The sequence below is a fragment of the Intrasporangium flavum genome (assembly GCF_001956915.1).
Classification (GTDB): Bacteria; Actinomycetota; Actinomycetes; order Actinomycetales; family Dermatophilaceae; genus Monashia; species Monashia flava.
Map to the genome: position 1 here is coordinate 113111 of NZ_MLJO01000026.1, position 55876 is coordinate 168986.

A 55876-nucleotide genomic window follows, 5' to 3' on the forward strand; every position below is an offset into this window, starting at 1 on the left:
CTGCGGATCGACCGGGTCGACCGGCACCGGCCACTCCGGCCACGACGCGTCGAGCCCGACGACCCGCGCCTCGGCCGACACGTCGGCCGGCCCGTCTCAGGCGACCGCCGCCGGGCCGCACAACGACGCGGACGTCGCCTTCGCCGCCGGCATGGTGCCGCACCACGCGCAGGCCGTCACGATGAGCGACCTTGCCCTGCAACGCTCCTCGAACGCCGACGTCACAGCGTTGGCCACCGCCATCAAGGGCGCGCAGGACCCCGAGATCCGCACGATGAGCGGTTGGCTCGCCGGCTGGGGCCGGCCCGTGCCCGCCTCGAGCGGCGGGCACGAGGGTCACGACATGACGGGCACGAACGGCGCCGGCGGCTCGATGGCCGGGATGATGACCGCCGAGCAGATGGCCTCGCTCGAGGCTGCGAGCGGGCCGGCCTTCGACCGGCTCTGGCTCGAGCTCATGGTCGAGCACCACGAAGGCGCAGTCTCGATGGCCCGCACCGAGCTGCGCGACGGGTCGAGCCCCGCGGCCAAGGAGCTCGCCCAGTCGGTCATCGACGGGCAGACCGCCGAGATCGCGACGATGCGAGCCCTGCTCACCCGCCTCGGCGACTGACCGAGCCGCCACGCCGGTCCCCTGGTCGCCCAGGCACCCGCCAACCCGGCGGCGCCCGGGCGGCCACGGGCCGCCGGCGCCAGCGCGCACCATGGGAAGAACCGGAGGGAAGCTCGGGAAGGACCTCGGGACAAGGCGATTCACGCGTTGGCACCGGAAGTTCACGTATTTGTCGCTTTGCTGGAGTTTGGACACGAATTGCCCTCTTACTTTGCAGTCACCCCATTCGGCACATAAAGTCACAGACATCCCTCCCGACAATCGGTCCGGATAATGAGTGAGGACCAGGCTTGGCCCCGAGATTCGCGTCCGTCGATGACTACATCGCCTCCTATCCCGAGGAGACGCGGACCCAGCTCGCGAGGGTGCGGACCGCGATCCGCACGGCCGTGCCCGACGCCCGCGAGAAGATCAGCTACGGCATGGCCACCTTCACCCTCGAGGGCAAGCCGCTGCTCTATTTCGCCGGGTGGAAGAACCACGTCGGCGTCTATCCGGTGCCGACCGGTGACGCCGCCTTCGAGGAGGCCATCCGGCCGTTCCGCCGGGCCAAGGACACGGTGCGTTTCCCGATCACCAAACCGGTCCCGCTCGACCTCGTCGCGACCATCGCGCGACTCTGCGTGCGCCGCGCCGCCGAGCGCGACCGCGAGGAGCAGTCGCAGTCCGGCTGACGGGAGTCGGCGCCGGAGCGCCGGCGGCGGGCGTCAGCGTCGGGGCGTCAGGCGCAGCGTGACGATCCGGAACGGCCGCAGCCGCAGCCGGATCCCCTCGTCGGCGGAACCGGGTTCCTCGACGAGGGAGCGGCGCCCCTCGAGCGCCTCCGATCCCGGCTCCTCGAGCAGGTCGGTCTCGACAACGCGCTCGACCGCGAAGCCGGGCACGAGCGTCACGTCGCGGCGGCCGCCGGTGGCCTCGTAGAGCCGGACGACGACGTCGCCGCTGCCGTCCTCGGCGAGCTTGACCGACTCGACGACGCAGCCCGGGTCGTCCACCGTGACGAGGGAGCCCGTCGGCGGGACGTCCTGCCCTGACGCGTCCGGCAGGTCGCCGAGCAGCGGCAGGTGCATCGCGTAGCCGTGGGCGACGGCCTCGGCGACGTCGGCTCCCGGGACGATCCCGAACCGCACGACGTGCTCGCCCACGACGGCCGAGGCGTCGGTGTCGGGGTCGGGGAACGACGGCGAGCGCAGCAGCGTCAGGCGCACCGTCGTCACCGGCTCGCCCGACGCGTCGACGCCGCGGCGCACGGCGTGCCCGTACGTCGACTCGTTGACGACGGCCAGGCCCCAGCCCTCCTCGCCGACGTGCAGCCAGCGGTGGGCGACCATCTCGTGCCGGGCGGCCTCCCAGGACGTGTTCTCGTGGGTCGGCCGGCGCAGGTGCCCGAACTGGATGTCGGCGGTGCTGTGCGGCGCGAGCACCGGCACGGGCACGTACGCGGCGAGGGCGCGCTCGCTCTCGCGCCAGTCGACGCGCACCTCGACGTCGACGCGCGGCGAGTCAGCCGTGACGGTCGTGCGCTGCACGTACGTCGAGCGCCCGACGCGTCCGCGGGCCTCGACGACGACGCGCAGCGGCCCCGCCTCGACGACGGTGGCCGGGTGCGCGCCATCGCCTCCAGAGGCGTCGGGCGAGCCATCGGGCGTGACGTCCGGAGACGTCCACGTGCGGGCGTGCGGCTTGTCGATGTCCCAGGCGTCCCACATCGCCGGCACGTCGGGGTGCAGGCGCAGCTCGGCGGCCCGAGCCCCCGGCGGCAGCGCGTCCCGGCCGCCGTGGCGCAGGTCGAGCAGCCGCTCGATCGAACCGTCGGGCGCGACCGTGACCGACACGAGCCCGTTGGCGACGGTGAGCCCGTCGACCGTCACGGGGTGATCGGGCTCGACGCGGCGACCGCCGACGGCGAGCGCCGGCACCTCGACGAGCGCGACGCCAGCGTGGTCGTCGCCCTCAGCGCCGTCAGCGGACCCGACGACCTCGCGGCGAGACAGCGGCCCGGCGTTGAGCAGCCCACGCGGCCCGTCGCCCGAGCCGGCGAGCAGGTCGAGCGCCTCGGCCACGAGGGCGTGCAGCTCGGCGGTCAGCCGCTCGAAGTCGGCCCGCGCCTCGCGGTGCACCCAGGCGATGGCGCTGCCGGGCAGGATGTCGTGGAACTGCAGGAGCAGCAGGCGTTCCCACACGAGGCGCAGCCGCTCGGCCGGCCAGTCGCCGAGACCGCGGAGGGCGACGAGCGTCCACGCGAGCTCGGCCTGGCGCAGCAGCGCCTCGCAGCCACGGTTGCCGGCCTTCATGGCGCGCTGGCTCGTCAGGGTGCCGCGGTGCAGCTCGAGGTAGAGCTCCCCGGACCACGTCGGGGCGCGGTCGGCGTACTCCTCGCGGACCGCCTCGAAGAACGAGGACGCCGTGCCGACCTCGACGGCGGGCGAGCCCTCGAGCGAGCGCAGCCGACGGGCCCGCTCGAGCATCTCGCGCTCGGGACCGCCGCCGCCGTCGCCGAAGCCGAACGGGATGAGCGATCGACGGGAGCGGCCCTTCTCGAGGTGCTGCCGGGCCGAGCGGTGGACGTCGGCGCCGCCGAGCTTGCTCTCGTAGGTGTCGGCGGGCGGGAAGTGCGTGAGGATCCGGGTGCCGTCGATGCCCTCCCACCAGAAGGTGTGGTGCGGGAAGGTGTTCGTGTCGTTCCAGCTGAGCTTCTGGGTCAGGAACCACTGCGCCCCGGCGAGCCGCGCGATCTGCGGGTAGGCGGCGGCGTAGCCGAACGAGTCGGGCAGCCAGACGCCCTCGCAGCGTCGGCCCAGCTCGCGCTCGAAGAACCGCTGGCCGTGGAGCAGCTGGCGCACGAGCGACTCCCCGCCCGGCATGACGCCGTCGGCCTCGACCCACTGGCCGCCGACCGGCTCCCACGTGCCGGCCTCGACGGCCTCGATGATCCGGCGCCAGATCGCCGGCTGGTGCTCCTTGGTCCAGGCGTACTGCTGCGCCGACGAGCAGGCGAACACGAGCTCGGGGTAGTCGGCGGCGAGGGCCGTGACGTTGGCGAAGGTGCGCGCACACTTGCGGACGGTCTCGCGCACCGGCCAGAGCCAGGCGGAGTCGATGTGGGCGTGGCCGACGGCGGTGAGGCGCTGGGCGCTCGTCACGGCCGGGGCCGCGAGCACCGCGGCCAGCGCCGCCCGGGCCGGCCGGGCCGTGCCACGCACGTCGTGGACGTCGAGGGCGCTGAGGGCGTCGTCGAGGGCGGCCACCACCTCGAGGCGTCGGGCGTCGCGCTCGGGCAGCTCGGCGGCGAGGTCGACGAGGACGTCGAGGTCCATCGCGAGGCCGAAGACCTCCGGCTCGAAGACGGCGACGTCGATGCGGCCGAGGACGTAGCGCGGCTCGTCGCCGGCCGTCGCGAGGTCGCCGAGCCCGGTGGGCCGGAACCCGTTCTCCATGACCGCCGGGTTGCCCGCGGCCTCGAGGTGCAGGTGGATCGGCTCGCCACCCGCGGCGTCGCGGCTGACGCGGTACCAGCGGTTCATCGGGTGGATGCCCTTGAGCGGCAGGCCGTCGGCGTCGTGGAGCAGGCCCTCGGCCTGGAAGCCGGGCCCCTCGCCCCGGAAGCCGAGGTCGACGACCACCTCGACGCACTCGCCGGCGAACGCGTCCGGCACCGACCCGGTGATCTCGAACCACCACGTCGACCACGGCTCGCCCCAGGGCGTCCCCGGGCCGACCGGCTCGTGCGGCGCCGCGAGCGCCTCGGCGACCGGCACCGGCTCGCCCGGGACGTGCCAGGCCGACACCGCCAGAGGCGTGCGGTCGCGGTGGACCGCCGGCAGGACGTGCTCGGCGAGCACGCGACGGGAGCGGGCGAGCACGTGCGAGCTGTCGTCGAACACGCGTCGACCCTAGCCACGCGAGGACGACCGCGCCGCGTTCGCCACGGCCCCTCGGCGAAGGGACCGCTCGACCACACCGACCGATCCGCTTCTAGCGGACGCGACGGGGCTTCGTATACGAAACGCGAAAAGCCGAGTGTGACCTGCGTCACATTCACGGCACGGTAAAGCACCGGTAAAGGCCGTCCATCCACTCATTCAAGGACGAACCCGACGCGCCCTCCGTTACCTCGGCGTGACATTGCCCGGTTGATTCGTCTACAGTTCCGGGAGTCCGGCCCCCCTGGCCGGGCGCGTACGAGGTGGACCGCCTAGTCCTGTCACCGCCTCGCACGTGAGATCAGACCTTGTGACAGGAGCGGAGGAACCACACGTTTCTCCGGGCGTCCGGCACCACGACTCCGGACGTCCTTGGGGTGAAGTACCCACCCGGGCCGAGCACGACACACGGCACGGGAGGGAGCCGGGCACCTTTCCGCCCGAACCCGACAGCTAACTTCGTAGGCGCGGAGAGGTACATGAAGACTGAGAACATCCGCGGGCGCCACCGCGCGCCAGGACGCCACAATCCCCTCAACGAACTCAAGCTTCTCGCCCGTGAGTCGGCTCAGCCGGCCATGAAGGGCGCCGCGATCGTCGCGGCCACCGGCGGCATCCTCGCCACCTTCGCGGGCCCCGCCAGCGCCGACGAGGCCAAGGCCGCCAACGGCGCCGTCACCGCTCTCGGCTCTCCCGCCGCGGTCGGCCCGGCTGCCGCCCGCACCGCCGCGCCCACGACGGCCCTGTCGAAGATCGGCTTCCAGCCGCAGGTGCAGCAGGCCGTCGCGCAGCGCACCGCCAAGGCCAAGCCGGCCGTCATCGAGGACGTCGTCGTCGAGAAGGCCCGCCAGGCCGCCGCCGACCGCAAGGCCGCCGCCGAGCGCGCCTCCCGCGAGGCCTCGCGCCAGTCGCTGCTCAACAGCACCGCCTCGACCAAGTCGAGCAGCAACGGGTCGGTCCCCAGCGCCTCGTCGGGCATGCGCTCCGACCACAACTGGGCCACCGCGGGTCAGTGCACGTGGGGCGCCCTCAACAAGTGGTACCAGTCCGAGGGCTACTACCCCGGCGGCTGGACCGGCAACGCCATGGAGTGGGCCTCCGGCGCCGCGTCGGCGGGCTACACCGTCAGCGGCACCCCGCGCACCCGCTCGATCGTCGTCATGCAGCCCGGCGTCCACGGCTCCTCGAGCGTGGGCCACGTCGCCTGGGTCACGGCGGTCAACGGCAACGAGGTCACCATCATCGAGATGAACGCGATGGCCGGCCCGTACAACTACAACACCCGGACCGTCACCGACATCTCCGGCATGAAGTACATCTACGCGCCGTGACCTGACCGGTGCGCCCGCGAGAGAGGGCGGGGACGACACACGTCGTCCCCGCCCTCTCTGCGTGTCCGGCGCCTTCCGACGCGGTTCGGCGTCGGTTCGGCGGCGGTTCGGCGGCGGTTCAGCGCGGCTCGGGCGGCGGCTCGGGGCCGACGTGCGGCTCGCCGAGGAACCGCTGCACCCACGCGACGTCGTGCCAGGCGCCGTTCTTCCAGCCCACGCGGCGGTACGTGCCGACGGGCTCGAACCTGAACGAGGCGTGGAGCCGGTTGCTGGCCTCGTTCGGCTGGGCGATGCCGGCCGCCGCCATCCGGTAGCCGCGCTCGGTGAGGCGGTCGAGCAGGGCCGCGTAGAGCGTCCGGCCGCCGCCGCTGCCGTGCCACCTCGGGTCGAGGTACACCGACACCTCGCACGACCAGCGGTAGGCCGGCCGGGCCTTGAACGGGCCGCCGTAGGCGTAGCCGACGACCTCGCCGGCGTCCTCGAGGACGAGCCAGGCATGCGTCGCGACCGCGGCCTCGATGCGGGCGGCCACGTCGGCCTCGGCCGGCGGCTCGAGCTCGAAGGTGATCGCGGTGTCGAGGACGTAGGGCCGGTAGATGCGCGCGCAGGCGGCGGCGTCGGCGGCCGTCGCGTCCCGCACGACGCGGGTGGAGCGCCCCGGACGCGGCGTGGGCTCGGTCGTCATGCCGCGATGCTAGGGCTCGCTGCCCGGGCGTCCCGGGCCCGGCTGCTCGCCACCAGCCCGCTCCCCGTCGGCCGGGTCCCCGGCGGTGCGCTCTGCGTCGGCCGACTCCCCGTCCATCCACGTGCCGCCGGCCCGGTCCTCGGCGGGCTCGTCACCGACCTGCGGCTCCCCGGACGCCCACCGCCGCCGGCGTCGGTTGCTGCCCGGCGCCTCGGCGGCGAACCTCGACACGACCATCGCCACGAACGTCACGAGGTAGACCTGCCCGATGACCGCCTCGGACATGGCCGCGAGGCGCCCGACCTCGGTGACGGGCACGAAGTCGCCGTAGCCGAGCGTCGCGATCGTCGTGAGGCTGAAGTACATGTAGACGGTCGAGGAGACGTCCGAGCCGAAGTAGTGCACGTCCGGAGTCCACCCGTCGATCGTCTGGAAGAGCAGCGAGTAGGCCACCGCGAGCTGCAGGTAGGCGGCCACGGCGCCGAGGACGGTCTGGAGCGTGACCCGCTGGTGCCACACGAGCCGGCCCGCGCAGAGCACCGGGGTGACGAACGCGGCGACGCACCAGAACGCGTCGGGCTGGATCGCCGCCGGGGGCCGCGCAGCCCCCGGGACGGCCTCGAAGAGGATGATGACGAGGTTGCCGAGGACGCTGAGACCGACGAACCAGTCCATGATCCGGCACATGCGTCGCGACGCCCCGGAGGCGCGGGTGGCCACGACGAGCGCCGCGCCCGTGACCGCGTGGGTGACGAACCGGCCGGTGTAGGAGAAGCGCACGTCGACGAGCGACTGCGTGACGATCGCGACGAGGACGAAGAGCAGCACGAGGTCGAAGCGGTCGAGGAGCGGGACTCTTCGACGACCCACGCGGTGGTCCTCCATCGCTGCCTCCTGCCTCCTGCCTCGGGTGCGAGGGCTGCGCTCCGAGAATAGGCTCCGGCGCGCGCCTCAGACCCCGGATCGGCGGTGGACGCGACGGACCGCGCCGACGGCCACCGCCTCCAGACGCCGCGCCTCGGCCTCCTCGAGGGCGTCGACCCGGCCGATCGCGAAGGCCGTCGCGGCGTCGCCGGACGACGCCAGCCCGACGACGGCGACCCGGGCGGCGACGGTGTCGTGGTGCTCGCCGAGCACCTCCTGGACCTCCTCGGCGGCCTCGGCGAGGCGCAGGACGCGCTGCCCGGTGACCGGCCCGGCGGCCTCCGCCGCGTAGCGCAGCCGCTTGGCCGCCTTGCGCGCCTCGTGCAGCAGCGCGGCCCGACGGTCGGCGTCGGGTTCGGCGAGCGCCTCCCCGGCGAGGCGCTCGAAGCGGGTGGCCTCCCGGCGGACCTGCCGACGGGCGACGCGTCGGGCGGGGGCCGCTGCCCGCTCGGTGAGGGGCGGGTCGGCCGCGAGGGACTCGAGCGCGGCGAGGGCCGAGCGGTACCGACGCGAGGCCAGTACCTCGACGACGCGGGGACGGCGGGCCGCCAGGTCCTGCTCGAGGGCCCGCACGAGGGCCCGGTGCCCCCGGGCCGCCTGGCCGGCGGCGTCACCAACCGACGCCTGCGGCGCGTGTGCGACCACGCGTTCGAGGACCACCTCCGCGTCGCGGACCCGCCCCAGCTCGGACGCCGCCCACTGCAGCTCGGCGCGCAGCGGCTCGGTCTGCGACGCGTCGACGAGCGGCCGGAAGGTCGCGAGCGCGCTGCGGGCCCGGCGCATCGCGACGCGGAGGTCGTGGACGTCCGGCGAGCCACCGCCGGGACCCTCGGCCGCGAGGATCGCCCGGACCTGCTCGTCCAGCCACCAGCGCAGCAGCTGCCCGGCCGGGTCCTCGCGCCCCGGACGCCAGCGCCCTCCCCTGCCGGACGAGCCGGACGCGCCGGACGCGCCGGCGGCGTCACGGACCGCGGGCGGTGGGGGCACAGGTCCTGTCTACTCCCGCGCGGCACCGCGCGACGCCCGAACGGGATGCACCTGTGAACCGTGGACAGACGCCTGCACGGCGGCGGGTGCGGAACGTAGAGTCGAGAGGTGGCACGGGTCACCGATCCGCCGAAGGTGCATCCGGCCGGCCCCCTCGGTGCCGCGCCGCCGGCGTCCACGCCCGGGCTCGCCCCGCCCCGGCCACCTGGCAGTTCCCAAGCCGAGCCGCCCTCCGAGCCACCGTCCGTCCCACCGCGGCGCTTCGCCCGGCTGCGCGGCCTGCCCCGACGCGTCTGGGTCACGGTGCTCGTCGTGCTGCTCGTCGCCGGTGGCGGGCTCGCATTCGCGCTGACCCGCCCGCCCGGACCACCCGCGCTGACCCAGCGCGACGTCGACGCGAGCGTCCGGCGCGGGCTCGAGGCCTACAGCGAGCAGCAGGCGGCCGAGCCCGCCGACGCCACCCTCGCCCACCGCGCCATCGAGCCCTCGCTCGTCGTCGTGTCGACGCGCACGACGACGTCGACGGGGACCGAGGAGGGCACCGGTGCCGGGGTCGTCGTCAACGAGGCCGGCACGGTGCTGACCGCCGACCACGTCGTCGCCGGGGCCGGCAGCATCACCGTGCAGTTCGCCGACGGCACGAGCTCGCCGGCCCGGGTGCTGACGCACCAGCCGGAGATCGACATCGCCACGCTCGTGCCGACGCAGCTGCCCGACACGGTCGTGCCGGCGGTCCTCGGCGGCGGGGTCCAGGTGGGGGCGCCCGTCTTCGCCGTGGGGCACCCGCTCGGGCTCACCGACTCGCTGTCGGCGGGCGTCGTGTCGGCGCTCGAGCGCACCGTCACGGTCCCCGACGGGCGGCGCCTGCAGCACCTCATCCAGTTCGACGCCGCCGTCAACCCCGGCAACTCCGGCGGGCCGCTGCTCGACCGGTCGGGGCACGTCGTCGGCATCGTCACGGGGTTGGCCAACCCCACCGACCAGGCGCTGTTCGTCGGCATCGGCTTCGCCGTGCCCATCGCGACGGCCGGTGGGGCCGCCGGCAGCCCGCCCCACTGAGACCGCGCACCGACCAGCCCGACGAGAGCAGGAGACAGCATGGACGACGAGACCCGCCCCGGGCCCGCTGCGGCCGACACGGCCGCCGACCACCGGCTCCTCGAGCAGGCGCTCTACGAGGTCAAGCGGACCATCGTCGGGCAGGACGTGCTGCTCGAGCGGATGGTCGTCGCCCTCCTGGCGCGCGGCCACCTGCTCGTCGAGGGCGTGCCGGGCCTGGCCAAGACGATGGCGATCAAGACCCTCGCCGCCACCGTCGGTGGGGAGTTCCAGCGCATCCAGTTCACCCCCGACCTCGTGCCGGCCGACCTCGTCGGCACCCGGATCTGGAACCAGCGCGACGGCGAGTTCCAGGTGTCGCTCGGCCCGGTGTTCGCCAACCTCGTGCTCGCCGACGAGGTCAACCGCGCGCCCGCGAAGGTGCAGAGCGCCCTGCTCGAGGTCATGCAGGAGCGCCAGGTGACGATCGGCCGGCAGACCTACCCGGCACCCGACCCGTTCCTCGTCATGGCGACACAGAACCCCATCGAGTCCGAGGGCACCTACCAGCTGCCCGAGGCGCAGGTGGACCGGTTCATGCTCAAGGTCCTCATCGGCTACCCCTCTGCCGCAGAGGAGTTCGTCGTCGTCGAACGGCAGATCGCGGCCTCGGCCCCGACGGCCCAGGTGCTCGACCCCGACGTGCTCCGGCGCTTCCAGCACGAGGTCGACGAGGTGTACGTCGACCCGGCCGTCATCGAGTACGCCGTGCGGCTCGCGTCGGCGACGCGCGACCCGGCCTCGGTCGGGCGCGACGACCTGTCGCGGCTCGTGACCTACGGCGCCAGCCCCCGCGCGTCGATCAACCTCGTGCTCGCGGCCCGGGCGCTCGCCTTCCTGCGCGGGCGCGACTTCGCCCTGCCGACCGACGTGCACGAGCTCGCGCACGACGTGCTGCGCCACCGCGTCGTCCTGTCGTACGAGGCGCTCGCGGAGGACCTGTCGGCCGACCAGGTGCTCGCGCCGATCGTGGCCGCGGTGCCGGTGCCGGCGGTCCCGGTCCGCGAGCGTCGCACGGGCACAGGCGCCCCCGTCGGCGGCGCGGAGGACTCGTCATGGGCGCAGCCCCAGCCCTGACGCCGGAGCGGCTGCTCCGCCGGCTCGAGTGGCGCGTCGTGCGCCGCCTCGACGGCCTGCTCCAGGGCGACTACCGCAGCCTCTTCAAGGGCTCCGGCCTCGACTTCACCGACCTGCGCGAGTACGAGCCTGGCGACGACCTCCGGCACGTCGAGTGGAACGTCACGGCCCGCCTCGACGAGCCGTGGGTGCGCGAGTACGTCGAGGACCGCGAGGTGACGGCGTGGCTGCTGCTCGACGCGTCCCGCTCGATGGGCTTCGGCCCGGCCGACCGCAACAAGGACCTCGTCGTGGCCGAGGTGGCCACGACGCTGGCCCACCTGCTGACGCGGGGTGGCAGCCGCGTCGGGGCCGTGGTCCTCGACGCGGGTGTCGAGGCCGTCGTGCCGCCCGGGTCGGGGCGCACCCAGGTGCTGCGGATCGCGGGCGCCCTGCTCGCGCGCCGCGCCGCGCACGAGGCGGACGACGCGGACGACCCGGACGACGCGGGCACGACGTCAGCCGGCGCGGGGACCCGGCGCCGGTGGCGGGTCCTCGGGCGTCGGGGAGCCGGGACGCGTCCCGAGCCACCCGGGGTCACCGACCTCGGCGCCGGCCTCCGGGTGGTCGCCGGGCTCGCCCGCCGCCGCGGGGTGGTCGTCGTCGTCAGCGACTTCGTCAGCACTCCGGGCTGGGAGGCCGAGCTCGGGCGGCTCGCGCGGCGCCACGACCTCGTCGCCCTGCGGGTCAGCGACCCGCGCGAGCACGACCTGCCCAGCGTCGGGACGCTCTACGTCGAGGACCCCGAGACCGGGGAGCAGATCGTCGTCGACACCGACGACGACGCGTTCCGGGCGCGGGTGCGCCAGCTCGCGCAGGAACGCCGGGACGAGCTCGAGCGGCTGACGCGTCGGGCCGGGGCCGACCTGCACCACCTGTCGACCGACGAGGACCTCGTGCGGGCCCTCGTGCGCGTGGCTGCCTTGCGCCGCAGGCGGATCGGGGCGCTCCGACGATGACGCTGACCTGGCCGTGGATGCTGGTGGGGCTCGCGGTCCTGCCGGTGCTCGTCGTCGCCTACCGGCGGCTGCTCGACGGCCGGGCCGCCCGCGTGCGGGCCATGGCCGCCGAGGGGTTCGTCGTGGTGGAGCGGCGCGACCGCCTCCGGCACCTCGGCCCGGCGCTGCTGCTCGCCGCGCTCGCGCTGCTCGTCGCGGCACTGACGCGTCCGGTCGCGGCCGTGGCCGAGCCGCACCGCGAGGGCACCGTCGTGCTCGCGTTCGACGTGTCGAACAGCATGGCGGCCGCCGACCTCAAGCCGACGCGCCTCGAGGCGGCGAAGTCGGCGGCGCGGTCGTTCGTCGCGAAGCAGCCGGCGAGCGTGCGCATCGCCGTCGTCGCGTTCGGCGGCAGCGGCGTCGTGACCCAGCGCCCGACCGATGACCGGACCGCGGTGCTCGCCGCGATCGCCCGGCTGACACCGCAGAGCGACACGTCGCTGGCCGGGGGCATCCTCGGTGGCCTGAGCGCGATCGCGGGCCGGCCCGTGCACGCGCCGTCCGACACCGAGAACGGCGCCGCCGACGAGACGCCGATCGGCTACTACGGCGGCACGGCGATCGTCCTGCTCACCGACGGCGAGAACACGTCGGGCACCGACCCGCAGGAGCTCGCCGACCTCGCCTCCGCCGCCGGGGTGCGCATCGACCCGGTGGGGCTGGGGACGCCGGCCGGCACCGTCATCGAGGTGGACGGGTTCAGCATCGCGACGGCCCTCGACGAGACGGTCCTTCGCCAGATCGCCGACACGACCGGCGGCACGTACCGACGCGCGTCGGACGTGGCCACCCTTGCGGCCGTGTACGACTCGATCCAGCTGCAGTGGACGACGCGGTCGGTGCCCCACGAGATCACCTCGCTCGTCGCCGGGGTGGCCGCGCTGCTGCTGCTGGCCGGGGCCGGGGTCACGGTGCTGCGGCAGGGGCGGGTGGTCTAGGTGTCGTTCGGCCAGCCGCTGCTGCTGCTCCTCCTGCTCGCCGTGCCGGTGCTGCTCGCCGCCTACGTGTGGCAGCTGCGGCGCCGTCGCCGGCAGGCGGTTCGCTTCCCCGACGTCGCGCTGCTGCGGTCGGCGGGCGCGTCGCGTCGGTCGTGGCGCCGGCACCTGCCCGTGGCGCTCGTGCTCGGCGCGCTGGCGCTGCTCGGGGTGGGCAGCGCGCGCCCGACCGTCGAGGCCGACGTGTCGGCGTCGAGCTCGACGATCATCCTCGCCCTCGACGTGTCCGGGTCGATGTGCGCGACCGACGTGACGCCGAACCGGCTCAGCGCGGCCCAGGCGGCGGTGCGCGAGTTCGTGCGGCGCCAGGACGACGCGACGAAGGTCGGGCTCGTCGTCTTCTCCGGCTTCGCCCAGCTCGCCGTGCCCCCGACCGACGACCGGGACGCGCTGCTCGCGGCGATCGACACCGTGACGACCGGCCGCGGCACGACGATCGGCGCGGCCATCCTCCGCTCGGTCGACGCCATCGCCGAGCTCGACCCCGCCGTGCCGCCGAGCGACCCCGTCGCGGAGCCCTCGACCGACGGCGCCGGCACGCCCGACCCCACCCCGACGCCCACGGCGACGGGCGGCGAGGGCCCTGACGGGACGGCGCCCCGGACGCAGGGGGCGCCGGCGCCGGAGATCATCGTGCTCCTCACCGACGGGGCCAACACCCGCGGCGTCACGCCTGCGCAGGCGGCCGAGCAGGCGGCGGCACGTGGCGTCCGGGTGTACCCGATCGGCTTCGGCACGCGGAACCCGACGCGGCTGGCCTGCACCCTCGACCAGTACGGCGGCCTGCCGGGTCCGGGGTTCGGCCGCGACGTCAGCGGCGGTCCCGGCTCTCGCGCCGCCGACCTCGGTGGCCGCAACTTCCTCGTCGTCGACGAGGCGGCGCTGCGCGGCGTCGCGAAGACGACCGGGGGCGAGTACTTCGCAGCGCAGGACGCCGAGGGCCTGACGAAGGTGCTGGCCAACCTGCCGAAGCACGTCACCGTCACGCACCGCGTCGTCGACCTCAGCGCCGTCTTCGCCGGTGCCGCCGCGCTGCTGCTGCTCTACGGCGCGTGGGTCTCGCTGCGGCAGGGGTTCGGCGGCACGCGCGCGCGCCGGGCCTGACGCGTCCGGCCGCCGGACGCGTCGCGTCCGTCTCGCGCGTCAGCGGTGCCCCGAGCGGGCCAGCGTCACGAGGTCGCGCACGCCCGCCTCCGGCAGGTAGGCGCGGCTCAGGGCCAGCCCGATCCGCGGCAGGGCCGCCTCGTCGGGGAAGACGAGGTAGAGGGGCTCGGTGCGCGGCTGGAACTTCGCCTTGAAGGCGTGCAGCGACCGGAAGCCGTAGTACGGCTCGAGCGAGGCGCCGAGCCGGTCGAGGAAGGCATCGAGCGTGCCGCGGTCGAGGGTGTCGCCGTCGGCGGCGGGTACCGTCCGCGCCAGCGGGGCGCCCGAGAGCGACACCACGGAGCAGCCCTCGTCCTTGAAGGCGAGGCAGGCCGAGGCGATGAGGAACTCCATCGAGTACCGGAACCCGCCCGGCAGGCGGCGCATGACATCGAGGGTCCAGCCGGCCGGCTCGCCGCCACCGCTGGGGTGGAAGGGCATCCACGAGGTGACGCCGTGCACCGTCGTGTCGGCGTCGACGGCCAGGCCGACGCGGACGTTCGGGTCGAGCGCCTCGTCGACGCCGCCGAGCGTGAAGCCCATCTCGGGCAGCCCCTTGTCCTCGACCCAGTCCGAGGAGATCGCCTTGACCTGCATCTGCAGGCCCCGCGGCATGTCGACGAGCGACCCGAGCCGGAACTGCACGCCGAGCTTGGCGGCCTGGTTGAGCGCGGTGCGCACGTCCTGCCACGCCTTGCCGACGAAGTCGAGCGTGGGCAGGTCGATGCAGGCCTCCTCGGCCACCTGGAGGCAGTGCCAGCCCTGGGCCTGCGCGTGGCGCGACGCCTCCTCGGTGACGGTGAACAGGCACGGCACGAGGCCCTGTCCGTGAACGGTGTCGGCGAAGGCGCCGAGCAGCCTCGAACGCTCGGCCTCGGTGGCCGCCACGGGGTCGCACAGCCCGATGGCGACGCCGGCGTGGACGCGGTAGGCGACGTAGCCGGGCACGTCCCGGGGCACGAACCAGCGGTTCTCGGGCCACGTCGTCATCCAGGCGAGCCGGTTGACGGTGCCCTGGTCGCGGAGCAGCGCCGTGGCGCGCGAGCGCTGGTCGTCGTCGGCCGGGGCGACGAGGCTGCCCGTCGTGCGGCGGGCCCGGCGCGGCGAGGGGTTGCGGAAGGCGTGCCGGCCGACGATGAGCACCGCGAGGCCGAGGCTGTTGCCGACGATGTCCCACCCGGCCGCGAGCAGCCCCGGCTCGCCGACGACGATCATCCACACGTAGTTCGCGACCTGGAGGGCGAGCACGACGACGAGCAGCGCCATGGCCCAGCGCCACGCGCGTCGCCGCCCCTTGTAGAGCGACCGGGCCAGCCACAGCCACAGGACGATCTGCACGACCCCGAACCAGAAGTCGGGGTCGCTGAGCTCCTGCGCCCGGGCCGCCGGCGACATCGTCACGGCGAACGGGCCGTCGGCGTGGGTGAACGGGTGGAGGAACACCTCGACGGCGGCAACGACGAAGAACGCGCAGGCGAGGAGGCGGAAGTCGCGACGGGTCAGCTGCCGGATGCTGAAGGAGGGCGTCCGGCCCACGAGGTAGGGCCCGAGCAGCAGCCCGAACCCGACGCCGAGCACGTGCTCGAGGTCGGCGAGGGCGCCCATGTGGATGACGAAGAGCACGACGTAGGCGGCGAGCAGGGCTCGCGCGCGACCCCGCCACGGCGGCGTCAGCGTGACCGACGCGGCTGCCGCCGCCCCGAGGAAGCCCGCGGACGGGCCGGCGTCGCGCACGACGGACAGGGTCGTCGTCCACGCGTAGCCGTGGGCTCGGGTGAGCCAGAGGATCCCGGCCGAGCCGAGGACCGCCACGACGTGGCAGGCCAGGAGGGCGATCGCGGCGCGCCTCGTGCCCAGGCGCCACTCGGCGAACCCGCCGAAGAGCATGAGCCCCAGCAGGATCGGGACGTACTGGTAGGGCTTCGCCGCGAAGAACGCGCCCACGACGACGGTCCACCAGGCGCCGTCCTCCAGCGCCGGCAGCCCGTAGGTGATCGAGGCGTCGAGGGGTCGGCCGAGGAGCGGGTCCCACAGGGCCCGCGTCACGACTGCCAGGATCAGGACGATGACGACGAGGGCGCTCGTCAGGGGTAGGCGACGCATCACCGTCCGAAGACGGGACATGCCTCCATGCTCCCGCTCGTTCGCCCCGGGCGACACCCCGTTCCGGGATGTCGGCTATGCGCGGTCTGCGACCGGTGGCTGCCAGCCCTCGGGTGGCCCGCCCGGGTGCTCGTCGAGCCCACGCCGCAAGCGGGCGGCGAACGCCTCGAAGCTGCTCCGCGGCCACCCCTCCGGTGGCGCGACGGCCCCGACGCGCGTCACGCGGTGCCCCTTGAGCTCGGCCGGCAGGTCGGGCGCCGGCGTGGGGCGGTCGAACTGCGCCTCGACGCCGGACAGCCACGACTCCGCGGCCTCGGCGTCGCCCGCCAGCCACAGAGCGGCGGTCAGCAGCGGCGTCCGCCGCCACGGGCCGCGGCCGGCACGCAGCTCGGAGACGACAGCCTGAAGGCTCGTCCGTGCCTGCACCCAGGGCAGACCCGCCGCCCGGGCCGTCGTGGCCACGTCCTCGAAGACGCGTTCGTTGCCGTCGAGCGCCTCCGCGGCGATGAGCCAGTGACGCCTCGCCGAGTCCGCCTCCCCTTCCACGAGACCGAGCAGGGGCACGCTGACGGTGGCCTGCAGGTTGGGGCTCACGACGACGGCGCCCGTGAGCGCGCGGGCCACCGCCTCGACCCGCTCGTGCACCACGCCGATCGAGGGCGCGAGCCGCCACTGGTGGGGCAGGCCGCGGTCGGTCGCCAGCGACAGCCAGCCGAGCACCCCCGGCGCGACCGGTCGGGTGTAGACGTTCCCGGCGCGCTTGCGCCACCCGTCGGCGACGAGGACCGGGCGCGCCTTCGGCGTGGGGTCGGGCACGAGCGGAGGCTAGCGCCGTCCCCTTCCCGACGAGGCCACTTCGACGCACCTGAGTCGGCCGAAGGGACCGTTGGGGTGCGAGGCGGCCATCTGCGGCAGGCGTCCTCGGGCGCGGACACGGTTGACTTGGGCCCGTGACGACCCGACTGCTCCTGATCGCCGACACCCACCTGCCGAAGCGGGCCAAGGACCTGCCCGCCCAGGTGTGGCGGGCCGTCGAGGAGGCCGACCTCGTGGTGCACGCCGGCGACTGGGTCGACGTCGCGACGCTCGACGCCCTCGAGGCGCGGGCCCGGCGTCTCGTGGGGGTCGTGGGCAACAACGACCACGGCGTCCTGCGCGAGCGGCTGCCGGAGTTCGCGTCGTTCGAGGTGGAGGGTGTCCGCTTCGGGGTGGTCCACGAGACGGGCTCGGCGTCGGGCCGGGAGGCGCGCTGCGAGGCGACCTATCCCGACCTCGACGTCCTCGTCTTCGGCCACAGCCACATCCCGTGGGACACGACCTCACCGCGCGGGCTGCGGCTGCTCAACCCCGGCTCGCCCACCGACCGCCGCCGTCAGCCGGCGTGCACGTACCTGACGGCCACGGTCGAGGACGGCGAGCTCGGCGAGGTCGTGCTCCACGAGATCCGACGCGGGTAGGTGGGCCTGCGGCCCGGGCGGCTCGCGCTCCGGGCGCCGTTCGTCCGGAACCGGTGCGAGCATGCGGACATGAGCCCGACGACACCGGCACCCAGCGAGGCCCGCGTCACGTGGCCGCAGGCCCTGGCCTGGCGGCTGGAACGGCACCTGCTCGACCCGGTCGGGCCGGCCTCGGCGCCCGAGGTCGTGCGCCGGCTCGGGGCGGTGCTGTCGATGGACGAGTCGCTCGCCGACCTCGCCGTCTGCAGCCGCAGCACGAGCGCACGACCCGGCGACCTCGCTCGGGCGCTCGCGGAGGGAACGGTCGTCAAGGCCTACGCCTTCCGCGGGTCGATGCACTACCTCGCACCGGAGGACGGCGGGATCTACCTCTCCCTCCGGATGGCCGGGCGACAGTGGGAGCTGCCGAGCTGGGTGGAGTACTACCGCCTGAAGCCATCGGACTGGCCCGACTTCCGGGCGGCGGTCCGTGATGCCCTGGCCGACGGGCCACGGACGATCACCGAGATCGGCGCGGCCGTCACGCGGCGCAAGGCCTACCGGCACCTCGAGCCGGTCTTCGACGAGGGTGCCGGCACGCTCGTCAAGCCGCTGACGTGGCACGGCGACATGAGCTTCGGCCCGCCCCGCGACGGGCGGCACACCTTCCAGCGCCTCGACACCAACCCGCGCTGGGCCGGCGTCCCCGACCTCGACGACGCCGGGCCGCGCGCCGTCACGGCCTACCTGGGCACGTACGGCCCGGCGACGATCGACCACGTCCACCACTGGCTCGGGGCGGGCCTCAGCGCCGGTCGCAAGCGGCTCGACCGGTGGATCTCGGGCCTCGGTGACGCGCTGGCCGCGGTCGACGTCGAGGGCACGACGGCGTACGTCGTGCGCGAGGACCTCGAGTCGCTCTGCGCCGCAACGCCGTCCGACGCCGTGCGGTTCCTCCCGGGGCACGACCAGTGGGTGATGGGCGTCGGCACCAAGGACGAGCAGGTCGTGCAGCCACCCCTGCGGCAGGAGATGACCCGCAAGGCCAACCCGGTCGTCGTCGGCGGCGTCGTGCGCGGCACGTGGGCGCGCAAGGGCGACGAGCTGACGATCACCTGGTGCGACCGCGGCACGCGCCCCGACGCGTCGATCCGTCACGAGGCCGCCCGCCTCGGCCAGATCCTCCACCGCGACCTCCGGGTATCCCTCGACTGACGCCTGACCGCGTCGAACGGCTCCTCGCGGTCGGCGGCACCGCGAACCGCGCGGACCTCAGCGCATGCGCCGCGCCCGGCTCCTCAACGAGCCGCGACGCGGCTCCTTCGGGTCCGGTCGAGGCTGCTCCGTGTCGGCCTGCCTCCGCGAGAGCGCCTCGAGCAGATCGCGGTGTCGCCGCGCGCGCAGGGCTCGGCGCTCCTTCCGGGCGACGTGGTTCGCGGCGAGCAGCGCAACGAGAGGCCCGATGATGGAGCCGACGAGGATCACCGTCGCCGGCCTGCCGTGGTCGGTGGTCGCGTAGTACACGAGCCCGCCGACGACGAGCAGCCCGTAGAACAGACGGATGCCGGCGGCCCGACGCCTGATCGCCGGGTAGGCGAGCAGCACGCCGACCAGGGGCGCATGAGCCAGACAGAGCATGATCGTGCTCAGCGCGGCCGAGTGGGCGCCCGGGCGCGTGTAGGACCCGTACGCCCAGGACAGACACAGGCCGAACAGGAGGGCGTTGACGGCCAGGGCGACCTGCCTCCGAGGCGAGGTCTGGGGTGCGGCTGCCATCGATCCACTCCTGTGCACGGCGCCTGACGGGACCTGGTGAGGGTGCCACGGGACTCCCGGATCGGGGGCGAAAACGGGCAGATGCCCTCGCGTCCTGAGGTGGCTCGCCTCGTGGAGCAGTGCAGAGGGCGGCGGTCCACCGGCAGGCTCGCAGGTTCGGTCGCGCACGAGGGTGGGCTGCGCGGCTAGCGTTCGGGCGTGAGCACCCATGGCCAGCAGCCAGACCCGGTCTTCGACGTCGACGCCGATCGCGCGGCGGTGCGGGAGGTGGTGGACACGTTTCTCGACGCGTTCCGGTCGGGTCCGGAATCGCCGCAGCGGCTCGACCGGCTGCGGACGCTCCTGCTCCCGCAGGCGATCGTCGTCCGCACGTGCGGCCTCGACCTCGGCGTGTACGACGTCGAGTCGTTCATCGCGCCGCGCGCGGCCCTCCTGTCCGGCGGTTCGCTCGTCGACTTCCACGAGTGGTCGCTCGCCGGGCGCATCGACGTGTTCGGCGACATCGCCGCCTGGTTCGGCGCCTACGCGAAGGAGGGCGTCCACGACGGCGCGCCGACCGCCGGCCGCGGCATGAAGTCGGTGCAGCTCGTCCGCACGCCGGCGGGCTGGCGGATCAGCGCCGTCGCGTGGGACGACGAGCGTCCGGGCCTCACCCTGCCGCTCACCTGACCCGACCCCGTGTCGTGCCCGCCGGGAGGTGCGCATGCTCGGAGCACGGCCATCGACCTGCACCGGCATTGGTTCCGCGACCGCGTCAGTACTCGCCCTTGATGACGAAGTACGAGCCGCGGATCGTGCCGGCGAGCCTGGACTTCTGACGCGCGAACTTGAAGGCCGACAGCTCCTCCGGCACGTCCATCCCGTCGCACAGCTTGAACCCGACGGCCCGCTTGCCGCCGTCGGCGACGGTGTACATGACGTTGATCGACAGGCCCGACTCGTAGAAGACGTAGGCCATCCGGATGCCGTCGACCTCGAACGCCGTGGCCTCGAGCGCCGGCGAGCCGATGACGAGGTCGCGCTCCTCCTTCAGCACCCGACTGACGAAGTCGACCGTGTCCTTCGCCTCGGCCGCCGGCTCGGTGGTGAAGGTGTGGTCGTACTTGTTCCGGTAGTACCGGGCCTCGTTGGCGCGCAGCCCCGCCAGCGCCTCGGCGTGCGGGGAGGACTCCAGCCCGACGGTGGAGACCTCGGTGAAGTCGACGACGTAGGACATGACCACCTCCGGTTGTGACGCCTGGTGGTCACGAGGCTAGTCCCGCCCGGTCCCGCCCGGTCCCCCGCGGCGTCGGCGGATCGGTCTAGGGTCGGCGACATGGCGCTGACGGAGCTGTCGATCGACCAGGCACGACGCGTCGCGGTGCACGCGCAGCTGCTCGACGCCCCACGCCCCACCGACCTGCTCGAGGTCGTCGACCGGCTGACGATGCTGCAGATCGACCCCACGGCGGCCGTCGCCCCGAGCGCCGACCTCGTCCTCTGGTCGCGGCTCGGCCCGGCCTACCGGCCCGAGCAGCTGACGGCGGCGCTCGACGACCGACGCCTCCACGAGACCGTCGCCTACGTCCGGCCGCCCGGCGACGTCTCGGCGGTCGTCGCGGAGTGGGTCGGGCGCGAGTTCCACCCGGCGATGATCGAGTGGATGGCGGCCAACGACCAGTTCCGCCGCGACATCCTCGAGCGCCTCGAGAAGGACGGACCGCTCCTGTCGCGCGACATCCCCGACACGAGCGCCGTGCCGTGGCCCTCGAGCGGCTGGACCAACAACCGCAACGTCACCAAGATGCTCGAGTCGATGGCCCGCCGCGGCCAGATCGCGATCGCCGGACGCAAGGGCCGCCAGCGCTACTTCGACCTGCCCGAGCGGGTCTACGGCGGGCCGCTCGACCCGCTCACGCACGAGGACGCCACGCGGTTCCGCAACGAGCGCCGCCTCGCCGCCCTCGGCATCGCCCGCGCCAGCGGCCCGGAGCTGCCCGGCGAGCAGGCCTACGTCGGCGACGCCGGCCTCGAGGTCACGGTCGCCGGCACGCCGGGCACGTGGCGGGTCCACGAGCCCCACCTCGAGGCGGTCGACGCGTCGTTCACGGGCCGCACGGCCCTGCTGTCACCGTTCGACCAGCTAGTCCACAACCGCACCCGCGCCGAGCAGCTGTGGGGCTTCGAGTACTACCTCGAGATGTACAAGCCGAAGGAGCAGCGCCGGTGGGGCTACTTCGCCCTGCCGGTCCTGCACGGCGATCGCCTCGTCGGCAAGCTCGACGCCCAGGCCGACCGCAAGGCCGGCGTGCTCGTCGTCAACGCCGTCCACGAGGACGTCCCGTTCACCAAGGCCATGGCCCGCGACGTCGACCGTGAGATCGTCGACCTCGCCGCGTGGCTCGGGCTCGAGGTCAGCCGCGGCTGACGCCCTCGAGACCCTCGATCTGCTCGACGCGTCGGTGCCCGTTCGACGCGGCCGGCGGCGACGCGTCTGGGGTGACGAGCCCGTCGGCGGCGTCGCCGTTGCGCTCGGCGCGCCGGTCAGCGGCCCGCTTGGCCCCGTTGGTGCGGTAGCCGCGCACGGCACGTTTCGACTGGGACGAGAGCACCGACTGGTCGCTCTGGTGCGACAGCGCGGACGCGTTCGACATGTTCGACAGGAACGAGAAGGCGCTCATCGAGGAGCCCACCGACAGCAGCGACGCGAACGAGCCGATGCTCCCGACGGACAGGATCGACCCGACGCTGCCGATCGACAGGATCGACCCCGTGGAGCCGATGGACAGGAACGAGTCGCGCGAGGCGATCGACCACTTCCCGCGCAGCGCTCTGGGAACGGTGGGCATGGCTCGATCCTAGGCACGCCTCCTGGGATTTCGGGCGGTTGCGGCACGTCAGGTATCCGAGGCCCGAGACGGCGCAGCGGCGTCAGGTCGCCCGGTGCCGTTCCGCGAGCACTGCGGCGACGCGTCCGATGAGCTCGTACGGGACGGGCTGGTCGTAGAAGAACTGCACGGTGTCCTTGCTCGCCCGGTACGGCGCGATCTGCGCCTCGAGCTCGGGGTCGAGCGCGCCGACGGGGTAGAGCCCGACGTGCTTCTTCCAGCCGGCGAAGTGGATGCCGTACCGGTCGGCGAACATCAGTGCCGGCATGCCGTAGCGGATCTTCTCCTCGGCACCGGGCAGCGCGGCGCGGAGCGTCGCGCACACCTGCTCGAGCACCTGGCGCGGCCCGTCCGGGAAGCCGGCCACGTAGTCGTCCACCGTCGCTGCCTGCACCATCGCTCCCCCTCGGGTCGTCCGCTGCCGCACCCATCCTCGCCGACCGACGGCCCGGGCGGAATGGCCCGTTCGCCGGACAGGAAGTCGACCCGCGCCTACCGTGAACGCGTCGCAGCCACAGGGGCGGCCGGCACCGCAGGGGGACACGGACATGCGTCGACGCAGCAACGGGCTCGTCGCCCTCGTCGGGCTCGCCCTGGTCACGGGTGTCGCCGGCGTGGCCACCCGGTCGCCGGGCGACCTCCCCGACGCGTCGGTCGGGGTCACCGTCACCTACACGCCCGGGGCGAGCGCACCGTCCGGGCCGGACGCGGCGACGTCCGTGCCGCCGTCGTCGGACGCCTCCACCGCCGCCGCCGACGCGCAGAAGGCCGCCGACGCCAGGGCAGCAGCCGAGCGGGCGGCGGCCGCGAAGGCCGCGAAGGCTGCGGCGGACCGGGCCGCGCGGGAGAAGGCCGCAGCCGCACAGGCGGCGGCCGATCGGGCGAAGGCCGCCGCGGCGACCTGGGCGGTGACGAAGGTCGTCGACGGAGACACCATCTGGGTCGAGCGCGACGGGCAGCGGGCGAAGGTCCGGTTCATCGGCATCGACACCCCCGAGACCGGCCAGTGCGGCTTCACCGAGGCCCGCAACGCCCTGCGCGCGATCATCGGCGGCCAGCGCGTCACGTTGACCGCCGGTGCGCGCGACGACGTCGACCGGTACGGCCGGCTGCTGCGCTACGTCGACGTGAACGGCGTCGACGCCGGGCTGCGGCTCGTCAGGCAGGGCTTCGCGATCGCCCGCTACGACTCCCGCGACGGCTACGGCCGGCACACCCGCGAGGCCGCCTACGTGCGCGCCGACGCCGTGAGCCCCAGGGCCGCGTGCATCCCGCCGGGTGGGACCTCCGCAGGCAGCGGCGGCTCGGGCGGGTCCGACACGTCGAGCGGCGCGTGGCCGCTGCCCGGCGACGAGCACCCGTGCCCGCAGAGCCGCCCGGTCAAGGGCAACGAGAACTCGATGATCGCCCACGAGCCGGGCGACCGGTACTACGGCGTCACCGACCCCGAGCAGTGCTTCGCGACGATGGACGACGCCGTCGCCGCCGGTTTCCGCCCCGCCAAGGTCTGACCCCGCGCCCGACCGCCCGACCGCCCAACCGCCCGACCGCCCGACCGCCCGACCGCCCGACCGCCCGACCGCCCGACCAGCGCAACACACCGAGTAGTTGCCAGCTCCGGCTGAAATAACCCGGACGGCTTGGCAACTACTCGGTGTGTTGCAGGCGGGGGTCGGGGTGAATTTCCGTTTGCCGGGAACGGACCGGGGCGGCATCCTCGCCGGATGGGTGGGGGTCACGCGGTCGGGGTCCGGATCGGCTACGTCCAGGCGCCCGAGCACATCCGGCGGTGGGTGACCGCGCGGCTCGGCGGCGACGTCGAGTCGGTCGTGGACTGCGTCGGCGGCATGTCACCGGGGCCGGCCGCCCGGGTGCGCACCGCTTCGGGCGCAGCCGCGTTCGTCAAGGCCTGCGGCAGCGACCTCAACCCGGTCACCCCCGAGCTGCTCCGCACCGAGGCGAGGGCCCTGGCCGCGCTTCCGGTGCACGCGTCGCTCCCGCGGCTGCTCGAGGTCTTCGACGACGGCGACTGGGTGGCGCTCCTCATCGAGGACCTTGACGGGTCCTCGCCGCCGGCCCCTTGGCGCCACGTCGATCTGGCCCGGGTGACCGACGCCCTCGTCGAGCTGCGCCCGGTCCTCGACACGGTGCGGCTCGACGGTCTGCTCTCAGCACGGGAGTCGTCGCCGGTCTTCGCTACGAGATGGCGCGAGCTGGAGACGCGCCTCGACCTGGTCGACCCGTGGTGGGGCGAGCACCACGACGCGCTGGCCGGGCACGCCGCCCGGGCCGTGGAGCTCATCGACGGCACGGCCCTGCTGCACTGGGACATCCGCGCCGACAACGTCGTCGTCACGCCCGACCGCACGGTGCTGGTCGACTGGGGCCAGCTGCGTCGTGGCGGCGCCTGGATGGACCACGCCATGCTCGCCCTCGACGGCTCGATGAGCGGCAGTGAGGTGTCGACCGGCGAGCTGGCGACGCTCGACCCCGTCCTGCGCGGCCGCGACCCCGGCGACCTGCTCGCCGTCGCGGCCGCGGCCGCGATGGCCTTCGCGGCCCGGGCGACCGAACCGTCCCACCCGAGCCTGCCGACGCTGACCGCGACGAGCGCACGCTGGGCCGACTCGCTGCGTCCCTACCTCGAACAGGCCCTCGCCGACGCCGACTGAGCCGCCTCTCGACCCACCCCGGGTGGACGTGCGCGGCGTCAGTCGCCGAGCTCGAGGATGCAGGCGGTGCCGACGTCGACGAAGCCGACGCGACGGTAGATGTCGGCCGCGGCGTCGGATCCCGCCGTGAGGAAGACGAGGTCGACGCCCTGCCTACGACACTCGGCGACGAGCGTCCGGGTGACGGCGCTGCCGTGACCGCGGCCGCGGTGCTTCGGCGGGACGGCGATGCCCATGAGCTCGGCGACGTCACCCCTGGGGGCGGCCGACCCGGCGCCGCAGAGGCGTCCGTTCTCGAACGAGGCGACGACGACGAGGTCGCCGCGCTGGATGAGCTCGGGGCGCTTGCCGGTGTCCTTCGGCTCGACGACGTCGCGCTCGCCGAAGCCGGCCGACACCGTTCCCACGGCGAGGGCCAGGTGCGGCTCGGCCGGACGCAGGGCGCGGGCGCGCGGGTCGGGCTCCACGGGCACGTCGGCCGGCAGCACGAGCAGCGGGTAGCGACGCGGCTCGTACCCGGCCGCCCGGACCGCGGGCAGCAGCGTCGGCGTGACGTCGTCGACCCACTCGACGGCCCGGGGCACGTCGAGGGCCGCCTGGCGCGACAGCACCCGCTCGACGTTCGAGGCCGTGAAGACGTCGTGGCCGCCGAGGCGCGGCCGGGCGTAGAACTGCCAGCCGGTGCCCGCCTCGGCGACGAAGAGCGTGAACGGGCCGACCTCCTCGGCGGTCGTCACCGCGCGCGGGACGAGGTCGTAGTACGCCTCGACGCGGGGCAGGCGCGGGTCGGTGCGGCCCGGCAGGCTGCGCACGCGGGAGGTCGTCATGCGGCGAGGATGGCACCGCGCTCCCGGAGGGGCCACCCAATTGACGGTCAGCGGCGGCCGCGTCGGGCCCGCAGGTAGTCGGCCACGACGTACTCGCCGAGCCGCGACACGTCGGGGGTGAAGACGCGTCCCCCGGCCCGACGCGCGACGGCGTCGACGAAGCGCGCGAGCCCGGGGTCCTCGCCGAGCATGAAGACGTTGAGCGTCGCCCCCGACCGACGCAGCTCGTCGACCTGGGCGACCGTGGCCCGGACCGTCTCCGGCAGGGCCGGCCAGTGGAACGTCGGGCGGCCGTCGGTCTCGATGTGCGCGGTGGGCTCGCCGTCGGTGACGACGAGGACGACCGGCTCGGCGTCGGGGTGGCGCCGGAGGTGCCGCGAGGCGAGCATCAGCGCGTGCTGGAGGTTGGTGCCCTGCACCCAGTCGGGCTCCGCCTCGGTCAGCTCGACGGGCGACAGGCGCCGGGCGGCGATGTCGAAGCCGATGATCTCGAGGGCGTCGTGGCGGAACCGCGTCTGCACGAGGTGCGAGAGGGCGAGGGCCGTCTGCTTCATCGGCCCCCAGCGCCCCTCCTGCACCATCGAGAACGACATGTCGACGCACAGGGCGACGGCCGCGCGGGCCCGCCGCTCCGTCTCGGCGACCTCGAAGTCCTCGACGAGCAGGTCGACGCGTGGGGGAAAGTGCCCACTCGACGTCGTCGTCGCGCTCGCGCGCTCATCGTGACCACCCGTCGAGTGGGCAGTTGGACGCGCGTGGGCGGCGTTGCGGCGCAGGGCGTTCGAGACCGTCCGGACGGTGTCGATGGGCAGCTCGTCGCCGAACTCCCACTGTCGGGACAGCCCCGTCAGCTCGTCGGCCTGGCCGGCACTGCGGTCGTCGTGGTCGCCGCGGCCCGTGGCGTCGACGCGCTCGAAGACGCGGCGCAGCGCGGTCTCGCCGAGGCGCCGGACGGCGCGGGGGGTCAGCCGCAGGCCGTCGTCGCCGCGCGAGACGTAGCCCTGGCGCTCGAGCTCGCGCTCGAGCCGGCGCAGCTGGTCCATGTCGCGGGCGGCGTCGGCGCCGAGGTACTGCTCGAGGCGCTCGACGTCGACGTCGTCGAGGCTCGCGCCGTAGTACGACTGGCCGAGCTGCTCGCCGAGCTGCTCGAGGTCGGCGAGCTCGGCCACGGCGTCGACCGCCTGGCCCCACCCGAGCGACTCGGGCCCCTGCCCGGAGCGCACCGGCGTCGAGCGGTCGAGGCCCGGACGCAGCGCGCGGAGGTTGTCGGACAGCTGCGCCATCTGCGAGGCGAGGTCGGGGTCGCCGAGGGCGTCGGCCATGAGCTGGGCCAGCTGCTCGCGCTGCTCGGGGCTGAGCGAGGCGAGCAGCCGCTCGGCCGCGGCCTGGCGGCGGGCCAGCGCGTCGATGAGCTCGTCGACGTTCTCCGGTTTCTCGGGGAACATCTCGCCGTGCTTGTCCATGAAGTCGCGGAACCGGTCGTCGGTGTCCTCGCCCCGGGCGTGCGCGGCGAGCAGCTCGTTGAGGTCGGCGAGCATGTCCTTGACGGCCTGCATCGCCTCCGGGTCTCCGCCGGACAGGGCCTGGCGCAGCCCCTCGAACTGGGCGCCGACGACCTCGCGCTGGAGCAGCTGCTGGATCTGCTCGTAGGTGGCACGGGCCTCGTCGGAGTGCCACTCGTGGTCGGCGAGCGCCCGCACGGCCCCGGCGACGTCGTCGGGGATCGTGGCGAGGTCCATCTCGGCGAGGCGGGCGGCGTCGCCCTCCTCGCCGGCGAGGGCGTCGCGCTCCTGGGCGAGCGCCTGGTCGAGCATGGCCCGCACCTGGTCGAGGGTGCCGCCGAGGTCGCCGCGCCGCCGGGCCGCCTCGCGCAGGCGCCGGACGCGGTCGGCGAGGTCGTCGAGCCCACGCCGCCCGTCGAGCCCACGGCGGAGCAGCTCGCGCAGGGACTCGCGCAGGCTGCCACCGGCGAGGACGTCGCGCCCGACCTCGTCGAGCGCCGAGCGCACGTCGAACGGTGCGGCGAGCGGGTCGGGACCGCCCGTCCACGGGCCGTAGCGGAAGCGTCCGTGCCCGCCGGCATCGGCGAAGGGCTCGCGGGGCAGGTCGGGACTCACCGCTCCACGCTACGTCCGCCCCCCACGGGTCCGTCCAGACCCGGTGGCTGTGGCGTCGGCTAGCCCTTCTCGGCCGCGATGGCGTCGAGGCGCCGCGCGATGGCGGCGAGCGACTCGTCGAGGCTCTGCTGCATGCCGTCGAAGTCGTGCGGGGTCGACAGGCTCAGCTCGATGCGCGTGCCGGAGCCGTCGGCGTCCCGGAGGCGCAGCGTGCCGTGGTACCCGCTGTCGCGGGGCGAGCCCCAGCGGATCGAGTGGTCGGCGTCGTCGGCCTCGAACCACGCGTCGGAGACGACCTTCTCGTCCTTGCCGTCCTGGTCGGCGTCGACGACGGCGGTCGTACGGACCGTGCCGGCCTGCACCTCGTGCGCCTCCGTCATGCGCGGGAAGTACTCGGGCAGGTGCTCGGGGTCGGCGATGTAGTCGAAGGCGTCGGTCACGTCGTGCGACACGGTCGTGGTCGCGGTGTAGTCACCCATGACCCCCACGTACCCCGCCGGGCACCCGGTCACTCCTCGGGCAGCCCGCGGGGCGGCGAGGCACCTCGGCGAGCCGGCACACGAGCGAGGTCAGTCCGGGGCGCCGACCGTGTAGAGCACGACCGACCCGATGACGAGCAGCGTGGACCCGACGAGCTGGCTGCCCATGAGCAGCGACCACGCCTGGACGCCTCGGAGCGTGTCGCCGCCGGTGCGCAGCCGGTAGAGGAGCACCGCGTCGAGGTGGCGCCTGCCGTGGTCGGCCACGACGACCATCGCGAGGAAGACGAGCACCTTGGCGGCCAGGACGAGGCCGTAGGTCGTCGTGAGCAGGGTCGACAGGTCGGTCCCGGCGCCGAGCACGAGGACGGCGCTCGAGACGACGACGGTGACGACGCAGGCGAACGTCGTGCGCGAGAACGAGCGCACCTGCGCGGACAGCTGGTTGATGTCGCGCATCGGCAGCCCCGCAGCCGCGAGCACGACCGCGCCCCCGAGCCAGACGGCTGCGGCGACGACGTGCGCGAGGAGCGCGACGGCCGTCAGCGGCGACCGGGGTGCCGCGTCGACCGGCGGTGCGACGAACGTCGCCGACAGGGTCACGACGGCGAGGGCCGCCCACACCCTCCGGCCGCCCGTGATCGGCGCCGCCGACAGCTCGGTGAACCACGAGACCAGCGCGGCGATGACGGCGAGCCGGACGAGCACCGAGGCCCACGTCGCCCGCGGGATCGCCTCGAACGACGTCCCCGTGACGACGAGGACGACGGGCAGCAGCACCGTCGCCACCCCGAGCACGTAGACGCCGACGTCGACGAGGAGCAGCTGCCGCCGGTCATAGCGCCCGTTGGGCGCCACGGTCACCCAGAACGCGAGCGGCCCTGCCACGAGGACGAACCCGACCAGGGCGGCCCCCTCGGTGAGGAAGAGCAGGACGTCCTGCAGCCCGATGCCCATCACGGCCTCGGCAGGTCGAGCTGGAGGACGACGAGGCTGCGGTCGCCCCTGAGCGGGGTGCGCACCGACATGGCGCCGGGGACGCCGTCGGAGCAGGACCGGGCGTCACCGGACAGCCGCGGGCACGAGAGGTTGCGCACGGCCTTCCCGGTCGTCGTGACGACCACCGGCGCCGTCCCGACCGGGACGAGCGGGGCGACAGCGGCCAGCGCCCTGCCCGTCGTCGAGGGCACGCTGCGCCGCGTCGAGCCGGTGAGCACGTACCTCAGCTCGAGCACCGACGCCGGCCGACCGACGAGCACGACCACGCGCCGGGTCACCTCGCCCCCGTCGACCGGCACCGGCTGCCCGTCGACGGTCAGCTGCACGTCGGTGGCCACGGGCCGGGCGTCGCGGAAGGACAGCCCGGCGGCCGAGACGTCGGGCGGCCGCAGCGGCAACCGGGTCAGGACGCTGGGCAGCACGACCCGCTCGGACACGTCGAGCGAGCCGTCCCCCAGCGGGGAGACCGCGAGGTGCACGCCGGGCTCGGTGATGCCCGGGCCCGACGGTGCGGCACGGGTGGCGGTCGGTCGTGGCGTCCGCTTCGCCGGCTGCCCCGGCGTCGGCGTGCTGCGCGGCGCCGCCGGCACCCGGGACGCGGACGCGCCGAGCCCTGCTGCCGCCGCCGGCCGCGCGATGTCCGGCGCATGGGTCCAGGCCCATCCCGCCGCCGCCACGAGGGCGAGCGGGAGTACCACCCCGGCCCCGTAGCGGCGCAGCGCGGACGGGTCCTTGCCACTGCGCGCGTCCCCCATGGCCGCATCCCCTTCCCCGGCGAATCCCTCCCCCCGGGAGACCGCCGGATACCACGAGTCTGACCTAAGATCGGTGGCCTGATGCGGGTCAGGAGGGGGGAACTTTCTGACCGGCGCAACTCTCACCAAGGGGAGGTGGAGTGCATGGACGTTCGTCGACGCTCGGTCATCGGGGCCGCGGTGCTCATGACGACGGCAGGACTCGGCGCGTGGGCCGATTCGTCGTACGCGGCCCAGCCGCAGGCGACGATCTACGTGGTCCAGGGACTACCCGGACGGACCGTCGATGTGACTGTCGACGGCGCTCCCCGGGCCAGGGCGATGGCGGGAGCGACCCTGTCGCCGGCCATCGGCCTGCCACCCGGCAGGCACACGATCTCGTTCTCCGACAGGGGATCCCACATCCTTGATCGGACTGTTGACCTCAAGAACGGGTCGAGCTCGGACGTCGTGCTTCACCTGCCGGTGAACCCGGCCGGCGCGCCGACGGTGACGATGTACGACAACGCCACCGACCCGCTCCCGGCCGGTAAGGCCGCGCTCGTCGTGGCGCACACGGCGGCCGTGCCACCGGCCGACGTGCGCGTCGACGGCAAGGTCCTCTTCGCCAACATCGCCAACGGGGAGTCGCTCGACCTCGTCGTCCCGGCAGGGACCTACGCGGTCGACATCGTCCCGGCCGGCGCCTCCTCGCCCGTCGTCCTCGGGCCGCTCGACCTGCCCGTCAAGGCGGGGTCGCTCAACCGCGTGTTCGCCGTCGGTGACCCGGCGAGCAGCTCGATGCGCGTCGTCGTGCAGGTGCTCCCGGTCGGTCGGACCGGCTCGGGCGCACCCGGCCGGGTCGACACCGGCACCGGCGGCCAGGCCGACGCCACGTCGTCCCTGTCGCTCGGGTCGCTCGCACCCCGCCGGTGACCCTCGCGGAACCGTCGCGGCCCCGTGCGGGGCCGCGACGCCGGGCGGTCGTGCGCCTCACCCGTGGCGCACGACCGGTTCGCCTCGTCGTCGGCGCAGCAGTCCTCGCCGCGCTGGGGCTCGCCGGGTGCGGCGCCGGCCCGACGCCGCACGATGCCCCGACGCCGCCGGCAGCCCGGGCGACCGCTGGCACGACGCCCGGCGGCCCCGCCCTGCCGGCCCGGGTGGCGCGCACGGCCGCGAGCGAGCGCGTCCGCTTCCGGCCCGAACGCGTCGTGCTGCCCGGTGGCCAGGGCGCGGTCGTCGACCCCGCGTCGACGGTCGACGGCGTCCTCGCCGTACCGGCCGACATCCGCCGGGTCGGCTGGTGGGACGGCAGCGCGTGGGCCGGCGACCCGTTCGGCACGGTCGTCGTCGCCGGCCACCTCGACGCCCCGGGGCAGGGGCTCGGCTTCTTCAAGCGCCTCGGGCGGCTGCGCCCGGGCGACACGGTGACGCTCGAGGGCGCGGGCCACCGCGCCGCCTACCGCGTCGCGTCGGTGCGAGCGGTCGCCAAGACGTCGGTCGACGCGTCGAGCCCGGTGTTCGACCAGCGGGGCGCGCACCGACTCGTGCTCCTGACGTGCGCGGGCCACTTCGACCGGGCGACCCGCAGCTACGACGAGAACCTCGTCGTCACCGCCCTGCCGGCCGGCGCCGCCCGCTGAGACGCGCCTGCCTCACGCCCTCACTCACGCCCCGTAGACGGTGCGGCCGGCCACGGTGTCCTTGTCGATGCGTCGCGTCAGGTGCAGTCCCTCGAGCACGAACTCCACTGCGGCGGCGACCTGCCCGGGTGACGCGTCGTCGCCGTGGCCGAGCCGGTCGAGCACCTTGGACAGGCCGGGCACCGTGCCGACCTGCGCGAGCAGCTCGGACCCCGGGATGAGGTCGCCGGTCTCGACGACGGCCCCGTCGGCGAAGAGGTTGGTGAACCCGGTGAGGTCGAGGCCGGCGAGGCGCGCCCGGTAGGTCTCGGCCGTCGCGACGCGGAGCAGGTGGGCGAGCACGTCGCGCTCGCGCCCCTCCTCCCCCATCTCGAACTCGACCTTGCCGAGGAGCGTCGGCACGACCGTCGGCACGTCGCAGATCCGCGCCACCGCGTACGGCTCGCCGACGCGGGCCGAGCGGCGCAGCGCCGACCCCGCGATCCCCTCGGCGGCCGCGATCGCGAACCGCGCCGACACCCCGGAGCGCTGGTCGACCGACGCCGACTCGCGCAGCCCGCGGGTGAACCGGGCGACGACCTCGAGCAGGTGCTCGGGCACGTCGGCCACGAGGGCAGCCTCCTGGGCCACGAGCGTCACCTCGTCGTCGACCTCGACCGGGTAGTGGGTGCGGATCTCGGCGCCGAAGCGGTCCTTGAGCGGCGTGATGATGCGGCCGCGGTTCGTGTAGTCCTCGGGGTTGGCCGTCGCGACGAGGAGCACGTCGAGGGGCAGCCGCAGCGAGTAGCCGCGGATCTGGATGTCGCGCTCCTCGAGCACGTTGAAGAGGGCGACCTGGATGCGCTCGGCGAGGTCGGGCAGCTCGTTGAGGCCGAAGACGCCGCGGTTGCTGCGCGGCACGAGGCCGTAGTGGACGGTCTCCGGGTCGCCGAGCGTGCGCCCCTGGGCCACCTTGACCGGGTCGACGTCGCCGACGAGGTCGCCGACGCTCGTGTCGGGGGTGGCGAGCTTCTCGGTGTACCGCTCGCTCCGGTGGCGCCACACGACGGGCAGGTCCTCGCCGAGCTCGGCGGCGAGGCGGCGGCAGCGCACGCACGAGGGCCGGTCCGGGTCGTCGCCGATCTCGCAGCCCTCGACGGCCGGGCTCCACTCGTCGAGCAGGCCGGCGAGGGTGCGCATCAGACGCGTCTTACCCTGGCCGCGCTCGCCGAGCAGGACGAGGTCGTGGCCGGCAAGCAGGGCGCTCTCGAGCTCGGGCAGCACGGTGTCCTCGAGCCCGACCATGCCCGGGAACGCGTCCTCGCCCGCTCGGAGGCGGGCGAGGAGGTTGTCGCGGATCTCGGCCTTGACGCTGCGATGGACGTGGCCGGACGCCCGGAGGGCCCCGAGCGTGGCGGGGCGGGAGCTGCTGGTGTCGTTGGCGAAGTCGCTCACCACGTCACGCTACGTCCGGTTCTGCGAGGTGTCGACGGGGCATCCGCGGGGGGTGTCAACACCGGGTGTCAGCAGCGGGCGTACACCGCCTCCGGGCTCGGGGAGTTGCCGCTCCCCGTCGACCCGGCGGCCGTGCCCGACGCCGGTCTCGGTGTCGGGGGCGCGATGCCCTGCTTCACGAGCCGCCGCACCAGGGCGTAGTCGGGGTTCCCGTCCAGGACCCCGGCGTCGGCCGTCAGGGAGACGCTGTTCGAGGTCGACCCCTGGATGCGCGCGACGAGGTCGACGAAGTCGGGCAGGCTCTGCACGGGGATGTCGGTGTAGATGTTGTTCCTCGCGATGCGCGCCAGCTCGGGGTAGCGGGCGAGCATCCGGGCCGGGTCCACCTGGTCGACGATGGCGCGGACGACGCAGCGCTGCCGCGCCTGCCGGTAGTTGTCGCTGTCGGCCGCCCGGCTGCGCGCGTACCAGAGGGCGTGGAAGCCGTCGAGGCGCTGCCGGCCGGGCGTGAAGTAGCCCTTGATGCCGACGATGTGCCCACCGACGACCTCACCACCGATCGGGAGCCGGCCACCGGTACCGGCGTCCTTGACGTTGACCTCGATGCCTCCCATAGCGTCGACGAGCTGCTCGAAACCACGGAGGTCGATGACGACGAGGTTGTCGACGTGCAGCCCGGTGATCTGCTCGACCGTGCCACGGATCTCGACGCGGCCCGGCAGCTGCCCGGCGGGGTAGGCGCCGGGGTGCGCGGCCGCGTACTGCTCGGCCTCCTGGTAGAGGTTGGTCAGCATGCACTGTCCGCTGTCGCCCGGGGCCGTTCTGCGCGCACAGGCGATCCGGATAGCCGAAGCGACCAGACGGATACCGCTGCCGCAGAGGGCTTCCCGGCGCGAGCGGTGCGTTGCGCAGGTTCCGGGGCAGCGAGATCAAGGTGGTTCGCCCACTCCGGGTGTCGATGCTCGCCACGATCATGGAGTCGGTCCGGGTGCCCACGCGGTCGGACGCTGCGTCGGACCCGATGAGCAGGACGTTGAGGCGAGGCTTCGAGGCCCACGGGTCCTCTCCGACCGTCGGCGTCGGGGCACTCGCGTCGGTCGGTGGGACGACGGGGGTCGCAGGTGCGAAGACCTCGTTCACCGTGTCGCGGGTGATGAGCGCGTACTCGGCGCCCTTGAACGAGCCACCCGCCACGATCACGACCAGGACGGTCGTCGTGAGGGCGAGTGCGCGGGTGCGCGGGGCATCGAGGTGCTGCGGACGGGCCTCCAGGGCGGTGAGGACGATCGTCGCGCACCACACGACCCCACCCACCGACAGCACGACGACGGCCACGAGCAGCAGGGTCGGACGGGACACGACGTCGAGCACCGCTCTCGTGGGGCCGAGGTCGACCACGGCCCAGGCCAGCGCACCACCGCTCGCGAGCGCCACGGCGAGCACCCCCCAGCCGATCGCCCTGCGCCGCGTGCGAGTCAGGCCGGCACCGGGCAGCACCGTGCCGAGGATGGTCAGGCCGAGAGCGCGGGCGAGCCCCGGCCTGCGGGAGCGCGCGGACCCGCCGGCGGGCGCCGAGTCGGACGCGACGCCGGAGGTCGGCGTCCCGTCGTGGTCGACGGCCATGCTCTTCCTCCCTGCAGCGGGTGGGCGACCTCCATTCTCGACGGGAAGGCAGCCGGGAAGCAGCAGTTCAGGACGGGTCCACAGGAAGTGCGGAGGGCGTGCCCAGCCGGCGGTCGGGCTCAGTCGGCGGACAGCGTCGCGGGCCGGGCGTCAGCACTGCGAGTACGGCGTCGTCGTCGGGCTCGGCGTCGCCGTCGGCGTCCTCGTCGTCGTGGTGGGCTCGGACGGCGTCGACGCGCCGGTGTCAGCAGGGCCGGACGTGGACGTCGGAGTCGGCGTCCGGGCCGGCTTCGGGAGCGCGATGCCCGTGCGCACGAGCGCGCGGACGTGGTCGTAGTCGGGCTCGCCCGGGTAGACGCCGTCGGTGCTGTTGAGGGTGACGCTGTTGATCGTCGAGCCCTGGACCCGGCCGACGAGCTCGACGAAGGCGGGGAGGTCCTGCGCCGCGATGTCGGTGTAGATGTTGTCCTTGGCGATGCGGGCCAGCTCCGGGTACCGGCCGAGCATCTTCGCGGGGTCGACCTGCTCGACGATGGCCCGCACGACGCACCGCTGGCGCGCCTGGCGGTAGGTGTCGCTGTCGGCGGCGCGACTGCGGGCGTACCAGAGCGCCTTGAACCCGTCGAGCCGCTGGCGGCCCGGCTCGAAGTGGTCCTTGACGTCGACGATCCGGCCGGCGACGACGTGGCCGCCGATGGGCAGGGGGTCGCCGGTGGCGGCGTTCTTGACGTTGACGACGACGCCGCCCATGGCGTCGATCAGCTGCTTGAAGCCGCGCAGGTCGATGACGACGACCTGGTCGATGTCGAGGCCGGTGACCTGCTCGACGGCGCCGCGCAGCTCGAGCCGGCCGGGCTCCTCACCGGCGGGGTAGGCGCCGGGGTGGGCCGCCGCCCACGCCGTGGCCTCCATCCAGAGGTTCGTGAGCATGCACTGGCCGTGCACCCCCGGGCGGTTCTGGGCGCACGTGCTGTCGGGCTGGCCGAAGTGCCCGGACGGGTAGCGCTGCAGCAGAGGGCTGTTCGACGCGAGTGGCGCGTTGAGCAGGTTGCGCGGCATCGAGATGAGCGTCGTTCGGCCGGACGCGGTGTCGATGCTCGCGACGATCATCGAGTCGGTGCGCGTGCCCTCGCGGTTCGACGCGGCATCGGACCCGAGGAGCAGCAGGTTGACCCGCTTCTGGGTGGCCCACGGGTCCTCCCCCTCGTCGACGACGACGCCGGCACCGGGCGGACGCGTCACGGGCGCGGCGAAGACGTCGGTCACGGTGTCGCGGGTGATGAGCACGTACCGGGCGGTCGTGAACGAGCCCGCCGCCACGACGAGCACGAGCAGCGTGGCGACGGCCGCGAGCACCCGCGTGCGTCCGCGGTCGAGGGAGGCCGGCCTGGCGCGCACGGCCGTCAGGACGACCGACCCGCACCACGCGGCCCCGACGGCCGCGACGGCCACCGCGAGCGCGAGCAGCAGCCCGGGTCGGGCGACGAGTCCGAGCGCGGCCCGCGTCGGCCCCATCGACAGCACCGCGAACGCGGCGACGGCCGCCAGGAACAGCGTGAGCCCGAGCAGCACCCACCCCAGCACGCGGCTGCGGGTCTGGGTCAGCCCGGCCCCCGGCACGACCGCGCCGAGCAGCGTCAGGCCGACCGCGCGGCGGAACCCCGAGCGTCGGTCCACCCTCTGCTCTCCGCGGGTGCGCGACCCGGCGTCGTCGGGCTCGATCGGCATGGCGGCTCCTCCTCCGCCCACCCCGTGCGGACGACCCGGGCCATTGTGCACTCGGGCTGCTCGCGGATCCGGGACCGACGCGGCGGCCCGGCACGGTCGGGATGGTTGGGTGGGGCCATGGACACCGACGCGTGGCGCGACCGCATCCGGGCCTTCGCCGACGAGCGCGAGTGGGGCCGCTTCCACGACCCGAAGAACATCGCCATGGCGCTGTCGGTCGAGGTGGCCGAGCTCGTCGAGGTGTTCCAGTGGATGACGCCGGAGGAGTCGCGCGCCGTCATGTCCGGCGAACGCGCCGGCGAGGTCGCCGACGAGGTGGCCGACGTCATGACCTACCTGCTGCGGCTCGTCGACGTGCTCGACCTCGACCTCGAGGCGGCGCTCGCCTCGAAGGCACGGCGCAACGCCGAGCGGTACCCGGTGGAGACCTCACGCGGCTCGAGCGCCAAGGCGCCGCCGCTCGGCGTCGCGGGGGCATCGGGCGGGCCGGCCGTGCCGCCACCGGTCGAGGTGACCGTGCCGGTGCTCGGCGTCGACGCGTGCCGGGCCGGGTGGGTCGGGGCCGTGCTCGAGCCGGGGGCGCCGCGTCCGAGGGTCGTCGTGGCGCCGACGATCGCCGGACTCGTCGAGCTGGTGCGCGAGTCGCTCGGGCTCACCGTCGTCGGCATCGACATCCCGATCGGGCTGCCCGACTCGACCCTGCGGCAGGCGGATGCCCTGGCACGACAGGCGATTCGCGGCAAGGCGTCGTCGGTCTTCACAACGCTGACCCGGCCCGCCTACGCCGCTCCCACACGGGTGGAGGCCGACGCCGTCAACCGCGAGCTCGTCGGCCAGGGGGTCGGCGCCCAGGCCTTCGCCCTGCGCGACAAGATCCTCGACGTCGACGCCTGGCTGCGCACCCGACCGACGGTCCGCGTGCTCGAGGTGCATCCGGAAGTGTGCTTCGCGACGATGACCGGGGCACCGATCGTGCCCGGCAAGAAGACCGACGAGGGCCGCGACCTGCGCCTGGCCGCTCTGGCCGCCGCCGGCATCGCCCGGCCGTCGGTGCTCACCGGCTCGGGCTACGCCGCCGACGACGTCATCGACGCGTGCGCCGTGGCGTGGACTGCGGCGCGGTACGCCTCGGGGCTCGCGACCTCTTTGCCCGACCCGCCCGAGGTCTTCTCAGACGGCATCGAGGCCGCCATCTGGCGCTGACCAGCCCCCGCGACACAATGCGCGCATGACCGGCTTCACCGTCGCGCGCGACGACCTCACCGACCCGGCCGTCGTCGCGCTCCTCGACGGGCACGTCGCCGAGCTGCGGACGATCTCCCCGCCCGAGAGCTCGCACGCGCTCGACCTCGACGGCCTGCGCGCGCCCGGCGTCTTCTTCTGGGTGGCCCGCGACACCGACGGCACCGTGCTGGGCTGCGGCGCGCTCGCCCTGCTCGACGAGCACCACGGCGAGGTGAAGTCGATGCGCACGACGCCGCAGGCGCAGCGCCGGGGCGTCGCGCGGGCCGTGCTCGCCGAGGTGCTCGCCGAGGCCCGGCGGCTCGGCCTCACGCGCCTCAGCCTCGAGACCGGGTCCGCCGACTTCTTCGCCCCGGCCCGCGCCCTCTACGCCGCGCACGGGTTCGCCGAGTGCGAGCCGTTCGGCGGCTACCGCCTCGACCCGCACAGCACCTTCATGACCCGCGAGCTCTGAGCCGCACCGGCACGTCGCGCGCCGACCCGCCCGACGCGTCCGGTGGTGGGGACGACGCGTCGGGTGGGCCGGACCGTGCGCCGGACCTGCGCCGGCGGTCAGCCCGTGACGGCGGCGCGCAGCGCCGAGGACGTGGCGTCCCAGCCCGGCTGCGTCGGGTGGACGAACTCGGCGACGTCGCGGCCCGGCGTCCCGACGGGGACGAGCCAGGCGTTCGACTGGTCGGCCACGATGCGCGGGTCGAGGCCGTGGGCGCGGCCGCCCCACGCCTGCTTGACCTTGTCGACGAAGTGGTAGCGGTCGGCACCGGGTTCGGCGTTGAGCTCGGCGATCCCCTGCGCCTGGAGGGTGTCACCGACCCGCTGCAGGTCGTTGAGGGCGGCGCCGGCGTCGTAGGTCGGGGCGACCTCGGGGATGCCGTAGCTCTCGCGGTTGATGAGGAACGGGTAGCTGAGCAGGTAGACCTCGGCGCGGCCGCCGGACCTGGCCTCGACGGCCCGGAGGGCGTCCTTGGTGCGCTCGACCATGGTCGGGGCCTTGGCGCGGGCGGCGTCGAGGTCGGCCTTGCACCGGGACGGCTCGCGGGCCACGAGGCAGTCGGTGACGATCGTCGAGAACCCGATGTCGTTGCCGCCGACGGTGAGGAACACGTAGTCGGTGTCGGTGGTGACGGCGTCGATCTGGGGCCGCGCGTACAGCTGGCACTGCACCGTGCCGGTGTAGAGGCTGCCGACCCCGGCTCCGGCGACGAACGTGTAGCGGTAGGCGAAGTCGGGCTGGGCCGGGACGCCGCACAGCCGCGCGACCTGGGCGCGACGCAGCCACTCGGCCTGCTGGTCGGGGTAGGTGGCCGGGTCGATGGTGTAGGTCGCCGCCTGGGTCGACGGGTCGCCGAGGTCGCGCGGCTCGAGGATGTCGGCGACGACGCCGCCGCTGCAGGCCGCGTCGGTGTAGCTCGCGCCGAGCGTCGCCGCGACCTGCGAGCCGTAGTTGTCCGGCGAGCGGTAGCACGTGCGCTCCTCGTAGGTGCCCGTGCCGTTGCCGGCCGAGTACGAGTCGCCGAGCTGGACGACGTGCGGGCGGGCACTCGACGTGGCGCCGGGCCGCGCGCTCGACGGGGCCGAGGTGGCTGCCGGGGCCGCGGTCAGGCAGGTGCCGGCGGCGAGGGCGGTCGCCGCGGCGGCGACGCGGGCGGGCAGGGGCCTGCGGGTGGAGCGGTGCACGTGGACTCCTTCGTCCGGTGACGGTCTCGCGTGCTCAACGACGCCGGGGCCACCGACGTCACGCCCCGGCAGGTCAGCCCTGGGCGAGCTGCGCCACGTGGTCCCACGCCTCCCACGTCTCGAGGCGCCGGGCGTAGTCGGCCTTGGCGATCGAGAGCGGGGCGCCTCCGAAGAACACGCGCAGCGGCGGCTCCTCGGCGTCGACGACCTGCAGGATCGCGGCAGCGGACGCCGTCGGGTCGCCGGGGCCGGACGTGTTGCGGGCGGCGCGGGCCTTCATCGTCTCCTCGCGGAAGGCGTCGTAGGCGGGCAGCGGCTCGGAGTGGCGGGCCGAGGACCCGGCCCAGTCGGTGGCGAACCCGCCCGGCTCGACGAGCGTCACGTGGATGCCGAACCCGGCCACCTCCTGCGCGAGCGACTGGCTCAGGCCCTCCAGCGCCCACTTCGACGCGTGGTAGGCGCCGACGAGCGGGAACGCCGAGATGCCGCCGATCGAGCTGACCTGGACGATGTGGCCCGAGCCCTGCTCGCGCAGGAACGGCAGCGCGGCCTGGGTCACCCACAGGGCGCCGAAGAAGTTCGTCTCCAGCTGGTCGCGGACGTCCTGCTCGCTCAGCTCCTCGACGAAGCCGAAGTGGCCGTAGCCCGCGTTGTTGACGACGACGTCGAGTCGGCCGAAGTGCTCGTGGGCCCGGGCGACGGCGGCGAACGCGGCGTCGCGGTCGGTGACGTCGAGGGCGATGGGCAGGACGCGGTCGCCGTGGGCGGCGACGAGGTCCTCGAGGGTCGAGGTGTCGCGGGCGGTGGCGGCGACGCTGTCACCGCGCTCGAGGGCGGCGAGGGCCCACTCGCGCCCGAACCCGCGTGACGTGCCGGTGATGAACCATGTCTTCGTCATGTCCTCGACGCTAGGCATTCGAGCGCGCTCGAACGCAAGCCCGGCATCCGTCGGCGCCGCTGCCTAGGGTGAGCCCTGTGACGGACACGACCGACCTGCGCGGCCGACCCGCGACGCTCGCGACGCTGCTGGCCCGGCACGGCGCCCGCTTCGTCGTCGTCGGCAGCACGGCCCGGCGGCTCACGACCGGCCGGGGATCGCCCGGTGACCTCGACGTCGTCGTCGACGCGTCCGACCTGCCGCTGCTCGCCGGCGCGCTCGGCGCCATCGGGGCGCCCGTCGAGGCGGTCCGGCTCGGGCGCGGCAGCCCGACGCGCGTCGACACCTCGTGGGGACCGGTCGACGTGTTCGTCGCCGAGCCGCCGCCCGCGCGCGACGTCCGTCTCGACGTCGGCGACGCGTCGACGGACCTGCCGGTGGAGGACGCGTGAGCAACCGGGAGCGGCCGGCCGGGCCGCCGCGACCGTCGGCGAGCGGCCTGACCGCCTTCGAGCTCGCCGTGCTGCGTGCGGTCGAGGACGCCGGCGGCGGGGCCGGCGACGCCCACGTGCCGACCGCGGAGGTGCTGGCGCGCCTCGAGGCCGCCACGGGCGTCGGGCCGCGGTACGCCTACCCGTTGCTGTGCGACCTCACCCGGCCGTGGGTCCGGCACGTGCCGCTGCTCGACGGGTACGGCAACCTCGGGTCGATCAGCCACGACGAGCCCGCCGAGCCACGCTACACGGCAGTCCGCCTCGCGCCCGCGGGCGAGCTGGCGCTGACCAGCGAACGCGGCGAGGTCGGTCCGCTACCGCTCGAGCTCATCGAGGGCTCGCTCCACCGGGGCGGCGACCTGCCCCCATTCGACCCGGCCACCACGATCCGGGCCCTGCTCGTCGGCACGAGCGGCTCCGGGCTGCCGACCACCCCGACGGGCACGATCACCCGCGACCCGAACGGCGCGTTCGAGCGCGGTGGGCGGACGCACGAGCGCTACCTGCTCGGGTCGGTGATCCGCACCGGACCGGAGCCGGGCGAGCTCGTGCTCACCTCGCCCTCGTACCGCATCGGCACCGACCTCATCGTGGACCACCTCAAGGACCGGATGGAGAACGAGAACCGCAACGCCCGCGCCGACGCCGAGGAACACCCCTGGCGCCCGCTCCGACCGCTCGTGCCGGGGCGCCCCTCGCCCGTGCGCGACGTCCTCGACGTCAGTGACCGCTGGAGCACGATGATCAAGATCCGTCTGGCCGACGGTGTCGATCCGGTCGACGGGCTCGACTGGGTGCGCGGCGTCTGGCCCGTCACGACCTATGCGGACTGCGCGTCCTACGAGCACGTCTACGACCGGTTCGTGTCGTGGCGCGGGCTCGACCAGAGCGGCCTGCACGCCCTCGAGAGCCTGCTCACCCGAGGATCGGCAGGGGACGAGGACGACCCCGGCGACTGACCGAACCGGCCTCAGCCACCGGCGTGCTCGGCCAGCCAGTCGAGCGCGTCCTCGGCCCTCGACAGCACCGAGATGTGGCCGCCGCCCTCCTCGACCCACAGCTCGGCACCGGGCACGCGCCCGGCCAGCCACCGCCCGTGCGACGCCGGGACCATCCCGTCGGCGTCGCCGTGCACGACGAGCGTCGGGGCCGTGACCTCGGCCGGGTCGAAGCCCCAGTCGCGCACGTAGGCGAGGTCGTCGTCGACGACCGGACCGGCCCCGGCGGCGAGGGCCGGCCTGACGACGGAGACGAGCCAGCGCCAGGGACCGTCGAACATCACCTCGTCGACGGGCAGGAACCCGATGTCCTCGGCCGACTGCTCCGGGCCGTCGACCAGCCCGGCCTCGTGGGCCTCCTTGGCCTCGCGGCCGGCCACCGCGGCGCGCAATGACGCCTCCCCGGCCGGTGCCAGGCCGGCGAACCAGTCGAGACCCTCGGCGGTCACGGGCCCGTACGGCGCGACCGGCGACATCGCGACGACCGAGCGGACCCGGTCCGGCAGCAGCGCCGCGGCGGCGAGCGCGTGCGGGCCGCCGCCGGAGTGGCCCATGGCCGCGAACGTGTCGATGCCGAGGTGGTCGAGCACCCGCTCCAGGTCGCCCGCCGCCGATGCGACGGACCGGTCCGGGCGCGGCGTGGAGCCGCCGTAGCCGGGCCGGTCGTAGCCGACCCACCTGACGCCGTGGCGGCGGCCGGCGTCGAAGAGCGGAGCGGGCGGCGGCCCGATGTTCGGCGTGCCGTGGAACCACACGACGACGAGGGGCTCGGCGACGCCGTCGGGGGCGCCGGTGTCGTACGCGCGCAGGACCGCGCCGTCCGGTCCGGCGACGTCGAGCTCGCGGACGTCGACCACCACGGAGGGGTCTCCCGGCGCGTCGGGGGCGGGAGACGGGTTCGGCTCGGGGACAACGGGATCGCTCACAGCGACTCGGCCTTTCGTCGGAGGTGGTCCTGCTCGGGGATGCTCGTGGCGAGGCGTGACGCGAGGGCGTACTCGTCGCGGGCAGCGTCGGTGTCGCCTGCCGCCTCGAGCAGGTGGGCCCGCACGGCGTGCAGGCGGTGGTGGCGCGCGAGGCGTCGGTCGGTGGCGAGGTCGTCGACGACGCGCAGGCCGGCGGCCGGGCCCTGCACCATCGCGAGAGCCACGGCACGGTTGAGCGCCACGACGGGTCCGGGCGCGAGCCGTTCGAGCACGTCGTAGAGGGCGAGCACCTGGGGCCAGTCGGTGTCCTGGGCCGTGGGCGCCTCGTCGTGGACCGCCGCGATCGCCGCCTGCACCTGGTAGGGCCCGAGGACGGTGCGGGTCAGCGCGTCCTCGACCAGCGCGACACCCTCGGCGACGGCGTCGTGGTCCCAGCGCGCGCGGTCCTGGTCGGCGAGGAGCACGAGGCGGCCCTCGGCGTCGAGTCGGGCCGGGCGACGCGCCTCGGTCAGGAGCATGAGCGCGAGCAGGCCGGCCACCTCCCCGTCGTCGGGGCACAGCCGCCGCGCGACCCGGGCCAGGCGGATCGCCTCGGCGGTGAGGTCGATCCGGTGCAGGTGCTCGCCGCTCGTGGCGGTGTGGCCCTCGGTGAAGACGAGGTAGAGCACGTGGAGCACGGCTGCCATGCGCTCGGGCAGGTCTGCGGCAGAGGGGGTCTCGAAGCGGGCGCCCTCGTCGCGGATGCGCGCCTTGGCCCGGCTGATCCGCTGGGCCATCGTCGCCTCGGGCACGAGGAAGGCCCGTGCGATCTCGGCCGTCGTCAGGCCACCGACGGCACGCAGCGTCAGGGCGATCTGCGCCGGCGGCGTCAGGGCGGGGTGGCAGCACAGGAGCAGGAGCGTCAGCGTGTCGTCCTCCCCCGCCGCCCCCACGGCCGGGTCGCCACCGACGAGCGCACCGTCGACCGACGACTCGACCGACGCGTCGGCGGGCGCGGCGACGTGGGCGTCCGCGGGCAGCCGTGCCGCGTCGTCGGCCTCGCGCCGCTCGCGAGCGCTGTCGCTGCGCCACGCGTCGACGAGCCGGCGGGACGCGACGCGCACGAGCCAGGCCTTCGGGTCGTCGGGCAGGCCGTCGCGGGGCCACTGCACCGAGGCCGCGAGGAGGGCTTCCTGCGTCGCCTCCTCGGCGCGGTCGAAGTCGCCGTAGCGGCGCACCAGGGCGGCGACCACCTGCGGCGTCGCGGCGCGCCACACGTCGTCGGCCACGCGGGCGACCCCGGCGACCCCGGCGACCCCGGCGACCCCGGCGACCCCGGCGACCCCGGCGACCCCGGCGACCGCGTCCGTCGGCTGCGCAGGCATCACAGGTCCGGCGCCGACCCGTCCATGAGCGGGCGCACCTCCACGGCGGCGAACCGCGCGTCGGGGAACCGCGCGGCGATCTCCTCGGCCCGCTCCGGCGTCGCGCAGTCGACGACGAAGTAGCCGGCCAGCTGCTCCTTGGACTCGACGAACGGCCCGTCGGTGACGACCCGCTCGCCGTCGCGGACCCGCACCGCGCGGCTCGTCAGCGGGTCGGCGAGCGCCTGGGCGCCGACGAGCTCGCCGCTGTCGCTGATCTCGGTGAGGAGTGCCTCGAAGTCGGCGAGCAGCCCGGCCCGGCCGGCGTCGTCGAGCTCGAGCGCCTCGGCGGTGCGCAAGAAGATCGGGTGCCCCCACGTGCGCGGGTTGCTGTAGATCATGAGCAGGTACTTCACGGGTCCTCCTTCGTCGGCCGCCGGGCACTCACCCGGCCTCGTCCGGGACGTCGGAGCCGAGACGGATCTCTCGACACGCGAGCCTTGCACAGCCTCGACCGTCCGGTACGGCGCGGCGCGTCGCGGGTAGCGTCGGGGCGTGGCCGACGCCCCCGCACCCAGCCTGCCCACGGATCCGGTGGTGGCTGCCGCCCGGGCCGCTGAGGCCGAGCGCTCCGTGGGCCTGCTCTTCGCGCGGCCGCTGGCGGCCCTGCCGGCCACGGCCCTCGCCCGGGTCCACGCCCCGACCGGCCGCCGCGACGCCTCGCTCGGGGGCCTGCGCGGGCCGTGGCACTACTGGTGGCAGGCCCACCACCTCGACGCCGTCGTCGACGCGGGGCTGCGCCGGCTCCGGGCCGGCGTCCTCGCCGGCGCGTCGGCGACCGCAGCCCGGGCCGACCGCGTCCTCGCGACCGTCCGGCTGCGCAACCGGGCCCGGTGGACCAACGACTTCTACGACGACATGGCCTGGCTCGCGCTCGCCGCCGGGCGCCTCGGCCGCCTGCACCGGCTGCTCGAGCGGCGTCGTGGCCACCGGACGCTCCGCTCGGCACGTCGGACGCTGACCGCGGAGCTGCGCTCGGCCCTGACCGACGACGCCGGTGGCGGCCTCTTCTGGAGCACCGAGCGCGACTTCAAGAACGTGCCCGCGAGCGGCCCGGCCGCGCTGCACCTGGCCCGCCTCGGCGACCTCGACGCCGCACGCCGCATCCTCGACTGGGCCTACGACCGGCTCTGGTCGCCCGACACGGGCCTGTTCGCCGACGGCATCCGCCTGCGCGACGGGGCCGAGGTGATCGTGCCCGACGTGTGGAGCTACAACCAGGGCACCGTGCTCGGCGCACTCGTGACGATCGGCGACCCGGAGAGCCTCGGGCGCGCAGCCGCCCTCGTCACGGCTGTCGACACCCACCTCACCACCGCGGAGGCCGACGCGTCCGGTGGGCGACGCGTGCTCCGGACCCACGGCTCGGGCGACGGGGGTCTGTTCACCGGCATCCTGGCCCGCTACCTCGCCCTCGCCGCCGACACCGACCAGCTCGACGCGTCGGCGCGGGCCACCGCCTCCCGCCTCGTGCGCGGCACGGCCGACGCGCTCTGGGAGGGCCGCGACCCGGGCCGCCATGTAGGCCGGCACGTGGGCCGGCGCCCCGGGTGGCGCGCCGACGCCGCAGGCGCCACGGTGTTCTCCCTCGACCCGACGCGCCCGGCCGCAGCGGCGCTGCCCGCCGCCGACCCGCTCGAGCTCGCGCCGCAGCTGCAGGCCTGGACCGTCCTCGAGGCCGCGGCACGCCTCCCCTGACCGGCCCGACAGGACCGGAGTCCCGGCCGCACGAGGACCGACGACCCGCTGGCCCCGCCCGGGCCCGCACCGCTGGCATGCTGGGCCGATGGAGACGCTCTACGAGGCGGCCGGGGGCGAGGACGGGATGCTGCGGCTCGCGCACGCGTGGCACGAGCGCGTCCTCGCCGACGAGGTCGTGGCCCACGCCTTCAGCCACGGCTTCAAGGACGACCACACGCCGCGGCTCGCCGCCTACTGGACCGAGGCGCTCGGCGGCCCGCCCGCCTACTCCGAGCGGTACGGCGACGAGTCCTACGTCGTGCGGCTGCACAGCGGCAACGGACCGCACGAGGAGATGGACCGGCGCGCCGTCGCCTGCTTCGACACCGCCCTCGACGACGTCGGCATCACCGACGACCGGCTCCGCACGGCGCTGCACGACTACTTCGCCTGGGCCACGACGACGACCATGTCGCGCTACCACCACTCCGCCGACGACGTCCCGGACGGGCTGACCGTGCCGCGGTGGTCGTGGGACGGCCGCGAGCGCTGACCGAGCCCTCCCGCGTCAGTCCGGGAGCCGCTCGCCGGTATCGAGGTCCAGGCCCAAGAGCCGGGCCCCGTTGCGCCACAGCACCTTCCGCATCCACGCGTCGCCGAGGTCGAGACGGGCGAGCGCCTCGAGCTGGTGGGCGTACGGGTACGGGATGCTCGGGAAGTCGGAGCCGAGCACGACGCGGTCGCCGAGGTCGGCGAGCCGGTCGCGGTAGCCGGGCGGCAGCGGCGCGAACGCCTCGGTGAAGTCGGTGGCACACATCGTCGTGTCGAGGTGCACGTGCGGGTGGCCCTCGGCGAGGTCGGCGAACGCGTCGTACTCCGGCATCCCGAGGTGCGCGACGACGAGGACGAGGTCGGGGTGTCGCGCGAGCACCGCGGCCATGCCGTCGGGACCGGTGTGGCGGCCTCGGATCGGCGCCGACCCGGCGTGCACGACGACCGGTACGCGGGCCTGCTCGAGGGCGGCCCAGGCCGGCGTGAGCCGTTCGTCGTCGGGCGCGAACCCGCCGACCTGCACGTGCAGCTTGAACAGGCGCGCCCCCGCGGCGAGCGCCTCGCCGACGTAGCCGCCGACCCCGGGCTCGGGGTAGAACGTCGCGCAGTGCACGACCTCGGGGACCCGCGCCGCGAAGGCCGCGCTCCAGTCGTTGAGCCACTGGGCCATGCCGGGCCGGTGCGCGTAGCTGAGGGCCGGCACGGCGCGCAGGCCGAGGGCCCGGAGCGTCGCGAGGCGGTCCGGCACGCCGGCCCGGTACGTGATCGGCCAGGACCGGCCGTAGTGGTCCTCGGCGCCGTCGAAGTAGTCCCAGACCTTGCGCTGCATGGCCTCGGGCAGGAAGTGGACGTGCACGTCGGCCAGGCCCGGCAGCCCGAGCGACGCGACGTAGCCGGGCACGTCAGCGTCGGTGGTCGGACCGGGCGTCGTGCGCTGGGAGGTCACGGTTCGCAGGCTATGCGACGCCCGCGGACGTCTCGGGTCGGTCACGATGCTGGGAATCCGCTGGGCGCCGGGTGAGACTCGGTGGATGAGAGCCCGACGCGCCGCCCCCGCCACGACCCTGGCGTCCGGCCTCCTCGCGGCCGCCCTCGCCCTGTCCGCCTGCAGCGGTGCGGCGCCTCCTCCCGCCACCGGCCCCGGCTCGTCACGTCCGGCCGCCTCCGCGTCGACGAGCGCCGCCCCCAGCGCGAGCGCCGCGGCGTCGACGTCCGCCGGGTCCGGCGCGTCCTCCGGGTCCACGCCGACGCCGTCCCGACCCGCGACGCCACCGGACCCGGCGTCGGTCCCGGCGCAGATCGCCTCCCGGTACGAGGGCGGCAACCTGCGCCTCGGCCGCGAGCGCGGCAGCACCGACGCCTACCGCCAGTACTACGCGACGTACGAGAGCAACGGCCTGACGATCAGCGGACGCATCAACATCCCGCGCGGCACGGGCCCGTTCCCGGCGATCGTCCTCGCGCACGGCTACGTCGACCCGGCCGAGTACACCAACGGCGAGACGATGCTGCGCGAGCGGGACTTCCTGGCCCGGCAGGGCTACGTCACGCTGCACATCGACTACCGCAACCACGCCCAGTCCGACCGCGACCCCACCAACGACGCCGACCTGCGGGCCGGCTACACCGCCGACGCGATCAACGCGGCCCTGGCGCTGAAGAAGGCACAGGTCGTCGACCCCGACCGCATCGCGCTCGTCGGCCGATCGATGGGCGGCGGGGTCGTGTACTCGGCGCTCGTCGTGCGGCCGGGGCTCTTCCGGGCCGCGGTCGCCTACTCGCCGGTCAGCTCGGACACCGTCGACAACTTCGACCGGTGGGTGCGCCGCGACGCGGACCGGTCCGGGGTGGCCCGCCGGGTCATCGCCCGTCTGGGCACGCCCGAGGCGGAGCCCGCGCGGTGGGCGACGACGAGCCCGCGCACCTCCTTCGCGCGGATCACCGAGCCGCTGCTCATCCACCACGGGACCGCCGACGAGGACTGTCCCATCGCCTGGTCGGCCGCGACGGTCCGAGCGCTCAGGGCCGACGGCAAGGACGTGACGTACTTCGTCTACCCGGGCCAGCGGCACACGTTCACGTCGCAGTGGCCGCTGTCTATCCGGCGGACGACGGCCTTCCTCGACGCGCACCTGCGCTGAGGCGGCACGCTCGCCGGCCGAGGGTGCGCAGCGGCGGCGGACATGAGTGCCGGACATGAGTACGGGGTGGGTCCGCATCCCCCTGCGGAACCCACCCCGTTCACATTCCCCCACCCCCAGGAGCCGGAACGATGTCCCCCCTGGCGCCGATCCCACCCGGTCGGCACCCGGTTCGTTCCCTCCCCGTTGACCTCTACTTTCACGGACGAACCGCAAGCCGCACCCGGGGAACCGCTCAGAATTTCTGCAAGAGTCCTGCAAGATCGGACAAAGTTCGCGGATCGCCGCCATTCCACGACGAATTCGCCAGTGGGACAGTGCGATTCACCGACGCCGGTGTTTCTGCTGTGGTTCGTGTGGCGCGTGTGACGTGTGTGGCGAACACCGGCGGTCCGCCCGTGTCATGAGCCGGCGAGCGCCCCCATCGGGTCCCACGCGGGCAGGACGACCGGCTCGGCGTCGAGGGCCGCGCGCAGGTCCTCGGGCAGGGCGTCGCGGCGCACCGCGATCTCGAAGACGTGCTCGCCGAACCAGTTGTCGTTCATCGTCATGAAGCCCTTGTCGCCCTTCTCGGTGCCCCAGCTGTTCTCGACGCGCCAGCGTCGCGGCACGTCGTCGACGAGGTCGACGCCGGTGAAGAGCATCGCGTGGGTCATCAGCGACTCGTGGTGCAGGAGCCGGTCGGCCTTGCCGAGGTCGGGCGTCGTGCCGTAGACGGCCGCACGGTCATAGAGGCCGGCGTCCCACAGGCCGAGGTCGGCGTTGCTCATCTGGCCGGTGTCGCAGCCGAACCACACCGGCTCGCCTCCGACGATCGCCTCGGACGCCAGGCGCTTCATGAGGTCGGTCTCGACGTTGAGGTAGGTGACCGGCGGCGCCCCGACGACGTTGCCGAGGTGCTCGACGGTGTACGTGCGGCCGTACGGGTTGGCCGGACGGGGGTCGTTGACGATGCACACGTAGTCGCCGAGCGGCACGGTGACGTAGGCCTCGGCGAACTCGAGCGGAGTCATGGTGCCCTCGCGGTGGAAGCCCTTGTCGGAGTCCTTCCACTGCCAGAGGAACGACTCGGGCGGCGTGCCGAGGTGGATGGCGAGGAGCCGGTGCACGGTGCCGAGCACGTCCTCCTTGGCCTCGGCGAGCTCCTCGGCGGTGGCCCCGGAGGCGGCGCGGGCCCGCAGGTCGCGCGCGGCCTGGCGCAGCACCGTGGCGAGGTCGCGGTTCAGCTGCCGGGTGTTGCTCGACGACGCCGTCTCGGGCATCGCGTTCTTCGGCACGAGGCCGTGCTTGAGGACGAGCGCGACGAACATGTTCCACTGCCCGCCGTCCTCGCTCGGCGTCGCGAGCAGGTGTGCGACCGTGCGGTCGTCGACGTCGCGGTCGGCCGTGGCGAGGATCGACTCGAGCCAGTGGTTGGCCTTCTCGAGCTTGTCGAAGAAGAGCAGGTGGTTCTGGGAGAACTCGAAGTCCTTGACGCCGAGCTTCTTGGCGGCGCCGGCGCGCAGCAGGTTGGTGCCGGCGAAGAGCCAGCAGCGCCCGCTCTTCTCCTGCGAGGTGGCGCTCCAGTCGTCGAGCAGGTGCGACACGGAGTGGTCGATGCTCGTCACGACGCGCCGGTCGAGGGCGACGTCGTCGACCTGCGTCTTCGTCACGGCGTTCTGCAGCAGCCGCGCGGTCGGGTCGGCGTCGAAGGCCTTGGCGAACCGCTCGAGGACGTCAGGGGCGAGGTCACGGGGCATGCGGGCTCCTTCGGAAGGCTGGGTGCGGTGCGTTCGACACTACGCCCGGCCGAGGCGTCCACGGGCGGGAGCCGACCACGGCTGCCGGTCGCCGGCAGCCTCGCGCACCTCAGCCGTCGAGCGGGCGCTCCCAGAGCCGGGACGTGGACTCGAGCGTGTCGTAGGCCCACGGCCTGGTCTCGCCGGTGGGCCGGTAGCCGAGGCGCTCCCAGAACGGCGCGGCCACCTCCGCGTTCGTGTCGACGACCGCGAGGCGGAGCGTGCCGTCGACGATGAGCAGGCCGACGAACGCGGTGCCCGTCCCGGGATAGCCGTGCAGCACGTCGGCCGCGGCGACGAGCCGCTCGCCGTCGAAGAGCCCGAGGACGTGCTTGTCGGCGGGGTCGAAGTCGGGCGGGACCACGGTCAGCGTCGAGTACCCGTCGCTGGGCCCGGGCGGGTAGCCGGTGACCCGCTCGGCGTACCCGGGGTCGGTCTCGAGCAGGGCCTGGAGCAGGTCGTCGTCGCCCGGTCGGTCGAGGCCGCGCACGCTCCTGGTCATCGGCGCAGGCTAGCGCGTCGGCGCCCGGCGCTACGCTCCTTCCGGACGGCTTCCGTCCGGATCGGAGGACGACGTGCGCGACGAGACGAGCCCGACCTCGCGGGCCCTGCTCACCCTCGAGCTGGTCCAGGGCAGCCCCGGCATCTCCGCCGACCGGCTCGCCGACAAGCTCGGGGTGTCCGAGCGGGCGGCGCGGCGCTACATCGGCATCCTCCGCGAGGCCGGCATCCCCATCGAGTCCGAGCGCGGGCCCTACGGCGGCTACCGCGTCGGGCGTGGCCTGCGCCTGCCCCCGCTCGTCTTCAGCGCCCCCGAGGCCCTCGGCCTCGTCATGGCCGTGCTCGACGGGCACCACGAGGCCGGCGACCCGACCGACCCGGTCGGCAGCGCCCTCGGCAAGATCGTGCGGGCGCTGCCCGAGCCGGTGGCCCGTCAGGCCGAGGCGGTGCGTCGCACGACGGCCCCGGCCCCCGACCGCGCCGCCGTGCGTCCCGACCCGGGTACGACGAGCACCCTCGTCGGTGCCTGCGCGGACCGTCTCTGCGTGCGGCTGTCCTACCGGTCCGAGGCCGGGTCGGAGTGGGACATGGACGTCGAGCCGTGGGCCGTCGTCGTCCGGCACGGACGCTGGTACGTGCTGTGCCGCCGACGCCCCGGCGGCGAGGTGCGCACGTTCCGCGTCGACCGCGTCCGACGCGTCGAGGTGCTGCACGAGCCGTTCACCCCGCCTGCTGACCTCGAGCCGGTCGCGATGCTCGAGGAGCACCTCGCGGTCGGCTGGGAGTACGCCGCCGAGGTCGTCGTCGACGCACCGGTAGAGAAGGTCAGGGCCGCGATGCCCCGCGGCCTCGGCCGGCTCGAGGCCATCGACGCCGACCGCACCCGGCTCACCGGGTCGACCGGCAACCCGTTCTGGTACGCCGAGCAGCTGGCCCGGCTACCCGCGCCGTTCCACGTCACGGACTGTCCCGAGCTGCGGGAGGCGGTGCGGGCGCTCGGCCGGCGCTTCCTCGACGCCGCCGACTGAGCGCGACCTCGACCGGTCAGTGGAAGGCGTAGCTGCCGGACTCGGGCGCCCAGCCGTCCGGCGGGTCCTCGCCCGTCCGGCCGTCGACGGCCTCGCGCAGCAGGTCGACGTGCCCGGTGTGGCGGCCGTACTCCTCGAGCAGGTCGAGCAGGATGCGCCGGATGCTGACCGGCCCGCCGTCCGGGCCGGTGGCGTGGGCCGCAGCATCGAGCCCGCCCTCCTCGATGGTCGTGGCGAACCGCTGCCGCGAGCGTGCGACGGCGCCGTCGTAGAGGTCGTAGAGGCGGTCCGGGGTGTCGTCGGCCGCCGAGGTGAACTCCCAGTCGTCGTCGGCCTCCCAGCCGTTGCCGTCCCACACGGGGTCGAGCGGTGCGCCGTGGAGCCGGACGAGCGACTTGAAGTCCTCGTTCGCCGCCATGTGCTTGAGCAGGCCGCCGATGGTCAGCGTGGAGGCGCCGACGCGCTGCTGCAGCCCGGCATGGTCGAGGCCGTCGGCCTTCCAGCGGAACGTCGTGCGCATCCGGTCGAGGGCGCCGAGGAGGTGCTCGAGGTCGGTGCCGGCGAAGGGCGGCTCCCAGGGCCGCTCGGTGGGCGGTGTGTAGGTCGTCATGTCCCCGACGTTAGGACCGGTTCCGGACGAACGACGTCCGCAGCCCGCCCAGCCCGGGCCGGTCACCCGCCACGCGCTCTGCATTGCTCCGCCACACGAGCCAAGCACTCCGCTGGCCGGGGGACGCCCGATCGGCTCACCAGGTGGAGCAGTGCAGAGCGGTCGACGAGATGGACGCACCTGGGGCGGCGAGGCACGCGGGTGCGGATTCGACTGTGTGGCAGGGTGGCCCATCGTGCCTCGCCCTACTCGCCTCTCCCACGCCTTCGCCGCCTCGGCCCTGACGGCGCTCCTGGCCGGCTGTGGGTTCCCAGCCCTCACGGCGACCTCCCCCGGAGCGCAGCCGCACGCGTCGACGACCATCGACGGCACGGTCCCGGGGTCGGCGTCGAGCACCGTGGGCACCCCCGGCGCGGCGGACTCGACGCGCACGAGCACGGCACTGACGACGCCGGCCCAGGCCCGCGCCGCCCTCGCCCAGCTCGACCGGCTGCCGGTCAAGGGCCGCGCCCCGAAGACGGGCTACGCGCGTGACCGCTTCGGCCCCTCGTGGACCGACGACGTCGACGTCGCGGGCGGCCACAACGGCTGCGACACCCGCAACGACGTGCTGCGCCGCGACCTCACCGACGAGCGCCTCAAGCCCGGGACGCACGGCTGCGTCGTGCTCTCGGGCCGGCTCGCCGACCCCTACACCGGACGCGTCATCGCCTTCGAGCGCGGGGCGTCGACGTCGTCGAAGGTGCAGATCGACCACGTCGTCGCGCTCGGTGACGCGTGGGTCAAGGGCGCCCAGCAGCTGACGCCGGCCCAGCGCACCGCCCTCGCCAACGACCCGCTCAACCTTCTCGCCGTCGACGGACCGACCAACAGCGCCAAGCGCGACTCGGACGCGGCGTCGTGGCTGCCGCCCAACCGCGCGTTCCGCTGCACCTACGTGGCCCGGCAGGTGGCGGTGAAGGCCCGCTACCACCTGTGGGTCACCGGGGCCGAGAAGGCGCAGACGGCACGCCTGCTCGCGTCCTGCCGGTGAGCAGCGTGACCGCGGCGAGCAGGCAGAGGACGGTTCCGCCGATCGCGGGCACAGAGGCCCACGTGGCCGAGCCGATCCCGGCGTCCGACTGGAAGCCGCTGCCCACCTCGAGCACGAGCAGGTAGGCCGCCGCAGACACGTTGGCCGCCGCTGCGAGCACCGCGCCCCACGGTCGGCGGAGCCAGAGCAGGACGCCCGAGACGAGGAAGGCCGGGGCGAGCACGCCGAGGTCGAGGGCGTAGACGAGGTGGACCGCCTGCGGCGGCATGACGTCGTCAGGCAGCAGGCCGGTCACGGCGAACCGGACCGAGAACGTCCCCCAGGCGACGACCAGCCCGGCACCGAGCAGCGTCGTGAACGCCGCGACGACCCGCGCGGCCGGGCCCGTGCGGATCCCCGCCGCGAGCGCGTCGACGCCGAGGCTCGACCCGAGAAGGACCAGCGCGTACGTCGACAGCGAGAAGGCGGCCACGTGCAGGAGGAAGACGTCGCTGAACGCAGCACCGAAGGCGTAGTAGGCGTAGTTGTAGACGCCGTAGAACAACAGCCCCAGCCACACGGTGACCGATGCCGACGAAACGCGGGTCGTGCTGCGGTACAAGGAGATCGCGAGGGCAGGTACGACGACCAGGAGCGTCACGAGGTCGTTGCCGCGCAGCGCGGCGATGGCCCACGGCTGCTCGGGGTAGAGCCCCGGCACGCGCAGGCCGAGGAGCGACTGGACGAGCATCAGGCCCAGGACCACGAGCGAGAGCACCCTGGCGGCCGTGAGCCGCGGCCCCTCGTGCAGCAGGGCGACCCGGTCTCCGGGTGCCGCCCCGGCGCTCCGGGTCCTGTCCTCGACCCCACCGGCGACGCGCTGGGCACCCATGACGACCGACCTCCTCGGCGACGAGGCCTGCGCTCGGGCGACGCCCTGCCGGCGGGCTCCGCGCACGCCTCTCCTTCCACGCTAGGCCGGCCGGGACCGGGTGGCTCCGTCGTGTCGGCGGCCTCACACGGCAGGGCCGGAGACCTCTCGGTCGGGACCGCTGTCGGACCGTCCGCCTACCGTCGCGGGATGGACGAACCACGCAGCGGTGGGCCAGGGCGACCGCGCGTCGTCGTCACGACGACGGCGAGCCTCGACGGCCGGATCACCCCGTCGCGGGCCGAGCGACTCCTCGAGAAGGGCGTCTTCGACCGCTGGCGCGCGGCGTGGCCCGGCGACGTCGACGACCTCCACGAGCAGCGTCGCGCCTGGATCGAGGAGCACCACGCCCCCACGGTCACGCTCGAGGGGAGCGGCACGTTCGTCGCGGACGAGGTCGAGTCCGCCTATGCCCCAGCAGGTTCCGCGCCCGACGACGACCTACCCGCCGACCACCTCCCCCGCCGGGCCCCGCGCTGGTTCGTCGTCGTCGACGCCCGAGGCCGCGTCGACTGGACCTACTTCGGCGACGACACGACGGCCCTGCTCGTGCTCGTCTGCCGGTCGACGCCGCCCGGCTACCTCGCGCGGCTGCGCGAGGTCGGCGTCGGCTACCTCGTCGTCGGCGACGAGCGCGTCGACCTCGCCATGGCGCTGCAGCGGCTCGGCGACACGCTGGGCGCGACCTGCGTCGTCTCCGACGGCGGCGGCGGCCTCAACGGGGCGCTGCTGCGGGCCGGGCTCGTCGACGAGCTGCACGTGGTGACGTTCCCGGCCCTCGTCGGGGGCCTCGGCACGCCGTCCTTCGTCGACGGCCCGCCACTGTCCCCGGGCGGCGAGCCGACGCGCGTGCGGCCGCTCGGTGTCGTCACCGGCGCCGGGGGCAGCACGTGGGCGCGGTACGCCGTGGACCCTTCCTGACCCACCTCCCGCACCCGCGGTGACCCGGGCCGGCCGGGGGCGGCACAATGCCGGGCATGACCGACGCCGAGCGCGCCACGGAGGCGCGACAGCTCCTGCTCGCCCAGACCGACCGCGCGGCGTCCGGATCGCTCGAGGACCCCGCCCTCGTCGCGGCGGTCGTCGGCGTCGAGAGGCTCGTCGTCGCCACGGGTTCGACCGACGAGCAGACGCTGCGCGACGCGCTCGAGGGTCGCCCGGTGCCGGGTTCGGATGCCGAGGCCGTGGCCACGCTCGTCGCCGAGGCCGAGCAGCACGTGCTCGCCGGGCTGGCGCGGCGCGCCTCGGGGCAGTCGGTCGACGCCGGCGTCATCAACCCCGACGCGGGCACGTACCGCATGACGACCGACGCGATGCTCCTGCGGGCCGCGGTACGGGCGGGGCAGCGCTCGTTCGACGTCATGCCCTACTACCGGATCCGCTACGGCGAGCGTGGATCCCGCTTCGCGAGCAGCGACTCCGCGTGGCTCATCTCGCTCGCACCGCTCGGCGCCGACCGCGCGACGCGCCAGGTGCTCTGGCTCTCCGGCGTGCTCGCGGGTCGCGGCATGCCCTCGTGGCTCATGGAGCTGCACCTCGACGAGCTCGTCACCGAGGTGGGGGCGGTCGCCGGAGAAGCCGCGGTCGGCGCGCTGCCGGCGGCTCGCGACGCGGTGGCCGGGGCACGCCGGGCGCACGTCGACGACGAGCTGCTCGACCGGGCCGACGCCTGGGCCGACGACCTGCTCGGTGCGGACCTGCCGGTGCCGCGCACCGGGGCCTTGCTGGCTGCTGCCACGGCGGACGCCCTCGCCGGGGTCACGCTCGATGACCAC

Annotated in this window: 55 protein-coding genes and 1 riboswitch (2 of these 56 cut by a window edge); of the genes, 27 read left to right on the forward strand and 28 right to left on the reverse strand. The window is 74.4% G+C overall.

The window, feature by feature from the left end:
- Positions 1-613, forward strand: partial view of a DUF305 domain-containing protein gene (locus BIV28_RS17775; RefSeq protein ID WP_076263860.1) — the 3' portion only. Its footprint begins 92 nt before the window's first position; 613 of the gene's 705 nt are visible here — the last part of the coding sequence; the start codon falls outside the window, past its left edge; it ends in the stop codon at positions 611-613.
- 290 nt (positions 614-903) lie between these two features.
- Complete coding sequence (locus tag BIV28_RS17780) at positions 904-1287, forward strand: iron chaperone (protein ID WP_076263861.1); 384 nt, start codon at positions 904-906, stop codon at positions 1285-1287.
- 33 nt (positions 1288-1320) lie between these two features.
- Here BIV28_RS17780 and BIV28_RS17785 read toward each other — a convergent pair whose 3' ends face one another.
- Positions 1321-4497: an alpha-mannosidase gene (locus BIV28_RS17785; RefSeq protein ID WP_076263862.1), complete on the reverse strand. Its 3177-nt coding sequence runs from the start codon at positions 4495-4497 to the stop codon at positions 1321-1323.
- A 314-nt stretch (positions 4498-4811) separates the two neighbouring features.
- Positions 4812-5019: riboswitch (cyclic di-AMP (ydaO/yuaA leader) on the forward strand.
- On the opposite strand from BIV28_RS17785, the gene BIV28_RS17790 reads away from it, so the two are divergent.
- A complete protein-coding gene (locus BIV28_RS17790; RefSeq protein WP_076263863.1) occupies positions 5016-5867 on the forward strand; it encodes a CHAP domain-containing protein in 852 nt (283 codons plus the stop codon). (Overlaps the previous riboswitch by 4 nt.)
- A 118-nt stretch (positions 5868-5985) precedes the next feature.
- On the opposite strand, the gene BIV28_RS17795 is transcribed toward BIV28_RS17790, so the two are convergent.
- From BIV28_RS17795 to BIV28_RS17805, 3 genes are all read right to left on the reverse strand, one after another.
- Entirely contained in the window at positions 5986-6552 is a 567-nt protein-coding gene (locus BIV28_RS17795) for a GNAT family N-acetyltransferase (RefSeq protein ID WP_076263864.1), read from the reverse strand.
- A gap of 9 nt (positions 6553-6561) precedes the next feature.
- Positions 6562-7422, reverse strand: coding sequence for a potassium channel family protein (locus BIV28_RS17800; protein WP_207556077.1), 861 nt, complete (start codon positions 7420-7422; stop codon positions 6562-6564).
- An 81-nt stretch (positions 7423-7503) separates the two neighbouring features.
- Positions 7504-8463, reverse strand: coding sequence for a CHAD domain-containing protein (locus tag BIV28_RS17805; protein WP_076263866.1), 960 nt, complete (start codon positions 8461-8463; stop codon positions 7504-7506).
- Positions 8464-8571: 108 nt separating this feature from the next.
- On the opposite strand from BIV28_RS17805, the gene BIV28_RS17810 reads away from it, so the two are divergent.
- Genes BIV28_RS17810 through BIV28_RS17830 form a run of 5 tightly spaced genes read left to right on the forward strand, consistent with a single transcriptional unit; the run spans position 8572 to position 13774 of the window.
- Complete coding sequence (locus BIV28_RS17810; protein WP_076263867.1) at positions 8572-9522, forward strand: S1C family serine protease; 951 nt, start codon at positions 8572-8574, stop codon at positions 9520-9522.
- Between the two features lie 39 nt (positions 9523-9561).
- Complete coding sequence (locus BIV28_RS17815; protein ID WP_076263868.1) at positions 9562-10638, forward strand: AAA family ATPase; 1077 nt, start codon at positions 9562-9564, stop codon at positions 10636-10638.
- On the forward strand, positions 10617-11636 hold the full coding sequence (locus BIV28_RS17820) for a DUF58 domain-containing protein (RefSeq protein WP_076263869.1): 1020 nt from the start codon (positions 10617-10619) through the stop codon (positions 11634-11636). Before BIV28_RS17815 ends, BIV28_RS17820 begins: the two co-directional genes overlap by 22 nt.
- A complete protein-coding gene (locus tag BIV28_RS17825; RefSeq protein ID WP_076263870.1) occupies positions 11633-12613 on the forward strand; it encodes a vWA domain-containing protein in 981 nt (326 codons plus the stop codon). The genes BIV28_RS17820 and BIV28_RS17825 overlap by 4 nt, the downstream gene beginning before the upstream one ends.
- Positions 12614-13774, forward strand: a complete 1161-nt coding sequence (locus BIV28_RS17830) for a VWA domain-containing protein (protein ID WP_076263871.1) — start codon at positions 12614-12616, stop codon at positions 13772-13774. It begins immediately after the preceding gene.
- Positions 13775-13813: 39 nt separating this feature from the next.
- On the opposite strand, the gene BIV28_RS17835 is transcribed toward BIV28_RS17830, so the two are convergent.
- Both BIV28_RS17835 and BIV28_RS17840 read right to left on the reverse strand, forming a co-directional pair.
- Positions 13814-15937, reverse strand: a complete 2124-nt coding sequence (locus BIV28_RS17835) for a bifunctional lysylphosphatidylglycerol flippase/synthetase MprF (protein ID WP_076263872.1) — start codon at positions 15935-15937, stop codon at positions 13814-13816.
- Between the two features lie 54 nt (positions 15938-15991).
- On the reverse strand, positions 15992-16732 hold the full coding sequence (locus tag BIV28_RS17840) for a hypothetical protein (protein WP_076263873.1): 741 nt from the start codon (positions 16730-16732) through the stop codon (positions 15992-15994).
- 134 nt (positions 16733-16866) lie between these two features.
- Between BIV28_RS17840 and BIV28_RS17845 the strand changes: the two genes are divergently transcribed.
- Both BIV28_RS17845 and BIV28_RS17850 read left to right on the forward strand, forming a co-directional pair.
- Positions 16867-17373 (forward strand): metallophosphoesterase family protein, encoded by a 507-nt coding sequence (locus BIV28_RS17845; protein WP_076263874.1) that lies wholly within the window; start codon positions 16867-16869, stop codon positions 17371-17373.
- A gap of 69 nt (positions 17374-17442) precedes the next feature.
- Positions 17443-18567, forward strand: coding sequence for a DNA glycosylase AlkZ-like family protein (locus BIV28_RS17850; RefSeq protein WP_076263938.1), 1125 nt, complete (start codon positions 17443-17445; stop codon positions 18565-18567).
- A gap of 57 nt (positions 18568-18624) precedes the next feature.
- On the opposite strand, the gene BIV28_RS17855 is transcribed toward BIV28_RS17850, so the two are convergent.
- Positions 18625-19128 (reverse strand): hypothetical protein, encoded by a 504-nt coding sequence (locus tag BIV28_RS17855; protein ID WP_076263875.1) that lies wholly within the window; start codon positions 19126-19128, stop codon positions 18625-18627.
- Between the two features lie 198 nt (positions 19129-19326).
- Between BIV28_RS17855 and BIV28_RS17860 the strand changes: the two genes are divergently transcribed.
- Entirely contained in the window at positions 19327-19797 is a 471-nt protein-coding gene (locus BIV28_RS17860; protein ID WP_076263876.1) for a DUF4440 domain-containing protein, read from the forward strand.
- A gap of 85 nt (positions 19798-19882) precedes the next feature.
- Here BIV28_RS17860 and BIV28_RS17865 read toward each other — a convergent pair whose 3' ends face one another.
- Complete coding sequence (locus BIV28_RS17865) at positions 19883-20344, reverse strand: phage tail protein (protein WP_076263877.1); 462 nt, start codon at positions 20342-20344, stop codon at positions 19883-19885.
- 99 nt (positions 20345-20443) lie between these two features.
- Between BIV28_RS17865 and BIV28_RS17870 the strand changes: the two genes are divergently transcribed.
- Positions 20444-21535: a DNA glycosylase AlkZ-like family protein gene (locus BIV28_RS17870; RefSeq protein WP_207556078.1), complete on the forward strand. Its 1092-nt coding sequence runs from the start codon at positions 20444-20446 to the stop codon at positions 21533-21535.
- Here BIV28_RS17870 and BIV28_RS20110 read toward each other — a convergent pair.
- Positions 21522-21956 (reverse strand): hypothetical protein, encoded by a 435-nt coding sequence (locus tag BIV28_RS20110; protein WP_207556079.1) that lies wholly within the window; start codon positions 21954-21956, stop codon positions 21522-21524. The two genes, BIV28_RS17870 and BIV28_RS20110, sit on opposite strands and share 14 nt — an antisense overlap.
- A gap of 82 nt (positions 21957-22038) precedes the next feature.
- Complete coding sequence (locus BIV28_RS17880) at positions 22039-22392, reverse strand: iron chaperone (RefSeq protein ID WP_076263878.1); 354 nt, start codon at positions 22390-22392, stop codon at positions 22039-22041.
- 151 nt (positions 22393-22543) lie between these two features.
- Here BIV28_RS17880 and BIV28_RS20115 point away from each other — a divergent pair, with 151 nt between their 5' ends.
- A complete protein-coding gene (locus BIV28_RS20115) occupies positions 22544-23506 on the forward strand; it encodes a thermonuclease family protein (protein WP_207556080.1) in 963 nt (320 codons plus the stop codon).
- Positions 23507-23719: 213 nt separating this feature from the next.
- Entirely contained in the window at positions 23720-24667 is a 948-nt protein-coding gene (locus tag BIV28_RS17895; RefSeq protein WP_076263880.1) for a phosphotransferase family protein, read from the forward strand.
- 38 nt (positions 24668-24705) lie between these two features.
- Here BIV28_RS17895 and BIV28_RS17900 read toward each other — a convergent pair whose 3' ends face one another.
- From BIV28_RS17900 to BIV28_RS17920, 5 genes are all read right to left on the reverse strand, one after another.
- Positions 24706-25494: a GNAT family N-acetyltransferase gene (locus BIV28_RS17900; RefSeq protein ID WP_076263881.1), complete on the reverse strand. Its 789-nt coding sequence runs from the start codon at positions 25492-25494 to the stop codon at positions 24706-24708.
- Between the two features lie 47 nt (positions 25495-25541).
- Positions 25542-27611: a VWA domain-containing protein gene (locus tag BIV28_RS17905; RefSeq protein ID WP_242653119.1), complete on the reverse strand. Its 2070-nt coding sequence runs from the start codon at positions 27609-27611 to the stop codon at positions 25542-25544.
- A gap of 59 nt (positions 27612-27670) precedes the next feature.
- Positions 27671-28090, reverse strand: a complete 420-nt coding sequence (locus BIV28_RS17910) for an SRPBCC family protein (protein WP_076263882.1) — start codon at positions 28088-28090, stop codon at positions 27671-27673.
- Between the two features lie 90 nt (positions 28091-28180).
- On the reverse strand, positions 28181-29047 hold the full coding sequence (locus BIV28_RS17915) for a CopD family protein (RefSeq protein ID WP_076263883.1): 867 nt from the start codon (positions 29045-29047) through the stop codon (positions 28181-28183).
- The gene (locus BIV28_RS17920; protein ID WP_076263884.1) at positions 29047-29844 is read right to left on the reverse strand and encodes a hypothetical protein; all 798 of its coding nucleotides are present in this window, start codon (positions 29842-29844) and stop codon (positions 29047-29049) included. Before BIV28_RS17920 ends, BIV28_RS17915 begins: the two co-directional genes overlap by 1 nt.
- A gap of 144 nt (positions 29845-29988) precedes the next feature.
- On the opposite strand from BIV28_RS17920, the gene BIV28_RS17925 reads away from it, so the two are divergent.
- Both BIV28_RS17925 and BIV28_RS17930 read left to right on the forward strand, forming a co-directional pair.
- Positions 29989-30759, forward strand: a complete 771-nt coding sequence (locus BIV28_RS17925) for a DUF4397 domain-containing protein (protein ID WP_076263885.1) — start codon at positions 29989-29991, stop codon at positions 30757-30759.
- 50 nt (positions 30760-30809) lie between these two features.
- Entirely contained in the window at positions 30810-31466 is a 657-nt protein-coding gene (locus BIV28_RS17930) for a class F sortase (protein WP_207556081.1), read from the forward strand.
- A 24-nt stretch (positions 31467-31490) separates the two neighbouring features.
- Here BIV28_RS17930 and BIV28_RS17935 read toward each other — a convergent pair whose 3' ends face one another.
- The 3 genes from BIV28_RS17935 to BIV28_RS17945 all read right to left on the reverse strand — a co-directional run bounded on the left by BIV28_RS17935 (position 31491) and on the right by BIV28_RS17945 (position 36251).
- The gene (locus tag BIV28_RS17935; protein WP_207556082.1) at positions 31491-32900 is read right to left on the reverse strand and encodes a sigma 54-interacting transcriptional regulator; all 1410 of its coding nucleotides are present in this window, start codon (positions 32898-32900) and stop codon (positions 31491-31493) included.
- A gap of 68 nt (positions 32901-32968) precedes the next feature.
- A complete protein-coding gene (locus BIV28_RS17940) occupies positions 32969-33694 on the reverse strand; it encodes an LCP family protein (RefSeq protein WP_076263887.1) in 726 nt (241 codons plus the stop codon).
- 979 nt (positions 33695-34673) lie between these two features.
- Complete coding sequence (locus BIV28_RS17945; protein ID WP_076263888.1) at positions 34674-36251, reverse strand: LCP family protein; 1578 nt, start codon at positions 36249-36251, stop codon at positions 34674-34676.
- A 117-nt stretch (positions 36252-36368) separates the two neighbouring features.
- On the opposite strand from BIV28_RS17945, the gene BIV28_RS20120 reads away from it, so the two are divergent.
- Together BIV28_RS20120 and BIV28_RS17960 are read left to right on the forward strand one after the other, a co-directional pair.
- Positions 36369-37454 (forward strand): DUF429 domain-containing protein, encoded by a 1086-nt coding sequence (locus BIV28_RS20120; RefSeq protein ID WP_207556083.1) that lies wholly within the window; start codon positions 36369-36371, stop codon positions 37452-37454.
- A 25-nt stretch (positions 37455-37479) separates the two neighbouring features.
- Complete coding sequence (locus BIV28_RS17960; RefSeq protein ID WP_076263889.1) at positions 37480-37947, forward strand: GNAT family N-acetyltransferase; 468 nt, start codon at positions 37480-37482, stop codon at positions 37945-37947.
- Between the two features lie 98 nt (positions 37948-38045).
- Here BIV28_RS17960 and BIV28_RS17965 read toward each other — a convergent pair whose 3' ends face one another.
- Both BIV28_RS17965 and BIV28_RS17970 read right to left on the reverse strand, forming a co-directional pair.
- Complete coding sequence (locus BIV28_RS17965; RefSeq protein ID WP_076263890.1) at positions 38046-39170, reverse strand: SGNH/GDSL hydrolase family protein; 1125 nt, start codon at positions 39168-39170, stop codon at positions 38046-38048.
- Positions 39171-39243: 73 nt separating this feature from the next.
- Positions 39244-40068, reverse strand: coding sequence for an SDR family oxidoreductase (locus tag BIV28_RS17970; RefSeq protein ID WP_076263891.1), 825 nt, complete (start codon positions 40066-40068; stop codon positions 39244-39246).
- Between the two features lie 77 nt (positions 40069-40145).
- On the opposite strand from BIV28_RS17970, the gene BIV28_RS17975 reads away from it, so the two are divergent.
- Together BIV28_RS17975 and BIV28_RS17980 are read left to right on the forward strand one after the other, a co-directional pair.
- Positions 40146-40499 (forward strand): hypothetical protein, encoded by a 354-nt coding sequence (locus BIV28_RS17975; protein WP_076263892.1) that lies wholly within the window; start codon positions 40146-40148, stop codon positions 40497-40499.
- Positions 40496-41500 carry a hypothetical protein gene (locus tag BIV28_RS17980; protein WP_076263893.1) on the forward strand — a complete coding sequence of 335 codons (1005 nt, stop codon included), beginning with the start codon at positions 40496-40498 and terminating at the stop codon, positions 41498-41500. Before BIV28_RS17975 ends, BIV28_RS17980 begins: the two co-directional genes overlap by 4 nt.
- An 11-nt stretch (positions 41501-41511) precedes the next feature.
- Here the strand turns inward: BIV28_RS17980 and BIV28_RS17985 are convergent, their stop codons facing one another.
- Genes BIV28_RS17985 through BIV28_RS17995 form a run of 3 tightly spaced genes read right to left on the reverse strand, consistent with a single transcriptional unit; the run spans position 41512 to position 44224 of the window.
- Positions 41512-42465, reverse strand: coding sequence for an alpha/beta fold hydrolase (locus tag BIV28_RS17985; RefSeq protein WP_242653120.1), 954 nt, complete (start codon positions 42463-42465; stop codon positions 41512-41514).
- Positions 42462-43829: an RNA polymerase sigma factor gene (locus BIV28_RS17990; protein ID WP_083707480.1), complete on the reverse strand. Its 1368-nt coding sequence runs from the start codon at positions 43827-43829 to the stop codon at positions 42462-42464. Before BIV28_RS17990 ends, BIV28_RS17985 begins: the two co-directional genes overlap by 4 nt.
- Complete coding sequence (locus BIV28_RS17995; RefSeq protein ID WP_076263894.1) at positions 43829-44224, reverse strand: YciI family protein; 396 nt, start codon at positions 44222-44224, stop codon at positions 43829-43831. Before BIV28_RS17995 ends, BIV28_RS17990 begins: the two co-directional genes overlap by 1 nt.
- A gap of 139 nt (positions 44225-44363) precedes the next feature.
- Here BIV28_RS17995 and BIV28_RS18000 point away from each other — a divergent pair, with 139 nt between their 5' ends.
- Entirely contained in the window at positions 44364-45566 is a 1203-nt protein-coding gene (locus tag BIV28_RS18000; RefSeq protein WP_242653121.1) for a glycoside hydrolase family 76 protein, read from the forward strand.
- Between the two features lie 88 nt (positions 45567-45654).
- Positions 45655-46101 (forward strand): group II truncated hemoglobin, encoded by a 447-nt coding sequence (locus tag BIV28_RS18005; protein ID WP_076263896.1) that lies wholly within the window; start codon positions 45655-45657, stop codon positions 46099-46101.
- 15 nt (positions 46102-46116) lie between these two features.
- On the opposite strand, the gene BIV28_RS18010 is transcribed toward BIV28_RS18005, so the two are convergent.
- A complete protein-coding gene (locus tag BIV28_RS18010; protein ID WP_076263897.1) occupies positions 46117-47046 on the reverse strand; it encodes an amidohydrolase family protein in 930 nt (309 codons plus the stop codon).
- 85 nt (positions 47047-47131) lie between these two features.
- Between BIV28_RS18010 and BIV28_RS18015 the strand changes: the two genes are divergently transcribed.
- On the forward strand, positions 47132-48241 hold the full coding sequence (locus tag BIV28_RS18015; RefSeq protein ID WP_076263898.1) for an alpha/beta hydrolase family protein: 1110 nt from the start codon (positions 47132-47134) through the stop codon (positions 48239-48241).
- A 401-nt stretch (positions 48242-48642) separates the two neighbouring features.
- Here the strand turns inward: BIV28_RS18015 and BIV28_RS18020 are convergent, their stop codons facing one another.
- The gene (locus tag BIV28_RS18020; RefSeq protein WP_076263899.1) at positions 48643-49980 is read right to left on the reverse strand and encodes a C1 family peptidase; all 1338 of its coding nucleotides are present in this window, start codon (positions 49978-49980) and stop codon (positions 48643-48645) included.
- 109 nt (positions 49981-50089) lie between these two features.
- A complete protein-coding gene (locus tag BIV28_RS18025; RefSeq protein ID WP_207556084.1) occupies positions 50090-50521 on the reverse strand; it encodes a GNAT family N-acetyltransferase in 432 nt (143 codons plus the stop codon).
- A 73-nt stretch (positions 50522-50594) separates the two neighbouring features.
- Between BIV28_RS18025 and BIV28_RS18030 the strand changes: the two genes are divergently transcribed.
- The gene (locus BIV28_RS18030) at positions 50595-51548 is read left to right on the forward strand and encodes a helix-turn-helix transcriptional regulator (RefSeq protein ID WP_076263901.1); all 954 of its coding nucleotides are present in this window, start codon (positions 50595-50597) and stop codon (positions 51546-51548) included.
- Positions 51549-51564: 16 nt separating this feature from the next.
- Here the strand turns inward: BIV28_RS18030 and BIV28_RS18035 are convergent, their stop codons facing one another.
- A complete protein-coding gene (locus tag BIV28_RS18035) occupies positions 51565-52158 on the reverse strand; it encodes a mycothiol transferase (RefSeq protein WP_076263902.1) in 594 nt (197 codons plus the stop codon).
- A 235-nt stretch (positions 52159-52393) separates the two neighbouring features.
- Between BIV28_RS18035 and BIV28_RS20345 the strand changes: the two genes are divergently transcribed.
- A complete protein-coding gene (locus BIV28_RS20345) occupies positions 52394-53191 on the forward strand; it encodes an HNH endonuclease family protein (protein ID WP_076263903.1) in 798 nt (265 codons plus the stop codon).
- On the opposite strand, the gene BIV28_RS18045 is transcribed toward BIV28_RS20345, so the two are convergent.
- The gene (locus tag BIV28_RS18045) at positions 53139-54062 is read right to left on the reverse strand and encodes a hypothetical protein (RefSeq protein ID WP_076263904.1); all 924 of its coding nucleotides are present in this window, start codon (positions 54060-54062) and stop codon (positions 53139-53141) included. The genes BIV28_RS20345 and BIV28_RS18045 overlap by 53 nt on opposite strands.
- 189 nt (positions 54063-54251) lie before the next feature.
- On the opposite strand from BIV28_RS18045, the gene BIV28_RS18050 reads away from it, so the two are divergent.
- Both BIV28_RS18050 and BIV28_RS18055 read left to right on the forward strand, forming a co-directional pair.
- On the forward strand, positions 54252-55022 hold the full coding sequence (locus BIV28_RS18050) for a RibD family protein (RefSeq protein WP_076263905.1): 771 nt from the start codon (positions 54252-54254) through the stop codon (positions 55020-55022).
- Positions 55023-55078: 56 nt separating this feature from the next.
- Positions 55079-55876, forward strand: partial view of a hypothetical protein gene (locus tag BIV28_RS18055; protein WP_207556085.1) — the 5' portion only. It continues 102 nt past the right edge of the window; the window shows 798 of its 900 coding nt (coding positions 1-798); it begins with the start codon at positions 55079-55081; its stop codon lies beyond the right edge, outside the window.

Coding starts and splice junctions, on each gene's coding strand:
- BIV28_RS17870 (WP_207556078.1), top strand. CDS start 20,444: ATGGCGCTGACGGAGCTGTCGATCGACCAGGCACGACGCGTCGCGGTG.
- BIV28_RS18015 (WP_076263898.1), top strand. CDS start 47,132: ATGAGAGCCCGACGCGCCGCCCCCGCCACGACCCTGGCGTCCGGCCTC.
- BIV28_RS17820 (WP_076263869.1), top strand. CDS start 10,617: ATGGGCGCAGCCCCAGCCCTGACGCCGGAGCGGCTGCTCCGCCGGCTC.
- BIV28_RS17865 (WP_076263877.1), bottom strand. CDS start 20,344: ATGTCCTACGTCGTCGACTTCACCGAGGTCTCCACCGTCGGGCTGGAG.
- BIV28_RS17880 (WP_076263878.1), bottom strand. CDS start 22,392: ATGGTGCAGGCAGCGACGGTGGACGACTACGTGGCCGGCTTCCCGGAC.
- BIV28_RS17795 (WP_076263864.1), bottom strand. CDS start 6,552: ATGACGACCGAGCCCACGCCGCGTCCGGGGCGCTCCACCCGCGTCGTG.
- BIV28_RS17945 (WP_076263888.1), bottom strand. CDS start 36,251: ATGCCGATCGAGCCCGACGACGCCGGGTCGCGCACCCGCGGAGAGCAG.
- BIV28_RS17900 (WP_076263881.1), bottom strand. CDS start 25,494: ATGACGACCTCCCGCGTGCGCAGCCTGCCGGGCCGCACCGACCCGCGC.
- BIV28_RS17960 (WP_076263889.1), top strand. CDS start 37,480: ATGACCGGCTTCACCGTCGCGCGCGACGACCTCACCGACCCGGCCGTC.
- BIV28_RS17895 (WP_076263880.1), top strand. CDS start 23,720: ATGGGTGGGGGTCACGCGGTCGGGGTCCGGATCGGCTACGTCCAGGCG.
- BIV28_RS18005 (WP_076263896.1), top strand. CDS start 45,655: ATGGAGACGCTCTACGAGGCGGCCGGGGGCGAGGACGGGATGCTGCGG.
- BIV28_RS20110 (WP_207556079.1), bottom strand. CDS start 21,956: ATGCCCACCGTTCCCAGAGCGCTGCGCGGGAAGTGGTCGATCGCCTCG.
- BIV28_RS18035 (WP_076263902.1), bottom strand. CDS start 52,158: ATGACGACCTACACACCGCCCACCGAGCGGCCCTGGGAGCCGCCCTTC.
- BIV28_RS17920 (WP_076263884.1), bottom strand. CDS start 29,844: ATGGGGGACGCGCGCAGTGGCAAGGACCCGTCCGCGCTGCGCCGCTAC.
- BIV28_RS17910 (WP_076263882.1), bottom strand. CDS start 28,090: ATGGGTGACTACACCGCGACCACGACCGTGTCGCACGACGTGACCGAC.
- BIV28_RS18020 (WP_076263899.1), bottom strand. CDS start 49,980: ATGCCCCGTGACCTCGCCCCTGACGTCCTCGAGCGGTTCGCCAAGGCC.
- BIV28_RS17790 (WP_076263863.1), top strand. CDS start 5,016: ATGAAGACTGAGAACATCCGCGGGCGCCACCGCGCGCCAGGACGCCAC.
- BIV28_RS17835 (WP_076263872.1), bottom strand. CDS start 15,937: ATGTCCCGTCTTCGGACGGTGATGCGTCGCCTACCCCTGACGAGCGCC.
- BIV28_RS20120 (WP_207556083.1), top strand. CDS start 36,369: ATGGACACCGACGCGTGGCGCGACCGCATCCGGGCCTTCGCCGACGAG.
- BIV28_RS18025 (WP_207556084.1), bottom strand. CDS start 50,521: ATGACCAGGAGCGTGCGCGGCCTCGACCGACCGGGCGACGACGACCTG.
- BIV28_RS18045 (WP_076263904.1), bottom strand. CDS start 54,062: ATGGGTGCCCAGCGCGTCGCCGGTGGGGTCGAGGACAGGACCCGGAGC.
- BIV28_RS17815 (WP_076263868.1), top strand. CDS start 9,562: ATGGACGACGAGACCCGCCCCGGGCCCGCTGCGGCCGACACGGCCGCC.
- BIV28_RS17850 (WP_076263938.1), top strand. CDS start 17,443: ATGAGCCCGACGACACCGGCACCCAGCGAGGCCCGCGTCACGTGGCCG.
- BIV28_RS17855 (WP_076263875.1), bottom strand. CDS start 19,128: ATGGCAGCCGCACCCCAGACCTCGCCTCGGAGGCAGGTCGCCCTGGCC.
- BIV28_RS17915 (WP_076263883.1), bottom strand. CDS start 29,047: ATGGGCATCGGGCTGCAGGACGTCCTGCTCTTCCTCACCGAGGGGGCC.
- BIV28_RS17925 (WP_076263885.1), top strand. CDS start 29,989: ATGGACGTTCGTCGACGCTCGGTCATCGGGGCCGCGGTGCTCATGACG.
- BIV28_RS17990 (WP_083707480.1), bottom strand. CDS start 43,829: ATGCCTGCGCAGCCGACGGACGCGGTCGCCGGGGTCGCCGGGGTCGCC.
- BIV28_RS17825 (WP_076263870.1), top strand. CDS start 11,633: ATGACGCTGACCTGGCCGTGGATGCTGGTGGGGCTCGCGGTCCTGCCG.
- BIV28_RS18050 (WP_076263905.1), top strand. CDS start 54,252: ATGGACGAACCACGCAGCGGTGGGCCAGGGCGACCGCGCGTCGTCGTC.
- BIV28_RS17940 (WP_076263887.1), bottom strand. CDS start 33,694: ATGCTGACCAACCTCTACCAGGAGGCCGAGCAGTACGCGGCCGCGCAC.
- BIV28_RS17970 (WP_076263891.1), bottom strand. CDS start 40,068: ATGACGAAGACATGGTTCATCACCGGCACGTCACGCGGGTTCGGGCGC.
- BIV28_RS20115 (WP_207556080.1), top strand. CDS start 22,544: ATGCGTCGACGCAGCAACGGGCTCGTCGCCCTCGTCGGGCTCGCCCTG.